Genomic DNA, 57,671 nt, shown 5'->3' with positions numbered 1-57,671 from the left:
TTTTCACCTGCCATAACCCGTGCGGCTATCTTTGCAATCGGACTGCCAATGGCTTTTGCCACAAATGGCACAGTGCGGCTGGCGCGCGGATTGACTTCGATAAGATAGACTTGCGCCTCCTTCACCGCGAACTGAATGTTCATCAGGCCACACACGTTCAGGCCAAAAGCCAGCGCCGCCGCCTGCCGCTCCATTTCCGCGACAAGTTCATCGGGCAGGCTGTGCGGCGGAATGGTGCAGGCGCTATCACCGCTGTGCACACCTGCTTCCTCGATATGCTGCAATACGCCCGCGACAACAACGTCATCACCGTCACAGATCGCATCCACATCCACCTCGATCGCGTCACGCAAATACTGGTCGATCAACACAGGACTGTCACCTGACACATGCACGGCTGTGGCGATATAATCATCAAGTTGCGCCGGACTGTCGACAATTTCCATCGCCCGCCCGCCCAGCACATAGGATGGCCTGATCAGCACAGGATAGCCGATACGTTCAGCCACTGCGATCGCTTCCTCACGGCTGCGCGCAATGCCATTCTCCGGCTGTTTCAGGCCCAGTTTATCAACCAGCTTGGCAAAACGCTCCCGATCTTCGGCGAGATCAATGGCATCAGGCGATGTGCCCAGGATCGGGATACCCGCATCCTCCAGCGCCTGCGCGAGCTTAAGCGGTGTCTGCCCGCCAAACTGTACGATCACACCCGCCAGTTCGCCCGTCGAACGTTCAACGTCCAGGATTTCAAGCACATCCTCCGCTGTCAATGGCTCAAAATACAGCCGATCTGACGTGTCATAGTCCGTCGATACTGTTTCCGGGTTACAGTTGACCATGATCGTCTCATAGCCCTGCTCTTCCAGTGCAAAACAGGCGTGGCAACAGCAATAGTCAAACTCTATCCCCTGCCCGATCCGGTTCGGACCGCCGCCCAGAATCACAACTTTTTTGCGTTCACTGGGCACAGCCTCGCATTCGGGCGCACCGAATATCGGCGCTTCATAGGTCGAATACATATAAGGTGTTTTGGCCTCAAACTCCGCCGCGCAGGTATCGATCCGCTTGAAAACGGGCCGCACACCGAGTTTATGACGAAGTTCACGTACTTCCTCTTCACTGGTCGCGCCGGCCATAGCCTGCATTGCATCATGCAGCAGTCCGTGGGACTTTGCCTGCACCTGCCCCATGCCGCCCGCGACATGCACCGACCGCACCGCTAATGTGGCAAGCCGCTTGTCCGAAAAGCCCATGGACTTGAGCTTGCGCAAGCCCTCTGCCTCAATTGGCAGGCCATTTTCGGTAATATCAGTCTCGGCGGCAATAATCTCGGCTATGCGTTCCAGGAACCAAGGATCATATTTGGTGATGCCGTGAATTTCCTCCACGCTCAGCCCCTCACGCATCGCCTGCGCGGTGTTAAGCAGTCGGTCCGGCGTTGGCCGTGCGAGCGCGGCGGTAATCACATCACGCGACACGCCTTCCAGCTCCGGCACGCGGTTAAATCCGTCCAGTCCGGTTTCAAGCCCACGCAGCGCCTTTTGCAGGCTTTCATGGATATTGCGGCCAATGGCCATCACTTCACCCACTGATTTCATTGCGGTGTTGAGCAATGGCTCCGCGCCCTTGAATTTCTCGAAAGCAAAGCGCGGTATTTTGGTGACGACATAGTCAATCGTCGGTTCAAACGATGCGGGCGTTGCGCCGGTAATATCATTATCAATCTCATCAAGCGTGTAGCCCACGGCCAGTTTCGCCGCGACTTTCGCAATAGGAAAGCCCGTGGCCTTTGATGCCAGCGCCGACGAACGCGACACGCGCGGGTTCATCTCGATCACAATCAAACGGCCATCCCTGGGATTGACCGCGAACTGCACATTTGATCCGCCGGTTTCGACGCCAATTTCGCGCAGCACCGCAATGCTGGCGTTGCGCATGATCTGATATTCCTTGTCGGTCAGTGTCAGCGCGGGCGCGACGGTGATGCTGTCACCGGTATGCACGCCCATCGGATCGATATTCTCGATCGAACAGATGATGATGCAGTTGTCTGCTTTATCGCGGACAACCTCCATCTCATATTCCTTCCAGCCCAGCACGGACTCCTCGATCAGCACTTCGGTGGTGGGCGAAGCATCAAGCCCGCCGGTGACGATGCTCACAAATTCATCGCGGTTATAGGCAATGCCGCCGCCCGTACCGCCCATGGTGAAGCTGGGCCGTATAATCGTGGGCAGGCCGACATGCTCGAGCCCCTCAAGTGCCTGTTCCAGGCTATGCGCAATGGCGCTTTTCGGGCTTTCCAGACCGATTTTGTCCATTGCTTCGCGGAATTTCTGTCGGTCCTCGGCCTTGTCAATCGCCTCGGCATCCGCACCGATCAACTCAACACCATATTTGTCCAGCACGCCGTCACGGTTGAGCGAGAGCGCACAGTTAAGCGCCGTCTGCCCGCCCATGGTCGGCAGGACCGCATCGGGGCGTTCCTTTTCGATAATCTTGGCCATTATCTCAGGCGTGATCGGCTCGACATAGGTCGCATCCGCCATTTCGGGGTCGGTCATGATCGTCGCGGGGTTGGAGTTGACCAGGATGATCCGGTACCCCTCTTCCTTCAGCGCCTTGCACGCCTGCGTTCCCGAATAATCAAACTCGCACGCCTGCCCGATAATAATGGGACCAGCGCCGATGATAAGGATGGATTTTATGTCAGTTCTTTTGGGCATTATATATCAAGAACTTTCTTAAAAATATCATTGTTAAATAATGACTTTGCTCGAATATATTTCTCTGGAACATCAAACATAGAGTTGCAGTAGAAACAGTACAGCGTAAATAAACTTCGAAAACTATCTGACCTTGCTTTTTCTAGATCAATCAGATTTCCTTGTTCTGACAAGCCATTGGTTAAGTTGATTATTAAAGCTGCAGCGGCATCATCACCGTTGATTTTAGTTCTTCGCATGTCATTTGCAGCCATATCCACATACGGGCCTGCCATTTCTACGATCAGCCGCATATCAACTGGATCGCCACCTTCTATACACTTGATAGAAACCTTGCGCATTGCTCTAAAGATCTTGAACGTCTCAAACATAGCAATCTCGGTTCACCCCAATCTCCCCACAAACTTCTCAAACAGATAAAAACTGTCCTGCGGGCCGGGGCTTGCTTCGGGGTGGTATTGCACGCCGAATGCGTTTTTGTCGGTAAAGGCGATACCGCAATTGCTGCCATCGAACAGGCTGCGGTGGGTTTCGGTGACGTGATCGGGAAGCGTTGCACCATCGACCGCAAAGCCGTGGTTCATGCTGGTGATTTCGACCAGCCCGCTTTGATCGCCGGTGAGCCGCTGTACGGGGTGGTTTGCGCCTCGATGCCCCTGATGCATTTTCATCGTTTTCGCACCAGCGGCCAGAGCCAGCATCTGATGGCCGAGGCAGATGCCGAACAGCGGAATATCGCGCTCCAGCAGGCCCTGTATCACCGGCACTGCATATGCGCCTGTCGCTGCCGGATCACCGGGGCCGTTGGACAGGAATACACCTGCAGGCTGTAGCGCCAGTATATCCTCCAGTGATGTTTGCGCAGGCACTACTGTGACTTTCGCGCCTGCCTTTACAAGATTGCGGAATATATTGCGTTTTGCGCCATAGTCGATGGCGACAACGTGTGGGCGATCAACCTCGCTCGCGCCTTCATAACCAAAGCCAAGCCGCCATGGACCGCCTGTCCATGTGCCGGTGTCATCGCGCGTTACATCCTTGGCAAGATCGAGCCCTTCCAGCCCGCTCCATGCCCGCGCTTTCGCCAGCAGGTCGTCCATATCAAACTGGCCATCTTCGCTATGCGCGATCACCACATTGGGCGCACCCGCTTCGCGAATACGGCGGGTGAGCGCACGGGTATCGACGCCCGACAGTCCGATCCGCCCATTGGTCGCCATCCATTCGGTAAAATTCGCATTGCTGCGGAAATTGCTGGGCGCGGTCACATCTTCACGCACGACGCAGCCCAGCGCATGCGCTGTATCCGCCTCGACATCTTCATCATTGCTGCCGACATTGCCGATATGCGGGAAAGTAAAGGTAATCACCTGCCCTGCATAGCTGGGGTCAGTCATCACTTCCTGATAGCCCGTCATCGCCGTGTTAAAGCAAAGCTCGCCCACTGCTTCACCGGTCGCGCCGAAACCGCGGCCCCACACCACGCTGCCATCAGCCAGAACCAATATCCCGGTGGCGCCTTCTGGTCGTTCGGGAATATTGGCTTTTGCCATGATCGGGTATCCTTGCGTGATGGATTTGTGTCGCCGCCTGGCACGCGCAAAATTGCGATCCAAACGACCGGTGTATTAAGTTATCCACGGACGCGGAACAATCTATGAAATTGTGAAAATTCCGGCTATGTCTTTCCTTTATTCTTAAATTCATGAGCAATGGAGTTCGCCCGTGATTCGCGACAATATCAAGGCTGCACAGGTTGCGGCGATGAAAGCCAAGGACAAGGACAGAACGGCGGCAACCCGCATGATCCTTGCCAAAATCAAGGACCGTGACATTGAACTGCGCACCAAAGAAGTGGGCGGCGATGATGACGCTCTGGTAACCGACGTGTTGCAGAAAATGGCCAAGCAGCGCCGCGAATCGATCAAGATGTATGAAGATGGCGGCCGCGCCGAGCTGGCGGAAATCGAAAAAGCAGAGCTCGCCGTGATAGAGGAATTCCTGCCCGCACAGATGGGTGAGGATGAAACCCGCGCGGCGATTGATGCGATCAAGGCGGAACTAGGTGCAGATTCGATGAAGGATATGGGCCGGGTGATGGCGGAGCTAAAATCCCGCCACGGCACCACGCTCGACATGAGCAAGGCGAGCGGCCTCGTCAAAGCGGCTCTGTCCTGAATGAATCTGGTCCTGAACGGAAGGCCGCATAGGAAGTATAGAATGAGAAATTTGGCTTTTATATCTATCGTGACGGTGCTCGCACTTACAGCCTGTAGCGAGAGCGGCACGGGCGGCCAGTATGGCTCTGACACACCGGAAACACAGCAAATTACGCCCACAGATGCGCAGAATGATGGCGTTGAAGCGCTGGATTTCGATATGCTTGCGCTGGGCGCGAAAATTGTCAGGCCGCTGGGTCCTGAAGTCGATTCTTCGTTCAACACGGACCTCGCCTCTATCAGCGACCTTATCGGCTATGTCGCATGCACAGAAGGCACAGAAACATGCGATCCAAAAGCAGCGGGTGACGATATGGTCTATACTTATGTCTATACCGTAACGCCAGGCGTTGACCCGCATAATGATGACAAGTTCCCAAAATCCGAAGCGGTTGACCCTGTTGCCAAGGCCACTGCGTTCAAAATGATGCTGCCCGCAGTCGGCTTCACTGGTGAAGCTGGTTACTCCAAGGGACAGGCTATAGAAGCTTTGGGTGAAGATGGCGCATTCGACATACGCTGTACTGCAGATGGCCTGACTTATGAAATTGCCAGCGGGACGGAATGGTCGACCGGCGAAACCATGACCTTCTTCTGGAAATCCACCAAGCCGCCCAAAGGCCCGATGGATGCGTTTATCCTGGAGGCGGATGGCAAAACGGCTATTGGCGCGGGCCCTTCCCCCACGACCCGCAATGATCATGCCAAAGGCACCTGTCCCTGACCGATGGCACTTTCCCCGCAATGGCTGGATGAATTAAGAGCACGCACGACGTTGTCCACGTTGATCGGGCGTACGGTAAAAATACAAAAAGCAGGGCGCGAGTATAAGGCGTGCTGCCCATTCCATAACGAAAAAACACCCAGCTTCACGATCAATGATGAAAAGGGTTTTTACCATTGTTTCGGGTGCAGCGCGCATGGTGATGTAATTAGCTGGATGGTCGATCAGCGCGGGTTGGGCTTTATGGACGCGGTGAAGGAACTGGCGGCAGAGGCCGGGATGCAGGTCCCCACCCCTGATCCGCGCGCCGCGCAAAAGGCGGAGCAGCAGGCGGGTCTGCATGACGTCATGGCGGCAGCGCAGGACTGGTTTGCCGAGCGGCTGCACGATATCGAAGGCAGCGGCGCACGGGCCTATCTGGAACAGCGCGGGCTTTCACAGCGGATTATCCGTGAATTTGGCTTTGGCTATGCCCCCGATGCGCGCGGACGGGTTAAACAAGCGCTTTCCGGGTTCAATCAGGATATGTTGGTCGAGGCGGGCATGATGATATCGGTCGATGGCAAGGCGCCCTATGACCGCTTCCGTGGCCGCCTGATGATCCCGATACGCGATCCGCGCGGGCGGGTCATTGCTTTTGGCGGGCGGATATTGGGACAAGGTGAACCCAAATATCTCAACTCCCCCGACACGCCGTTATTCGACAAGGGGCGCACACTTTACAATCTCGACAAGGCTTCACCTGCTTCTCGCCAAACCGGGCGTATATTGGTGGTCGAAGGTTATATGGACGCAATCGCACTGTCACAGGCTGGTTTTGAGGACGTGGTGGCGCCGCTTGGCACTGCACTCACCGAATTTCAGATCGAGAAACTGTGGAAGATGGCGGAGACACCGATCCTGTGTTTTGATGGTGATGCAGCGGGACAAAAAGCTGCCATGCGCGCAGCAAGACGGGCCCTACCTATGCTGCGGGCTGGCCATAGCCTGAAAATCGTATCGTTACCTGATGGCATGGACCCCGATGATCTTGTTAAAAAATCCGGACCTTCCGCTTTTCAGGAACTGCTCGATTCGGCGCGCGGCTTACTCGATCATATCTGGCAATATGAATATGCGCGGGAGCCGCTCGACACGCCCGAAGCCAAGGCGAGCCTGAAAAGCCGTTTAATGGAACATGTGTCGCAAATTGGTGACAGTGACGTGCGTGGCCTGTACCGGCAGGAATTCCAGAGCCGCTTTGATGAAGCTTTTTATGCGCGCGCGCAGTCTTACCAACCCCGCTATAACTCCGGCACTAGGTCACGCAAAATTACCCAAAAACGGCCTGTTACCGACGATGCGCGTGCATTTAGCAGACGCGGAAAAAGCGATGCATTATGCGCGGCCATCCTTGCGGGCCTGATCCATTATCCTGATGCTGCAGCGCCGCATATCGACACGCTTTCGGCCTATCAGCCCGGCACGCAGGAACTGGCAAAACTGCTTAATGCAATTTTAGATGCCCTGATGGACACGGAAACACTTGATACACCCACACTACTTACCATATTAGCCGAACGGGGGTTAAGCGAGACGGCGAGCCATATCATGCGGGCGGACCAACTTACTTTCTCCTTTAATCGCCCCGCAAGGGATTTATCGCCTGCACAGCCAGATGCGGCCAGGCGTGATCTGTCGGAAGCGATTGCAGTTATGACGGCGCGGCCCGCGCTTGAGGAAGCACTGGCCGAAGCGACGAGAAGGTTTGAAAACGAACTGGACGAGAAATATTTTGCCGAGCAGCAACGGCTCAGGACACGAAAGACGGAATTTGACCGCCGTCTGGCAGAACTGGCAGATCACGGCTCGGTAGATTGAGACAAGGTTGGGACCGAAATTTTGGCGAAAAAGCTGGCAAGCGACAATAAGGCAGTAAAAGGCGATGAGCCACTGATTGACCTTAAAGAAGCATCTTTCAAAAAACTGATTACCAAGGCAAAAAAGCGCGGCTATGTCACCTATGACGAGCTGAATGAAGCGCTGCCCCAGGACCAGATGTCATCGGAGCAGATTGAGGACGCGATGTCCGCAATCTCTGAAATGGGCATCAATGTCGTTGAAAATGACGAAGAAGCACAAGAAGAAGCGATAAAAGAAGGCCCCGCCGCTGTTGATGGCAAGGAAGGCAGCAAGGACAAGACGAATGTCGCCGCGCCGAAAAAGGCTACGGTGGATCGCACCGATGATCCCGTACGCATGTATCTGCGCGAAATGGGCGCAGTCGAGCTGCTCAGCCGCGAAGGCGAGATCGCGATCGCCAAACGTATTGAGGCGGGCCGCGACACCATGATCCTGGGCCTTTGCGAGAGCCCGATCACATTTCACGCCATTATCGAATGGTCGACCGCGCTGAATGAAGGCGAAATGCAGTTGCGCGAGATACTGGATCTGGATGCCATGCTGTCCAAAGAACCGGCGCCAGAAAACCTGGAAGACGATGCCGAGGATGACGGTGAAATCAGCGAAGAAACCGCTGGTCCATCATTCAAGGAAGATGATGACGATGTAGATGATGATGACAGCAACGGTGATGAGGATGATGAAGCCGCCGCACGCCGCAAGAAACGTGAGGAAGAGGAAGAAGAAGACAACACTCTCTCACTTGCACAGATGGAAGAGGCGCTGAAGCCCGAAGCGCTGGAAAAATTCGCGCATATCACATCGCTGTTCAAGAAATTCTCCAAAATTCAGAGCGATCGGCTTGATGTGCTGGGCGTGGGTAATGATTTTCCCGCTGCCAAGGAAAAGAAATATCAGGACTTACGCGAAGAGCTGACCGCCGAAGTTGAATCCGTGCAGTTCCACGCCACCAAGATCGAATATCTGGTAGATCAGCTTTATGCTTTCAACCGCCGTCTGACGGCCTTGGGCGGCCAGATGCTCCGCCTTGCCGAACGTCATAAAGTCCCGCGCAAGTCATTTCTTGACGCATATATCGACCATGAGCTTGATGAAAACTGGCTTGATGACGTCACCAAGATCGACAAAAAATGGAAAGCATTTGCCACTGGTGAAACCGCCGCTGTCGACCGTATCCGCACCGAGATCAGCGACATTGCATCTGCCACCGGCATGTCACTCCGTGAATTCCGCCGGATCGTGAACATGGTGCAAAAAGGCGAGCGTGAAGCGCGTATCGCCAAAAAGGAAATGGTCGAAGCCAATCTGCGCCTCGTGATTTCCATTGCCAAAAAATACACCAACCGCGGCCTGCAGTTCTTGGACCTCATTCAGGAAGGCAATATTGGCCTGATGAAGGCGGTTGATAAATTTGAATATCGCCGCGGTTATAAATTTTCGACCTATGCAACATGGTGGATCCGTCAGGCGATAACGCGTTCGATTGCCGATCAGGCCCGTACGATCCGTATTCCGGTGCACATGATCGAAACGATCAACAAACTGGTGCGCACTTCCCGCCAGTTCCTGCATGAACAGGGCCGCGAACCGACACCGGAGGAAATGGCAGAACGCCTTTCCATGCCACTCGAAAAAGTGCGCAAGGTAATGAAGATCGCCAAGGAACCGATCAGCCTTGAAACACCGATTGGTGATGAGGAAGATTCGCATCTGGGCGACTTTATCGAGGACAAAAATGCCATCATCCCCGTGGATGCGGCGATTCAGTCGAACCTCAAGGAAACGGTCACACGCGTCCTTGCCAGCCTGACACCGCGCGAAGAGCGCGTGCTGCGCATGCGTTTCGGCATCGGTATGAACACCGACCACACACTGGAAGAGGTTGGCCAGCAATTCTCCGTGACACGCGAGCGTATCCGACAGATCGAAGCAAAAGCGCTGCGCAAGCTCAAACACCCAAGCCGCAGTCGCAAGATGCGCAGCTTCCTTGATCAGTAACCTGACATCATGGATATCTGCATTCGCCCGGAAATCCCTGACGATTACGCGGCAATCCATGATGTAACCAAACGCGCTTTTGCACCGACGCCCTATTCCGATGGGGATGAGTCTGACCTGATCGACAGGCTCAGGAAAGCAGAGGCGCTGGCAATTTCACTGGTGGCTGAAAAGGATGCTCGCATAGCCGGGCATATAGCCTTTTCACCTGCCTATGCAGATGATAGATCACAAGGTTGGTATGCGCTTGGCCCCGTTGCGGTTGCCCCCGAATTGCAGCGGCAGAATATCGGCAGCGCATTGATAAACAAAGGGATAGATTTGCTGCGTGAACGCAATGCGGCAGGTTGCATATTGGTCGGCAATCCCGATTATTATACACGCTTCGGGTTCCTGCCCTTCCCCAGCCTTGCACCCCGGGAACAACCGGCGGAATATTTCATGATTCTGCCGCTCGAGACAAAGCAGCCTCAGGCCACCGTTCAGTTCCACGCACTTTTTCAGGGTGTCTAAGATTCCTGATTTTACGTGACTTTACGGAGTGCGTAAAGATTCTGTTTAGGAAATGAAGCTATAATTCCGCTCTGCACACGGTGATTGTGCTGCATTGGCAAGAGGTATCTGAGTGCGTGATCCAAACCAGAAAATAGCGATGTCCAAATCGGGTGGCACAGCGAAACTGGAAAGCTGTATCCGTTCCGACGGCAGTGCAGCGCATCCATATGCCGATAGTCTGCTTGCTGCTCCGCATATCGCAAATGCAGCGGACTCTGCTGATGTCTCACATTTTTTCTGCCTTCTGCATGGCCATTTGCCAAGCGTTTTCGATCATGCCTTGGGGCATAGTGCGGATCCGGATATGCGCACATGGCTTATAAAGGCTGCAGATGATTTTGCCCAGGAACGTGCATTTCTCACCAAATTAACCGTTGCTGCGGGCCCGATTGCAAGCACTGCAGGACAGGACCAATGCAACGCTCTTGTGCTTGAGGCGAGCAACGCGCTTGCCATGCTTGCCCAGTCAGAGCGTGAAGGATGCGCTTTTGGTGCAGCTATCGCACTTGCCAGTGATTGGCACATCATCCGCCGAATAATGGACAATATCGCCCTCAAAGTCTCTACCGAAAGTCCCCCCCTGCAGTTATCGGAGCAAGGTACGAACTTCGCACTGCTGTCAAAACTTGCAGGCGACAAGGCCATATACCGGGCCATCCATTTTGGCATGACACAGATGCTGGCCCAGCACCGCGCGATATGGGACCTGATGGGGTCACGGCGCGACTGCCGCAATTCGGCGGATAGCTGAACGCATTTTCCATCCCCTCTCAAGCATATTCCCATATTTAACCGGTACAGCGGCTTGCCTTATTTCGCCCGCTTCCCTATCTGTTTAACCAAGTGATTAAACGGGTAAGGATATACATATGAAGCGGTTCGAAGGCACACAGGACTATGTCGCAACAGACGATCTGAAAGTGGCTGTAAATGCGGCAGTTGCATTACGCAGACCCCTGCTGGTCAAAGGCGAACCTGGCACCGGCAAAACAGTCCTGGCCCATGAAATTGCGAAAGCTGTGGGCGCACCGCTGATCGAATGGAACATCAAATCCACCACCAAGGCGCAGCAGGGTCTGTATGAATATGACGCGGTCGCCCGCCTGCGCGACGGGCAGTTGGGTGACGAGCGGGTACATGACATCGGCAACTATATCAAGCAAGGCAAGCTATGGGAGGCGTTTGAAAGCCCCGAGCTACCCGTGCTACTTATCGACGAAATTGACAAAGCGGACATCGAATTTCCAAACGACCTGCTGCAAGAACTCGACCGCATGGAATTCCACGTTTACGAAACAAAAGAAACGGTTAAGGCGGCTGAACGTCCGATCGTGGTCATAACATCGAATAATGAAAAAGAACTGCCCGACGCGTTCCTGCGCCGCTGTTTTTTCCATTACATCAAATTCCCGGACCGTGACACGATGCATGAAATCGTCAATGTCCATTTCCCCGATATCCAGAAAACACTGGTCGCCAAGGCAATGGACATATTTTACGAAGTGCGCGAAGTGCCTGGTCTCAAAAAGAAACCCTCAACCAGTGAACTGCTCGACTGGCTAAAGTTGCTGCTGCACGAAGACATGCCGTTAGAGGTTTTACAGGACCGGGATCCGACCAAGGCGATTCCTCCACTCCACGGTGCATTGCTTAAGAATGAGCAGGATGTAATGCTGTTTGAAAAACTGGCCTTTATGGCGCGCCGCAAACCCGTTTAGTAACGTAGTTCGTAAACAGTTTCAGCCAGTATAGGCAATTTCGAAATTGCCCCAGTATTTTCCGTCAAAATAAAGCGGAACGAATATGTTTTTCACAACCTGAAATTCCGTTGCCTCTGATGCCATGAAGCGGTAGGCCGCTGCCATATATTCGCGATCTTTCTGTTCCACAGCCTTACCTGTAATCGCGTCCATCAGGATACGGCGATTGCGGCAAAATTCGGAGTCATGTTTCACATTACCGTTGGGCATTCGTGCACGCTCGGAAATATGCGTGGGCAGATAACCATCCTGATTGGAACAAACCACACTGATAATCCTGTCATCACTGCGATGAATATCATCCAGCACGGGTTGCAAGTGCTGATCTGCAAAGTCGTTAAATCTGTTATTGAAACGCGGCGGATTTGACCCGGCAATCTCCTGGTAATCTCGATCAAAAACCTGTTCTTCGCTTAGCAGACCGTCGCGCATTGTGTTTTCAATCAGTTGCTGCACCTGTGTCATGCCGGCTTTGGCCATGTCAACATACACATTATCAACAACCGAAAGGCCGCTATGCACGACGCTATCAAACATATCGTTCGTAATCATTTCCAGGTTATTAACCTTGTCGAGCGCGCCGGAAAGTTGGTCCACATTCGCGTCGACATCGCCCATGAATGCAAACAGGTTTTCACATACCTTACCTGTATTGAGCTGTACCGAACTGGTACTTTGTGCAATGTCATCCGCCTGCCGGTCCACCATTGATACAATTTCAGAGACCTCTGAAATTGTATTGTCGATTTTTTGGAACGCCTGTTTTGCAGTTTCGCTCTTGGCAATGCCCTCTTCCACCTGTTCGACAAACTGGCTGGCTTCACTGCCCAGAGACTGCATCGTCCGGGTGATTTCATCAGTTGCAACACGTGTGTCCTGCGCCAGGTTTTTTACTTCGGCGGCAACAACAGCAAAAGTCGCACCCGCCGCCCCTGCCCGCTCTGCCTCAATCGCGGCATTTAGCGCCAGCATGTTGGTTGATCTTGCGATGGTATCAATCGACTGGCTGGTTCGCATAACCTGATCCATTGCCGCTGCAAAACCGTTAATCTTGTTCCCCATGTCCACGATAAGGTCGATCAGGTCGTTAAACTCGTCAATGCTGTCAGTGATGGTTGCCGCACCTGCCTTTAACTGCTTATGTGCCTGTTCCGAAAGTAGCCGTGCCTCGTCAGTCGCATTGCCTACCTGCGCCTGTTCACTTTCAAGCATGCGTGCAATATCTTCCAGATACGTACGTTTTTCCTGAAGTTGACGCGATTTACGCATCACATCGCTGACTATACCGGCAACATTGCTGCATTCGGTAACCGTAGCTCCGCAATTTCGGGAGATACTGTCAAAAATTTCCGTATCAGGAACTGATATCGCATCGTGTTGCATATGCATTTTTCCAATCTGTATCAATTACATTCCTCATAAAACAGTATGGTTAATATCGCGTAAACTGCAGAAGCAGATTTCTCAGCTTTGCATTGCACGGCATCCTCTATTGCGGCATGATAAACCCGCAAACAGGCAACAAAGGTCACATATGTTTTTCTCATTTATGGATGAACTGCGCGCAGCGGGCATTCCCGCATCTCTCAAAGAGCACTTGATGCTGCTCGAAGCGCTCGACAAGGATGTGATCACCTATTCACCTGAGGAATTTTATTTCCTCACCCGCGCAACATTTGTGAAAGATGAAGGCCTGCTCGATCGGTTTGACCAAGTGTTTGCCAAGGTTTTCAAGGGCATTGCCACGACTTATGGCACGGAAGAGGCGCCCGTACCCGAAGATTGGCTAAAAGCCATAGCCGAAAAATATCTCTCCGAAGAGGAGATGAAAAAAATCAAGGCACTGGGCGACTGGGACGAGATCATGGAGACGCTGAAAAAACGTCTCGAGGAACAGCAGAAGCGCCATCAGGGCGGCAATAAATGGGTCGGTACAGGTGGCACTTCGCCTTATGGTAATAGCGGTTACAACCCCGAGGGCGTGCGTATCGGTGGCGAAAGCAAACATGGCAAAGCGCTCAAAGTCTGGGAAAAACGCGAGTTTCAGAATCTGGATCATACCCGTCAATTGGGTACGCGCAATATCAAGGTCGCGTTGCGCCGCCTGCGTCGTTTTGCACGTGAAGGCAATGCCGACGAACTGGATATAGACGGCACAATTGATGGCACGGCGCGGCAGGGTTGGCTGGATATCAAAATGCGGCCCGAGCGGCATAATGCCGTCAAGCTGCTGCTATTCCTGGATGTCGGCGGGTCAATGGACCCATTTGTCAAGCTGTGCGAGGAGCTGTTTTCCGCCGCCACATCCGAATTCAAGAATATGGAATTTTTCTATTTCCATAACTGCGTTTATGAAGGCGTATGGAAAGACAATAGCCGCCGCTTCAGCGAACGCACCCCGACATGGGACGTGCTGCACAAATATGGACATGATTACAAAGTGATATTTGTCGGTGATGCCTCCATGAGCCCTTATGAAATCAGCCATCCGGGCGGAAGTGTCGAGCATTTCAACGATGAACCTGGTGCAGCATGGATGCAGCGGCTTACCAATACATATCCTGCCGCGGCATGGCTTAATCCCGTACCTGAACAGCAATGGGGTTATTCACAGAGCGTACGCATCATCAAGGAACTGATGAATGACCGCATGTACTCGCTGACGCTCGAAGGGCTAGACGATGCCATGCGCGAATTGACCCGCAAAGCGAGCTGAGCCTGTTTAATACAGCAGATATTTCGCCCGCTCGGCTTTCCATGCTTTTTCATCGGGTATTGTGATCGCATCCAGATCATGCGGCGTTGAATCGGGGTTATCGACCCACTCGCGCAGCAGCGGCGAACCGTTAATCACATCTATCGCCAGCACATCATTGGTATATTCATATTTGAAATCCTTGCCGCGCCATAGATCGTAATCCGGGTAGAGATTGCGGATTGCCTTGAACCCCAGCGCTTGTATTCGCCATGGCCTGAATATCGCATGGTCATAGCCCGGACCTTCGGCATGGATGTGCACGCCATTGCATTGCCGTCCCACATGCTTGTGAAATGTCGGTTCAAACCAGCAATCACGCAAGATACAGCCACGTAACCATTCGGGTGCGAGGCACCGCATTTCAGTAATGATCGCCCGTGCACCAATGTCAGGTGCACCGAACAGCTCCAGCGGGCGCGTCGTGCCGCGGCCTTCGGACAAGGTTACACCTTCCAGCATGACTGTGCCTGCATAGGCCCGCGCCATAGGCAGGTTTGGCGCATTCGGGCTGGGGTTGATCCAGACGCGGTCTTCGGGCCAACCATGGCCGGGCGCAGCATCTGGCGCCCATCCCTGCATTTCGATGACCTTATAATCGACATCCAGCCCCAGCATATCAATAAACCAGTGCCCCAGTTCGCCCAGTGTCATCCCGTGCCGCATCGGCATGGGCCCTGCCCCGACAAAGCTTTCCCAACCTTCGCGCAGCGTCAGACCCTCGACAGGCCGCCCGGCGGGATTGGGACGGTCCAGCACCCAGACAGACTTTCCATGCTCAGCCGCGGCTTCCAGCATATAACGTAGCGTCGTGATAAAGGTATAAATGCGGCAACCCAAATCCTGCATGTCAATCAGGATAGTGTCGAACGTCTGCATCGACTGGCTGGTTGGGCGGCGGACTTCACCGTACAGGCTGAACACAGGGATATCATGGACAGGATCGGTAAAATCCTCGGTCTCCATCATATTGTCCTGCTTGTCGCCCCGCATGCCATGTTGCGGACCGAAGGCGGCAGTGAGCGTGATATCATCCAGCGCCGCAAGCGCGTCAATCGAATGGGTCAAATCCGCAGTCACCGATGCCGGGTGCGCCAGCAGCGCCACGCGCTTACCCATTAATTCAGTGCGCAGCTGCGGCTCGGTCAATAATCTGTCTATGCCATTTTTCATGGAGTATCTGCTGCCTTGAGTTGGTATGTAAAGCAATCCCTATTGTGGAAATCCGGCTTTTCACCTGCATGTGCCAACGCCCAATAGGATTTATGTCCGCTCGCTTCTTCCAGCACCGCCGACAGTCCGATATTTACCTGCTGCGCTTCGGTAATGCCGGAAAGCTCTTTCAGATCAATATCGGCCAGCAGCGTATAAATATCGCTTTCGTGATGGGTGCGTATTCGCGGCAAGCTCGCAATTTCAGGTAAAACGCGCTCCCCGCGATATGCATCAAATGCGTAAAGCGCCCAAGCGGAGGAAGGTGACAAATTCCACTCATAATAAACATCACTGCCATCTGCCTGCAAAAAAAGCTCAAGACAGGTCTGCTCCCACAGCTCATCCTCACGCTGCGGCGCGGTATGATCCGCCAAGATAAGACCATCAACATCGCCGCGTAACATATATTTTACGGTGAGTATTTTATCCGGCGAGATCGAGATCATAGCCGTAACCCTGTCTATCGCAGCGCAATAGTCACGGGGGTGGCAGGTCAGCTTCAGGGACATTTTATCGCTCCATTATGCCGAATCAATTGCGAGTCTCTCCATCTGTCTGTAACGAGTTTCATCATGACACACTATCAATCCGATCTTTTGCAGCTGCTGAACGAACGCGGCTATATCCACCAGATTACTGATGCGGAAGCGCTCGACGCCGCTGCTGTAAAAGGCATTGTGCCGGGCTATATCGGTTTTGATGCCACTGCGCCATCATTGCACATTGGTTCGCTGGTTCAGATCATGATGCTCCGCCGTCTTCAGCAGGCGGGACACAAACCGATTGTCGTTATGGGCGGTGGTACCACAAAAATCGGAGACCCATCTGGCCGGGATGAAAGCCGTCAGCTTTTGACAGCGGAAAAAATTGACGAACATATTGCCAGTATCAAGGCCTGCTTTGCCAATTTCCTGACTTTTGGCGATGGCCCGACTGATGCCATCATGGTGAATAATGCGGACTGGCTTGATAGTCTTGAATATATGCCGTTCCTACGTGATGTTGGCCCGCATTTTACCATCAACCGGATGCTGACATTTGACAGCGTCAAACTCCGGCTTGATCGTGAACAACCGCTCACCTTCCTCGAATTCAACTATATGATATTCCAGGCGTACGACTTTCTGGAGCTGCAGCGCCGCAATGACTGTACGCTGCAATTGGGCGGGTCGGATCAATGGGGTAATATTGTCAACGGTGTGGAGCTTAATCGCCGGATTGATGGCAAACAGGTTTACGGTCTGACCACCCCGCTGATCACCACAGCAGATGGCAAGAAAATGGGTAAGACGGCGGCAGGTGCCGTCTGGCTCAATGCCGATCAGCTGTCGCCCTATGATTACTGGCAATTCTGGCGCAATACGCAAGATGCCGATGTCGGCCGTTTCCTGCGGCTGTTCACTGACATTGATCTGGATGAAATCCGGCGCCTTGAATCACTTGAAGGTTCGGAAATAAACGAAGCCAAAAAATTACTTGCTGATGCTGCAACTACGCTGGCGCACGGGGATGATTCGGCCAGACAGGCGGCGGATACGGCGCAGAAAACATTTGAACAGGGCAGTAGCGGTGATGACTTACCCCGCATGCAGGTGGAAGGCGGCAGCATATCGATCCTGGATGCGATGATGTCTCTTGGTCTATGTGCCAGCAAAGGCGAAGCCAAACGCATGGTCAAAGGTGGTGGCGCACGAATCAATGGCGAACAGGTTGCAAATGAACAGCATCAAATCACAGCTGTATCGGGCGAAATACGCATCTCCGCAGGTAAAAAGAAGCACGGAATCTTAGTCTTTTGACAGCCCCTCGTCATCAATTCTGGTTAATTTACAATTTATTGATTTTTTGCTCCCATAGTGCTCAGGTAACAAATACGGGGGCAAAAATGAAACAGGGCGCAAACCTCTCTGTTGTGGATCAACGCCGCGCCGCACGGCACGCAATCAATCACTCGGCAATCGCCGAACACAGGTTGCTCGGCGATATCAAGACGCATATCGTCAACATCTCCGATAACGGCTTTATGACCGAAGGCGACATGCCCATTGGCAAGGGTGAGCGTATCACGGTACGCCTGCCCATATTGGGCCAGATTGAGGCTCATATGATCTGGACTGTCGGTGGTCGCTGTGGTTTTCAGTTTGAACGAGTCATCCGTCTCAACGAATTTCTTGATATGGTCGAAGTACTGAACCCCGTAACGCGTGTCAGGCTTGCACGCTAACCCGTACGTGCTGCCAATCGGCAGCAAGCAAACCATAAATGTAGCTGTCACGCACTCCGATATGTGTTTCCCACTCCGCCCGTAACAGACCTTCACGCACAAATCCCAATTTCTCAAGCAGAACTATCGAAGCAGCATTATCCGGATCTACATCCGCAAATATCCTGCGCAGACCAAGTTCCCGAAATCCATAATCGATAATACGTGTTACGGCTTCACTGGCATATCCCTTGCCCCACGCATCACGGCGAAGGATATAACCAATCTCCCGCACACCATCACGGTGCGGGATTAATACCACCCAACCAATGGCCGGCCCTTCGCCTATCGCAATTGCCCATGTCGGGTACTTGGCTGTCATATTGCCGGTAATATAACGCTCTGTTTCTACGAGATCTTTATGCGGCTCACTCGACCAGTAAGCCATTAGCTTCTCGTCAGAAAATGCATCATGTAAGCTTTCCGCATCTGATGCACGCAAAGGCCGTAGTTCCAATCTTTTCGTATGCAGTATGGGCAGCATCATTGTCCGCTAAGGGCAGCAACCAGCGCCTTTACCTTTTTTTGACGCCATTGCGGAGTGGGCGCGACCAGCCAGTACCTTCGTGTCGAAGCACGCGGTTCGTCAATCGCCACCAAGCGGCCTTTATCAATATCATTCTGTGCCAGAAGCAACGGGACGGAACATTGTCCGAAACCCGCTATAGCCGCCTGTAGCGCCAAGCCGGCATCCGCCACCTGCATGACTGCCTCTTCCACTTCATCCTCACTCTTGCGGTAGCTGCAGCCAGGCCAGCTGATCCAATCCTTTGGGCCATCGGGAGCCGCTACAGTGATAAATTCTGCTGACCCGATCGGTACGCCCTCAAGATCACCAGGTCCATCGGCAAGCCGGAATGCGATATCCAGGTTGGCCTCGGTAAAATCGATATCGTGATCGCCTGAAACCAATGAAAAACGTACATCAGGATTATCGCGTGCAAAATCGGCAAGGCGGTGATGCAGCCATTTTTCGGCAAAATCACGCGGTACAGCAATAGTAAAATTATGCGAAGACTGACTGGCCTGCATCGCTTCCACCGCATCTTCAAACTGCAAAAACCCACTGCGAAGTGAATCAAGGCCTGCGCTTGCTTCGTCAGTGAGTTCAAGCCCTTTGGGGGTGCGGCGAAACAGTACCACGCCCAGCATGTCCTCCAGTGCCCGGATCTGCTGCCCGACAGCCGCAGGTGTTACCGCAAGCTCATCTGCCGCTCGTGTAAAGCTTAAATGCCGCGCCGCTGCATCCAGCACGCGCAGGCCATTTAGGGGAAGGTGTGTCCGCTTCATGGATCAGTCCTCAACGCGCTGTAGCAGGCGCTACAAGCGGAAAATGCGGAATATCAACATCAATCATGCTGTCATCTGCGCACAGCATCCGAAAGTGCCCCTTCATACTGCCCGTCGGTGTGTTCAGGGGGCATCCAGACACATAATCATGCGTCTGTCCAGGTTCCAGCACAGGCTGCTCCCCCACAACCCCTTCGCCGTCGACGATATGCACGCCGCCGCGTCCATCGGTAATATGCCAGTGTCTTGTGAGCAGCTGCATGGTCTTATCACCATGGTTTTCGATACGGATGTGATAGCTCCAGAACCAGCGTGCTTTATCAGCTTCTGACTGGTCATGAAGGTAGGTCACGGATGCCCGGACCGTTATATCCTGAGTGGTTGCGTTATGATCGAAAAAACTGTGCATACCGGCAATATGGACTCACAGGCCGACAGATGAAAGGGCCTGATGCAAATCTTCCATCACATCTTTTGAATCTTCCAGTCCAACATTGAGCCGGAGCATATCTTCGGTAATTCCCACTTCCAGGCGTGCTTCTTCTTCCAAACCGTAGTGGGTAGTGCTGCTGGGATGCGTCATCAATGAACGGCTGTCACCAATATTATTCGATATATCAATTAATTGCAGTGCATTTAGAAGGCCATGTGCACGCTCACGCCCACCGTCCAGATAAAGCGACATGATGGGCCCCGCCGCATCCATTTGTGACATAGCGAGCGCATGCTGCGGGTGCGAGGCAAGCCCCGGATAATTGACCCGCGCTACCCGGCTTTCCAGAAATTCCGCAATTTTGAGTGCATTCGCACTCTGCCTATGGATTCGTAGATCAAGTGTCTCCAGCCCCTTGAGCACTACCCAGGCATTAAATGCGCTGAGTGTCGGGCCGGTATTGCGGGTAAAGGGTAGCAGCACCTCATTGATAAATTCTTCGTTACCGCAGACCGCACCTGCCAGCACGCGGCCTTGTCCGTCCATCATCTTGGTGGCGCTATAGGCCACGACATCTGCGCCAAATTCCATCGGGCGTTGCAGCACATTGGTTGCGAAGGCATTATCAACAACACTTACGATAGCACGTGATTTCGCAAGACCGCATACAGTTTTCAGGTCAATAATATCCATGGTCGGATTGGCAGGTGTTTCAAAGAAAAACACTTTTGTCTCAGGCCGTATGGCTGCTTCCCAATTGGCAAACTCACGCCCGTCAATAATCGTCGTTTTGATCCCGAATTTGGGCAGCAATGTATCGGTCAGCCAGCGACACGAGCCGAACAGTGCCCTGCTCGCCACGACATGATCGCCAATTTCAAGCTGACACAGCAAGGCCGCCGTCATCGCCGCCATACCCGTTGCCATCGACCGGCACGCCTCGGCCCCTTCCATCAGGGCGATACGCTGTTCCAGCATCTCCACCGTGGGATTCTGCAAGCGGCTATAGGTCATACCCTGCTGGTCACCGGAAAAACGCGCTGCTGCATCTTCGGCGCAGTCATAAGCGTAGCCCGAGGTCAGAAACAGCGCCTCTGACGTTTCGCCATATTCGCTGCGCGCACTGCCGCCGCGAATCGCCTGGGTCGCGGGGCGCCATTTGCGTGTGATATCGCGGTCCTGGCCGGTTTTTCTTTTCATAGTCTCACTCCGCGCAAATTGCCGCTCATGTCATAGTCTGGCGATAACGGCATCGCCAATTTCCCGCGTCGATGCTGAACCGCACATATCACTCCCGAAAATACCATCATTCAGTGTTTTGGCGACTGCCGCTTCAATCCGGTTAGCTTGCTGTGCCATATCAAAGCTGTAGCGCAGCATCATTGCCACCGACAAGAGCATCGCAACGGGATTGGCAATCTCCTGCCCAGCAATATCGGGCGCACTACCGTGAATGGGCTCATATAGACCTTTGCGCCCTTCGCCCAGCGAAGCCGAAGCGAGCAAGCCGATAGAACCCACGCACATACTCGCCTGGTCAGACAGGATATCGCCAAACAGGTTGCCGGTGACAATCGTGTCAAACTGTCCGGGATTGCGCACAAGCTGCATCGCGGCATTATCCACATACATATGTGCCAGCTCGACATCAGGATATTCAGGGGCGATTTCTGCCATCACTTCGCGCCAGAGCACGGATGTTTCCAGTACATTGGCCTTGTCAACCGAACATAGCTTCCCGCGCCGCGCACGGGCTGTACGAAAGGCCACATGGGCGATGCGCGCCACTTCATCCTCATCATAGAGCATGGTGTCAAATCCCTCGCGGCGGCCTCCACCTGTCTCCCGCCGTCCGCGGGGCTCGCCAAAATAGACATCGCCGGTCAGCTCACGCACAATCATCACATCAATTTCACGGGCAATTTCGGGTTTCAGCGTGGAAGCACTTTCCAGCCCCGGAAAGACTGCAGCAGGCCGCAGATTGGCAAACAGGCCAAGTTCCTTGCGCAACCCCAAAATCGCCTGTTCTGGCCGCAGATTCCGCTCCAGACTGTCACAGGTGGGATCGCCTACAGCGCCAAATAGTATCGCATCACATTCCTTGGCCAGTTGCAGCGTATCGGGCGGTAATGGATGCCCTTCTGCATGATAGGCCGTCCCGCCAATATTCGCATGGCTGAGCTTCAGGGCAGGCAGATGAAGCGCCGCGAGCAGTTTTTCCGCTTCCGCCATAATTTCCGGTCCAATGCCGTCGCCCGCCAATATCGCAATATGCATGGAGATATCCTGTCACCCTGTCTTTACTGGAACACCCTCCTGCCCGTTTGCTGCGATTCAGGCAACCGCCCTTTTCAGCCGGTCGAGCAGCATCTGCCGCGCCATATAGCTGTCGGCACGATATCCATCGAAGAAATGGCGTTCGATAAAATGTCCTGTGAGTTTCAGGCCATCGAAAATCTGATCCCAGCCTGGCGTGTCCCCGGATAACAGGAAATCCGGCAGCGGAAGCAACAAATGTTCCCGCCCCTGCGCACTGTAGCGACTTACTGCACCTCCGCTTTTCGGGCTGACATAGATAAGCTCTTCCTCCGCGCCGCTTGCCACGCATTGATGTAGGTCGAGACCAAACCCCATTTCCGCCAGTAAGAGCAGTTCATAACGCACCAGCGCAGCCGACCAGCCCCGCGCTGAGGGTGCAGAGGCAATCGCGTCAAGCAGCGCACTAAACGCGCTATATAGCCGCGCATAGGCCTGTTCCTCTGGCAAAACCGTAGCTGTCAGCAAGGTCGCCCATCCGAAAGCAGCTGCGGCAAGCGGTTCCTCATAATAGGGCGCGCGGCTTTCCCTGAGTTCCATCTCGACACTCGCCAGTTGATCAGCTGTCCGGCTGCGAAATTCGGCGGACACCAGATTGGCAGGCATTAGCACGGGACGTTTGGTACGCGACTTTGCACCGCGCGCATACCCCGCCATCAAGCCGTTGTCGGGTGTGAACAGCCGCACTACACAGCCATGTTCGCCATGGTCGCGCGTGGTGCAGATAATACCATCGGTGCGGATCACGGTCATATATGCTCACCCATGGAAATAATCGTAAATATTCTGCGCCATCGCCTTTGACACGCCGGGCGCGCGTTGCAAATCATCCAATGATGCAGCTTTTACTGCCTTGGCCGTACCAAAATGCATGAGCAGTGCCCGCTTGCGCGCCGGGCCAATACCTGGGACTTCGTCCAGCGGGCTGCTGCCCATCGCTTTTTTGCGCTTCGTGCGATGCGCGCCAATGGCAAAACGGTGCGCCTCATCACGCAGGCGTTGCAGGTAATAAAGAACCGGTGAATTTATCGGCAGCGTAAATTCACGCCCATCTGGCATGTAAAATGTCTCACGGCCCGCATTGCGATCTGGCCCCTTTGCCACACCGACCAGATTGACATCCTCAATCCCCAGCTCGCCCAACGCATCCTGCGCGGCGCTCAACTGTCCCTTGCCACCGTCAATCAGGACAAGATCAGGCCAGTCCCCCTTGTCACGGTCAGGATCCTCACTCTGCGCGCGCGCAAATCGTCGTTCGAGCACCTCTCGCATCATGCCGAAATCATCCCCCGGCACAGTATCGGGATTCTTGATGTTAAACTTGCGATAGGCATTTTTACGAAACCCCTCCGGCCCCGCAACAATCATTGCACCGACCGAATTTGTGCCCTGAATATGGCTATTGTCATAGGTTTCGATGCGGTCCGGAATGCCATCCAGATCAAACAGATTGGTGAGCTCGCGCAATATTTTCGTCTGGCTGGCGGTCTCAGCCTTGCGGCGCGCCAATGCTTCAGTGGCGTTGCGCTCAGCCTGTTTGATAAGGCCCCGACGCTCACCGCGCTGCGGAACAGCGATTTCCAGCTTATGCGAGAGACGCGCTGACAATGCTTCATGCACTAGTTTTTTCTCGGCCAGTTCACGGTCCACCAGTATCAGCCGTGGCGGCGGCATATCTTGATAGAATTGCATGATAAAGCTCGATAAAATTTCAGGACCTTCGATATCCTCAACATGCGCCGGAAAAAAGCTGCGATGCCCCCAATTCTGACCAGCACGGATAAAAAAGGCTTGGATACAGGCCGTCCCGCCGGTTTGTGCCAACGCGAAAATATCCGCATCGCTCACGCCCTTGGCACGTACCGCCTGGCTACCCTGGATAAAGGTTAGTGCTTTCAGCCGGTCGCGCAGGCTGGCCGCCAGTTCGAAATCCAGATTGTCCGCAGCAGACTGCATCTGCTCACCAAGCCGGACCTGCACATCGGTAGACTTGCCTGTCAGAAAATTGCGCGCATCTTCGACCAACCCTGCATAATTCTTCTTGCTGATCCGGTCGACACAGGGCGCAGAACAACGTTTGATTTGATACAGCAAACAAGGCCGTGAACGGTTGTTGAAGAAACTGTCGCTGCATGAACGCAGCAGAAAAAGCTTCTGCATCGAATTGAGCGTGCTCGTAACTGAACCGGCGCTGGCAAAAGGGCCAAAATACTGCCCCTTATACTTCTGCGCCCCGCGATGCTTGTACATGCGCGGAAAATCATGGTCGTCACGCAGCAAGATATAAGGAAAGCTCTTATCATCGCGCAGCAATACATTGTAAGGCGGCCTGAATTTCTTGATGAACTGCGCTTCGAGCAGCAACGCCTCAGCCTCGCTGCTGGTGGTGACAATCGTCATCGACCGTGTCTGGGCGACCATGCGTTGCAACCTGCGCGACAGGCGATTTACCTGCACATAATTGGACACCCGGTTTTTAAGCGCCTTGGCCTTGCCTACATAAAGCACATCCCCACGCGCGTCCTGCATCCGGTATACCCCCGGTTGCGCAACCAGCGTGGCCAGTGTGGCGCGAATAGCCTCCACCCCCGCTTCAAAGTCAGGCTTGTCCGCGCCCTTCACCGTATAGGTGGCTTTTTCCTCGCGGAAACGGTCGGGAGAATTGGGATCAGACATGCATCCCCAATATGAGGACAGCGACTATCCGGTCAATCTTTAATGGGTTACCGCCGGGGCAATAGCTCAGTTAAGCTTACTGCCCAGGTCAGAAATCGTGTTGTTCACAAGCGCCTTGTCAGCCGCCGCGTCGTGCACATCGCCAATCAGGTCAGCAGCAGCATTGCTCGCAGCACCGGCAACTTTACGGCGGATATCCGCAATGGCCGTACGTTCGGCGGAAGCGATCTTGTCTTCAGCCATTTTCTTGCGGCGTTCCACCAGGTTGGTGGCATCGGTCTTGGCCTGTTCAAGGATCAACTCCGCTTCCTGTTCGGCGCGGTGTTTCATGTCTTCCGCCTCGGTCAAGGCAGATGCCATTTTCGCTTCATATTCGGCACGCAGTTTTTCTGCCTCGCCGCGCAGCGACTTGGCTTCGTCCAGCTGTGTACGGATATCTTCGATCTGCTTGTCCAGATTGCTGGTAATCAGCGCGGGTACTTTTTTCCAGACCAGGATACCAATAAAGACCAGCATCGCCAACGAAACCCACGCAGTGGCAGTCAGACCAAGAGCAGATGGTTCTGCGTGTTCAGCGCCTTCAGCGAGAAAGAAAATCAGCTCAAACATTGGCAAGAGCTCCTTTTACTGCTTTCACGGCCTTGGCTTTAGTCACCTTGGCACTGGTCAGCTTCGACACGATATTCTGCGTCGCTTCCGCCGTGACGCTTTCAATTTCGCTCAGCGCTGCTTCGGTCTGCGCGGCGATATCGGCTTCCGCCTTGGTAATTTTGGTGGCGATGCGCTTGTCCGCATCACGTACCTTCTTTTCCGATGCCTTGGTGGCTTGCACCTTGGCTTCAGCAGTTACTTTCTGCGCTTCGTCACGGTCAGCAGCCTGGCGCGCTTTATACTGATCTTCGATTTCGTCCGCCTGTTTGTGCGCTATGCGCGCTGCATCCAGATCATCGGCGATACGCTTGTTGCGCGCATCGACAGTGGATTGGATTTTCGGCAGCATGGAGCGGCCGATCAGGAGGTAGACAAGGCCAAAGGTAATCGCCAGCCAGAAGAACTGGGAGCCGAAGGTCGAGACCAATTGGGAAATCTGAGGCATATCGCGTGTCCGCTAGTAACCGTTAAAATCACATGCCGTATAGAGCGTATTATGCCCGAAGGCAAAATACGCGTCCATACGGAAAATCATGGCCGGACAACAAAACGCCCAGCCAGAATCATTTAGGCAACGAAAATCAGGATCATTGCGACAACAAATGCCAGCAGACCCAGAAGTTCGGCTGCGGCAAAACCGATGAACAGGCGGCCCTGCTGGCCGTCGGCTGCTGCCGGATTGCGCAGTGCGCTTTCGAGGAAAGAACCGAATACGTTACCCACACCAATGGCGGCCATACCGGCACCAATTGCTGCAAGACCTGCACCGATCAGTTTTGCTGCTTCTGCGTCCATTTTACTACTCCTTGGATTAAACTTAAAAATTGAAGTTATTGATAAATTCGGGTGAAACTTAGTGCAAATTCTCTGCATCGTTAATGTAAAGCGATGTGAGAAGCGCGAAAACATATGCCTGAATAACCGCCACCAGCAGCTCAAGCGCGCTGATACCGACCATCAGCATGAAACTTGGAATACCGACCAGCGCGCCATAACCGGCGCCCGCGTTGGTCGAGTTGATCACAAAGCCGCCCAGCACTTTCAACAGGACGTGTCCTGCGGTCATAGCCACGAACAGACGCAGACCAAGGCTGAATGGACGGATCATGAAGGAAATAAATTCAATGACCGCAATAAACGGCACCATTGGCAGCGGTGTACCATGCGGTACGAATAGTGAGAAAAAGTGGAGACCATGCTTCCAGAAACCGACAATCAACACAATAGAGAAGCTGAGCACCGCCAATATGCCGGTAATTGCAATATGGCTCGTCACCGTAAATGGGTGCAGCCCGATAACACCGATAGGCAGCATGCCAAGGATATTGGCAAACAGGATAAACATGAACAATGAGAAAACATAAGGCACATATTTGCGGCCTGCTTCACCCACATTGCTGGTCAGCATATTAGTGACGAAGTTGCTCATGCTTTCAACCATCACCTGCCAGCGGCCGGGAATGATTTCACGCTTCATGCCACCCAACATGAAAATCCACAGCGTGATGAATGTTAGTATCATCCACAGCGCGCTGTTCGTGAAATTAATCGTCTGGCCCGCAATTTCAAATCCGCCATCAAAAATGGGCTGGATCTCAAACTGATGCATCGGGTCAATTTTGCCTTCTTCACCTGCCACGATAAATCCTCACGACTTTCTTCATTCGGGCGAACGGGCCGCCCATAAACTCAATCCTGACCAGTTTCGTTTGTCGCTTCGTGCGCCATAGCCTTTTCACGGGCTTTACGAGACTGCTCGTTCGATAACCTGATAATGTTCCTGAACACCACCACAATCCCCAAAAAGAGAAAGGTGAGCAGGAGCCAGGGAGACGTGCCAAATATCCGGTCAAACAACCATCCAAATAGCATGCCACCAGCAATCCCACCGATAAGTTCGGCCAATATGCGGTTACCAAGCCGATAATCTTCATCGGCTTCGCTTGGCGCATCCTGGCCTGAACGCATCTGCTCAGCGGCATCGGCCCTACGGATTCGTTCTTCCAGAGAATCTATCCGCGGATCTTCACCGCTTTGGGTCTGCCCGGGTTTTTCTTCAGCCATGTAAAGCTCCCTTTTCCGCCGTTTTGACGAAGTTCGGGCGCGTGACATGACAGCAGTCAAACCCGCCAAGGCGCGGCCCGTTTAGAAAGTGCACGGCAATTAGTCAATGGTCATGCTGCACCAGCACACAGCTTATTTTCACACTATATAAAAAGAGCACCGGAACCCGCAGTTCCAGTGCTCTTGAATCTTATGATTTCGCCGCTGATCAGGGACAGCGCGGATCACGAACCGGAGGCTCGCTAGTACGTGTGCGCCAGACGCCATCGGGGGATTGGTATTTTTCACCCGCAGCAGTGCGGGCAATGGCATCGCAGCCTGTGGTGAAGGCAAAATCCTGCGGTGTTACATTATTTTCGCTCGCCTTTCTGATATAAAAGGCCTTACGCTTGATATTGATATCCTCAACCATCGCCTTGATCGCAGCAGAAGGCGAAGTGACAAAGCCCAGATAACCATCCGGCTTTTCACCGATAAGCCCCTGTGAACGTGCAGCCTGATAAGCCGGGTCACGTTGTGCCGACGCCGTTGTTGCAAGTGTTGCAACACCCAAGCTGGCAATTATCGCTGTCATCATAATTTTACGCATCAAAAAATCTCCGGATTTTCATCTATCAACGCTTTTGCATCATCTGCCAGCCGATAGACAACTTCCTGTTTTATATTGATGTTCAGTTCAATCACGATCGGTTTGTCTGGTGCAGCTACATTTACGCAGCCTTGCAGTGCCAAACCGGCAGTCATGAACAGCATCAATGCTGTTTTTCGCCCTGTAATATATGCTGAAACCATGTTTATTGGAATGCCAGCATATATTGCAGAGGTCAATTTATCGTGATTCATCGCATATTCTCGCTTTCCAGAGGCTGAACAACCCCTTCATTTTCTGTATCTTCCTGTGGAAATGTTTCAGGTTGCGGCGGTCGATCCGTGTCGGGCATAAGCGGCGGCAAGCGGCGCAATAGACCCGCAGCGACCGGATCCGGAATATATTCCGCATCATAGAGCGAGCGCCCGGTATTGATAAGCTGCATAAAGGGCGCCTTGATCCTGATTTTGAAAACGATGGGCAATTTTGCAAGTTGGCGCGTGATAAAGTTTTTCTGTGCCTGTACACCCTGCCGAACGCCTTCCATATTCACATCGGTAATGATTTCACCGTCAAGCGGTCCGTTCATCCGGATGGTGAGCTCATCATATTCCATCGCCCTGAGCGCATTAAAAGCGAAATTGGCCATTGGGCTGAGATCCTCATAAGTGAGTTGTCCGATATAGGCGAGTGTCCCGCCTTCGCTGCGCACATCCAGCCGCCCACCATCAATACGTCCGCCATTTTGATCGAACACCATCGGCAAGCGGCCATCAAATATGCCCGTTGCCGCCAGATTGTCAAAATCGAAACGGAGCAAAAACTTGGCCGCGTCCAATCCTTCTATCCGGAAAACCAAGTTACGCACTTTTTCTTCGGAAAAGTCGAGTATGGTTGGCTCCAAAAACAGCTTACCACCTGCAAATGGCCACTCTCCGCCTTCAATTTTCATCCTTTGCCCCGAAATCAGCTGATAGCGGATCACCCCATCCAATGCCGCAATACCGGGATTGACCTCATCCATACGCGCAAGCTGTCCAGGAGCAGTCTCCAGCGCCAGTAGGTCGGTAAATTCTATTTCGCCCGAAAGTCCGGCCACAGGACCAAAAGCTGCTGCCAAGTCCATATCATCGGTACGAAACCGACCCGCACTACTAACACCAACGCTGCTCCAGTCGATTCGTCCCTGCCCGCGCACTTGCCCGTCCACATTGGCGACCACGCCCAGCGCAAGCCCGGTCAGCATTTCGGGTTGAAGGCGGTCATTAAAGCTTATGTCAGCCACAGTCAGATCCGCGCCACCACGCGAGTTGCCAAGATCGTGCCGGATATCCACATTAACAATGGCGGCATCAGTTTCAGGTTCGTGCAATAGAGCATTTGCAGTGATAATGCCGTCCTGCAGCCGAATTTGCGCATCATGCGTTACAAGAGGTTCAAACCGACTACGTTCGGCCTGATCCGAAACTCGCCAGTTATCGACCTGTATATCCAGCACCGAATTTGCAAATTCCAGCCGTCCTCTTCCTTCAGTCAGGTCGAGCGGTACATTGGCAATATTCGCATTGGCATTGTCAAAACTGCCACTGACCCTATCGCCAAGCGTGCCATTAAACTGTCCCGCAACAATGCGGGTTGCCGTGTCACCCTCGCCAATCAGGATGGTCAGGTTTTTCGCACGCACCTGCCCGGGCAAAGCAAATGCAAAGTTGCCCGCTTGTATATCAATCGGCGTATCACCCAAATAGCCGCCAAACTGACCATCAGGCAGGCTGGCGGACACGATGTAATCATTACCACGCTGAGCGATAATTGGCCTCCCTTCATCGGGGCAAATACGGATGAAGCGCCCATTGGTGCGAATACTGGCATATTTCAGCGCGGCAAACTCAAAATCCTGACATTCATTATACATGCGCAGGCCCGTCTGGCGTGTCCATCCGCCCTTAAGCGGTACACGCAGTCCCCATACATATCCGTCAGGCAGTGGGCCAGAAACCATCGCACGGCCCGAAAAACCATAAGCGCCTGATCCATTTTTCTGCACTACAAACATCGGCAGGGCCAGCGAAGACGAACCGCTTGCGTAGCTCAACATTTGGGCACGCACACGGAAACTATTGATACTCAACGCATCAAATTCGGCTGAAAGCTGCGGCAAGCCCTGCCCAGTGACTGCAAATTCACCTGTCGCATTTTTCAGGCCGTTACCGCTCGTTTTGACACGCACATCACGCGCTGTGAATATAGCTTCTCCACCAGAATTCAGCAGGTCAGCATCCTTAAGCAGTATATCCGCCACACCGTCGCGATAATTTATGACAAGCGGTGTGGTGAGTGACATATTATCCGTTTGAGGTCGCGCGGCACGGATGAATTTGGTCAGCAGGGGGCCGATAGGTGTATCCCCGTTACCTCGCGCTACTTCGGACAGTCCCTGCCAGACATTGCCAGGGATTGCCATTTGGCGCACCTGTACATCACCATCCACTTTGGCAGCGGTAAAATTATCCGATGCCGAAAAATCACCTGTAAAACTGAATTGCCGGCTTCGTACATCACCATAAGCCGAATTGATCGCTGTCAGGTCAGCCTGGCCAGTCAGATTTCCTGCATTCCAACTAAAATCCGTACTTGCCGTAACGTGGTCTGACACCATTCCGAAAAGGCGGGCTTTTTCGATATCGGCGACAGTTTCGCCGTGCAACGTCTCAAAATCATTGGACAGATTCAGTGCCAACTGGATATCAGACTGCCCTACCCGCACGTTTTTTGCAGGACATATCAACGAATCAAACCGGGCAGGCCCATTAAACTTCGGACGTCCCGACCGGATGGATATCTCGCCATATAGTGTCGGACGCTCAATACGGCAGCCATTATAATCAAGCTGGCGCGATATAGCGGCGATATTGCCGCGAAACCCGTTCTGCAAATAGCCGGAACCATCTGCCGACAACCCAATCACGCCATAATCGGTATCAATGTGTCCGCGCGCATCCTTTAATGTCAATTGCCACTCGGGAAGTTCGGGCGGACCATCCGAATCTGACTGCAGGTACGGGTCAAGCGTACCGAATGACAGATACCCATCCTTATAGCTGCCATATATACGCAACCCCTCGACAATGATGCCGTCTATCGCGACTGCACCCCATTCAGGGCGCAGCTCAATGATCATGCGCTCAATAGTGGCATCGGGCGCATCAGGATCCCCGATTTTGATATTGCGCACGATCTGTTTTTCGAGACCTACCTCTTCGATTTCATACGTCGCATCTATTCCCTGTTCCTCAAGCTCATCCGAAAGCAGCTCGCGGGCAATTTCCTGCCGCTGGGAAATGACGGCTATTAATGCACCGGCAAATAATATTGCCAGGAACAGCAGAATCCGGAGCTTAAACGATAGCGAACCGAAGACTCCGCGGGTCTGTCTATCTGTTTCGGCTTCGGACATTCGGCGAATATGCTCCCGCATTCCGGCAAGTGCAATCATGCATTGTTATATGTCAAAAAATAACGTGTAATTTACGCCTGTTGCGCTGATATGGTTCCGCTCTATGATAAGGACATGAACAGTTTGCCGCCCAAGCCAAAAGACAAGGTGCATACAGGTACGGGCCACCGGGCACGGCTGCGTGAACGGCTGCTACACGGCGCAAATGATGCATTGCTAGATCATGAGCTTATCGAATATCTGCTCATGCTTGCCATTCCGCGGCGTGACACCAAGCCATTGGCGAAACGGCTGATTGATGAATTTGGCGGTCTGGCAGGCGTGCTGTCTGCGCCATCTGACAGTCTTCTTGCAGTCAAGGGTATGGGCAAAACCAGTGCGGCTGCACTCAAAATAGCACAACTATCCGCGCTGCGCCTTATACAAGAACCTGTCAAAGAGCAGCCCATTCTAAGCGGCTGGGCTGCACTGCTGGACTATCTGCGCGCCGACATGGCACATCTCACGATCGAACGCGTGCGGGTGCTGTTCCTTAACAGCAAGAATATGCTGATCCGCGATGAACATATAGGTGATGGCTCGGTTGACCAGGCCGCCATCTACACACGCCAGGTTATCAAGCGCGCGCTTGACTTAGGCGCGGTGTCGTTGATCCTGGTTCATAACCATCCTAGTGGCAATCCATCCCCCAGTAAGCAGGACATTGCCATTACGCGTGAAATTGCAGAGGCCGGACGGCGGTTGGGCATATCAGTGCATGATCATGTGATTATCGGCAAGGAAGGACATGTCAGCCTACGCAGCAAAGGGCTGATATAGCTTTCAAGACGCTTTAATTTTAGCGCCTGCCCTGCTAGCCGCTAGCCAGACAAAACGAATCCAGCCCTTACCCTGACAGGAGTTCCCATGGTCCCTCGCTATGCCCGCCCGGAAATGACAGCTATCTGGGAACCGGAATCGAAATTCCGCATCTGGTTTGAAATTGAAGCACATGCCACCGACGCACTGGCTGAATTGGGTGTCGTCCCCAAAAGCGCGGCAGAGGCGATATGGGAAAAGGGCGCGTTTGAGGTTGACCGGATCGATGCAATCGAAGCCGAAGTCAAACATGATGTTATCGCTTTCCTGACCAATGTCGCCGAACATGTAGGCGAAGAAGCGCGTTTCATGCATCAGGGCATGACCAGCAGCGATGTGCTCGACACATGTCTTTCGGTACAGCTTGTCCGGGCAACGGATATATTGCTGGAAAAAATGGATGTGTTGCTCTCCGCGCTCAAAACGCGCGCTGAAGAACATAAATATACCGCCACGATCGGCCGCAGCCATGGCATCCATGCCGAACCTACCACTTTTGGACTTAAACTTGCACAGGCCTATGCTGAATTTGCGCGCGGACGTGAACGGCTCATCGAAGCACGCCGTGAAATCGCCACATGCGCCGTTAGCGGCGCTGTCGGCACCTTTGCCAATATCGACCCACGCGTCGAAGCGCATGTAGCGGAAAAAATGGGACTGGAAATTGAGCCCGTTTCCACACAGGTTATTCCGCGCGACCGCCATGCCGCCTATTTCGCCGCACTTGCGGTCATCGCGTCAAGCATTGAACGTCTTGCGACCGAAGTGCGCCACCTACAGCGCACCGAAGTCCTTGAAGCCGAGGAATATTTTTCACCGGGGCAAAAAGGCTCTTCCGCTATGCCGCACAAGCGCAACCCTGTGCTCACCGAAAACCTGACCGGTCTCGCCCGCATGGTGCGCAGCTATGCCCTGCCTGCTATGGAAAATGTCGCACTATGGCACGAGCGCGATATCTCACACAGCTCGGTTGAGCGCTATATCGGTCCCGATGCCACCATTACGCTTGATTTTGCCCTGCATCGCCTCACCGGTGTGGTTGAAAAGCTAGTCGTCTATCCTGAACGGATGCAGAAAAACCTCGATCGCATGGGCGGACTCGTACATTCACAGCGTGTACTACTGGCTCTCACACAGGCTGGTATCAGCCGTGAAGATGCCTATCGCATCGTTCAGCGCAACGCGATGAAAGTATGGGAATCGGATGGGGAATTGTCACTGCTGGAACTGCTTAAAAGCGATAGCGACGTTTCCGCAAATATGAGTGAAGCCGAGCTTGAGGATAAATTCAATCTTGATTATCATTTCAAGCATGTTGACACGATTTTCGACCGCGTTTTCAAAAGTTAAAATGTTTTGCGTGTCGCTGCGCTATCTGTATGGTGTCCCTATCGACAGCAAAGGAACTCACTGAACAACAGGGTGGCCGTAACATGATTTTCTTGAAGACATTGCTGACATTCCTCCTATTTGTGGCACTTTTTCTGTTTTGGTGGAGCAACGAACAGAGAATTGACCTGGATCTTGGCTTTATTATTCTGAACGCACGCGTAGCTACATATATTATTGCTGCTTTCCTGCTCGGTTTCATACCATTATGGTTATATTACAGGACACTGCGGTGGCGGCTAAAACGCCGCATCGCGAGTCTTGAAGCACAGACTGCCATTCCGCCTGCAAAACCTCTTGATTCCAAGCCTGAAGAAATTGCAAATACGGACAACAGCCCGCTCTCATCCGTCTGAACCTTATAGAAAGGCCCTGTGTGTCCAATCCGATCTATCTCGCCGTTGATACCCCCTCGCTTGATCGGGCAGTGGCACTTGTCAAATCTGCGCATGACCATATTGGCGGAGTCAAGCTGGGCCTCGAATTCTTTTGCGCCCATGGTCATCATGGCGTTCATGAAATCAGCCATCTGGGTCTACCTGTTTTCCTTGACCTGAAACTGCACGATATTCCGAACACTGTAGCGGCAGCAATGCAGGCCATTCATGTGCTGGAACCTGCTATCGTTACCGTACATGCCGCAGGCGGCCGGGCCATGATGGAAGATGCCAAAGCCGCCGCGGGCAGTCATACCAAAGTCGTTGGTGTCACCTTGCTAACCAGCCTGGATGAAGACGACATGGCAAGCGTCGGCTATGGTGGCAGCGCACATGACCAGGTGGCACGGCTCGCTGATCTGGCGCAGGAAGCAGGCCTTGACGGTATTGTATGTTCTGGCCATGAAGTAAAAGCGGCTAAGAAAAACTGGAAAAACGGGTTTTTTGTTGTTCCCGGCCTGCGCCCCGGCGGCGGCAGGGCCAGTGATCAAAAACGGACGGTCACGCCCAGGCAGGCCCGCGATAATGGCGCATCGATACTGGTCATAGGCCGTCCTATTTCCAAAGCCGATAGCCCTGTTAATGCCGCCCGGGCTATTGAAGCCACACTGTAAATATCATTATGACCCAGATAAAGATTTGCGGGCTGTCGAGCCCTGAGACCATAGAAGCCGCCATCGATGCAGGGGCAACCCATATCGGCATGGTGCATTTTCCTGACAGCGCGCGTCATGTGCCTTTTCAAAAAGCCGCCGAATTGTGTGAAATAGCGCGCGGCAGAGCAAAAGTCGTGCAGTTGCTCGTCAATGCCGATACCAAAACGACTGGGCAGGCCATCGATATAGTCAGGCCGGATATTATCCAGTTCCATGGCCGCGAAACGCCCGAATGGATTGATTTGGTTAAAAAGAAGACTGGCTTGGAAGTCTGGAAGGCCGTGGGTTTGCGCGATGCAGGCACACTTGAGCGCAACGAACGATTTCAAGGGATTGCCGATTGCATCCTGTTCGATGCACCTGCCAAAAAACTGCCTGGCGGTAATGGTGAAGCGGCAGACTGGTCGCTGCTACATGATTTCCAGCCCGGCTATGCATGGGGTCTGGCGGGCGGTCTATCACCGGATAACATCGCCGATGCGATCCGCCAGACAGGCACGCCGCTTGTGGATGTATCTTCTGGCGTCGAATCTGCACCCGGCGTGAAAGATGTGGACAAAATCCATGCCTTTTGCCAAGCCGTGCAGCAGCTATGACAGAAACACAAAATTCCCCAAACTCCTATCGCAGCCAACCCGATGATCGCGGGCATTTTGGTGATTTTGGCGGACGTTATGTCGCCGAAACACTCATGCCGCTCGTGCTCGATCTGGAAAAACATTACAAAGCGGCCAAGATTGATCCGGAATTCAAAGCTGAATTTGACGACCTGCTCGAACATTATGTCGGTCGCCCCAGCCCACTTTATTATGCCGAACGGCTAACCGAAGATGTGCGCAACAATGCACCTGAAGGCAAGGGTGCTGAAATCTGGTTCAAACGTGACGAGCTTAATCATACTGGCGCGCACAAGATCAACAATTGCATCGGCCAGATACTGCTCGCCAAACGCATGGGCAAGACACGGATCATTGCCGAAACCGGTGCAGGCCAGCATGGCGTGGCCACCGCAACGGTCTGCGCGCGCTTTGGCCTGCCCTGCGTCATTTATATGGGTGCACGCGATATGGAACGGCAACAGCCCAATGTATTTCGTATGAAGCTGCTCGGCGCGGAAGTTATTGGCGTGGAAAGCGGTGCACGCACACTTAAGGACGCGATGAACGAGGCGTTGCGCGACTGGGTCGCCAATGTGCATGATACATTTTATATTATCGGTACGGCGGCGGGACCCCATCCCTATCCTGAACTGGTCCGCGATTTTCAAAGTGTAATTGGCCGTGAGGCACGCGCACAGATGATGGGACGCACAGGCCGCCTGCCCGACCTGCTGGTGGCGGCTATTGGCGGTGGATCGAATGCCATTGGGTTATTTCATCCGTTTTTGGATGATGCTGACGTGGCTATGCTGGGCATTGAAGCCGCGGGCGAAGGCCTGAAAAAAAAGCATGCAGCTTCGCTTGCGGGCGGAGAGCCCGGTATACTGCACGGCAATAAAACCTATCTGTTACAGGATGAAGACGGACAGATTGACGAAGCACATTCGATCAGCGCTGGTCTTGATTATCCTGGCATCGGCCCCGAACATAGCTGGCTCAGCGATATTGGCCGCGTCGAATATGACAGCTGCACCGATGAGGATGCACTGGCCGCGTTCCAGCAATTGTGCCGTACTGAAGGTATTATTCCCGCACTTGAGCCCAGTCATGCCATATCCGCCGTCGTAAAACGTGCCGCACAAATGGATAGAGGTCAGATCATTCTGGCCAACCTGTGCGGCCGCGGCGACAAAGATATTTTCACCGTGGCAGATGCTTTGGGAGTGGAAATGTGACCCGTCTTTCCAACTCATTCCCGCCTGACCGCGCGAGCCTCGTCGCTTTTATCACCGCTGGCGATGGAGATACCGCGGCCAATCTCGACGCACTGGTCGAAGGCGGCGCGGATATTATCGAACTCGGCATGCCTTTTACCGATCCCATGGCGGATGGCCCGGTGATTCAGCTTGCCAATTTGCGCAGCCTGAGTGCGGGAACAACAACCGCCGATATATTTGCCATTGCCAAGGATTTTCGCGCGCGCCACCCAAATGTCCCGCTGATCCTGATGGGCTATGCCAATCCGATGGTTCGGCGCGGGGCACAGTGGTTTACAGGTGCTTGCACCGATGCAGGTGTGGACGGCATTATCTGCGTCGATATACCTGCCGAAGAAGATGATGTACTCGGACCGGCATTGCGTGAGGCCGATATAGCCAATGTCCGTCTCGCCACACCTACCACGGACGCAGAGCGGCTTCCCGCGGTCCTACAAGGCGCGACAGGCTTTCTCTATTACGTCTCAGTTGCGGGCGTCACGGGCAAGCAGCAGGCGGCACAGGCCAGCATTGAAGGCGCTGTCGCTGCGCTCAAGTCGCAAACCGACCTGCCCATCGCAGTGGGTTTTGGCATTCGCACGCCGGATCAGGCCGCAGCAGTTGCAAAAACGGCAGATGGCGTGGTTGTTGGCTCTGCTATTGTCGAAATTATCGCCGAGCATGGCGGCAATGCTGCACCGCATGTTCGTGATTATGTAAAAAGCCTGTCATCAGCTATACATGATGCCAGAAAATAATTTGCAAGGATAAACCCCATGAGCTGGTTCAGCAAAGTCCGCAATGCCATTCCCTTTATCGCCAAGCGTGAAACAGAAGATAATCTTTGGCACAAGTGCAAAAATTGCCAGGAAATGGTGTTTCTGAAAGAGTTTGAAGAAAACCAGTCTATTTGTCCTATGTGTGACCATCATGGCCGTATCGGTGCGACGGTGCGGTTTGTTCAGATGCTTGATGAAGGCAGCTGGGAAGTGCTGGAGGCGCCGGAAGTACAAAGCGACCCGCTCAAATTCAAGGACAGCAAAAAATATGCCGACCGTATGAAAACGGCGATGGCGGATAATGATTATCCCGACGCGCTGACCAACGCCAGCGGCACTATTCAAGACCACCCGGTCGTTATGGGCGTGCAGGAATTCGGCTTTATGGGCGGTTCCATGGGCCTTGCCGTGGGCGCAGCCTTTGTCAATGGCGTGAACCATGCCATTGACAAAAAATGCCCCTATATCATCTTCACCGCTGCGGGCGGTGCACGGATGCAAGAGGGCATTTTGTCGCTGATGCAGATGCCCAAGGCGACGGTCGCCATTAATCAGATGCGCGCGGCGGGCCTGCCCTATATTGTTGTCCTGACTGACCCGACCACCGGCGGGGTCACGGCCAGTTACGCTATGCTGGGTGATATCCAGATTGCCGAACCCGGTGCATTGATCGGTTTTGCAGGACAGCGCGTGATCCAGGACACTATCCGCGAGAAACTGCCCGAAGGGTTCCAGCGCGCAGAATATCTGCTCGATCACGGGATGATAGACATGGTGGTTCACCGCAAGGATTTGCGTGATAAGCTGGCAAGTGTAATTGATTACACAATGAGCGGCATCAAGGCCGCCTGATACACATAACCGGAATTTCAGATGGCCGACGGTGCAATATCCGATAATGCCGCCGTACAGGCGCAGCTTGACCGGTTGAGCAACCTGTCGCCCGGACGTGATGTGCTGGGTCTGGAACGGATTACTGCATTGCTTGACGCGCTTGGCAATCCACAGGATAAGCTGCCTCCTGTTTTTCATGTTGCCGGAACCAATGGCAAGGGCTCCACCTGCGCGTTCCTGCGCGCTGCGATCGAAGCAGCGGGGTATACCGCACATGTTTTTACCAGTCCGCATCTGGTCCGTTTCAACGAACGTATCCGTGTCGCGGGACAATTGATTGATGACGATAGGCTGGCACAGGCACTGTCGCGCGTTCTTGATAATGCAAGCAATATCAACCCCAGCTTTTTTGAAGTCACGGCAACCGCGGCACTGCTTGTTTTTACCGAAAACCCTGCTGATGCCGTAATACTCGAAGTAGGGCTTGGCGGGCGTCTTGACGCCACCAATGTCGTGGAAAAACCCGCAGTCTGCGGCATCGCCAGCCTGGGGATCGACCATGAAGCTTTTCTCCTCAGCGAAGAAGACGGCGTACCTTCTGCACCAATGGACCGGATCGCCTTTGAAAAAACCGGTATCGCCAAAAAAGATGTGCCGCTTGTAACGCAGAGATATACACCGTCCATGACCGAAACAATTGCCACACAGGCCAGTAAAGTCGCCGCACCTATACACGCACGCGGCGAAACCTGGGATGCCATCGCTTACGAAAATGCCCTGCATTACCGTGATATACGCGGCAAAATGTCACTTCCCCTGCCCCGTATGGCAGGCGCGCATCAGGCTGATAACGCCGCGCTGGCCATTGCCATGCTGCGGCATCAACACAAGATACACATTCCCGAAAGCGCATTCGCCGCGATGATGGAATGGACCGACTGGCCTGCACGGTTGCAGCGCCTTGTAGATGGACCTGTGACGCAAAAGCTAGGCAGCAAAAATCCAATATGGTTGGATGGCGGACACAATGCCGACGCTGGAGCAGTTTTAGGTGTGCATTTTGATGAACTGGATGCGCCTGTGCACCTAGTCCTCGGTATGTTGTCCAACAAGGATCCCGCAGCGATGATCGCCCCGCTTTTACCACGCCTGAAATCCATCCACCATGTGCCCGTGCCAAATCACGACTATCATTCCCCTGAAGCCTTTATGGCGAGCACCGCCAAGGCAGGGCTTGAAGTTCAAGCGGATGAGGATGTTGCAGTAGCACTGGCAGCGATTACCCCGGCGCATGGCGACCATATCCTGATCGCAGGTTCGCTCTATCTCGCAGGTGCCGTGCTGAAGGCCAACAGGCAGCTGCCTGTTTAAACCATGCCTGCCGCTGGCACACCCGCTCCGGACTTACCCTGCCGCTTCACGCGGATCCATTCGGCAATGCACAGCGCCACAGCCAGCAGGCCGAGCGAGGCAGTAAACAGAAAGATATTGTAATAGCCTTCGCGTTCGATCATCTCGCCCAGCGCCCCACGGCCCAATGTGCCCACAAGGAATGTCAGCGATGACAGCAAGGCATATTGCACCGCGCTATATGTCTTGCTCGTAATCGATGAGAGATAAGCCACAAAGGCCGCACCAGCGAGACCACCTGCCAGGTTTTCACCCGTAATTGCGAGCATCAGCCGCGACATGCGCTCGTCCTGCCCGAACAGACCGACCAGCCATGTAAAACCGGAATAATAGCCGACAATGTCCATCGCCCGGCCACCGGAAGCGAGATCGGCATAGAGCAGGTTACTGGCAGCCGCAGTTACAGCGCCCAATGTCAAGGTCGCCATGCGACCGATAAAAGTGAATAATATACCGCCAAGCGCAATGCCGAGCATAGTCATGCCGACACCAAAGAATTTGGACGCCACCGCAACCTCGCTTTTCGTATATTCAAGCTCATTGAGATAGAACGGATAGGCAAAGGAGCCCCAGATCGTATCGGTAATCCGATAAGACAAAATCAACGCAAGTACCAATATCGCGGCCCAGCCAAGACGCCCGATAATATCAGTGAGCGGCAACAACAATGCGCGATAGCCATGATCAACAACACGGTCCGCCGCACTTTGCACTTCAACCGCTTCATGGATGACGTATTTGCCAGTCCGCCGCCAATATTCCAGTACAGCAGAGATAATGGCCGGTAAAATAACCGTCGCAACAACAATGATCGGCCCCTGATACTTGATGAACTCCACTGAATCCGGTCTGAGGTCAGGGTCAGAGCCAAGCGATGCAATCATGAAACGGATTACGGTCACCAACGCCCAGCCCCATAGCAGGCCAACCATCATTAGCGCCGTCGAGCGGATTTTCGGGTCCAGCGATCCGGGTTGACGCAATTCGTCATTTTCCGCTTTGACAATTGCAGCTTCCGTATCCGGTGCAAAAAATGAAACGCAACCAACAGCCAGCATTGCCAGTCCCATCAGGAAATAGACAAAAGGCCAGTCATAGGCATCGGCCAGAAACAGCGCGAGCGCGCCGCCGACAAGAGCCGCAATCCGGTATCCGAGCTGATAAACTGTCGAAAGCATGTCGACCGTCGCAACCTCATCAGCCACATCAACACGCCATGCATCAATCACCACATCCTGCGTTGCCGATGCAAAAGCGCCGAAGCCAGCCAGCAGCGAGAACCAGCCCAGCGACGTTTCCGGATTAAGCGTGGACAGCACGATAAAAATCGCGCCAAGCAGGAACTGTGCAGGAATAAGCCAACTTTTACGCCGCCCGAGCTTGTTTAGCAGCGGCAGTTTCAACCGGTCCACAATCGGCGACCACAGGAATTTGAATGCATAAGCGAGGCCGATGAGCGAGAATACCCCCATGGTCTCCAGGTCGACCTTTGCGTCAGACAGCCATGCGTAGAGTGTTCCTAGTAGCAGCGCATAAGGCAATCCGGCAGAAAACCCGAATACGAACATGATACCCGTTTTGCGCTGCCCTAATGAGGCAATCAACTTGCGGAAACCCGGTTTTTGAGGCGCCTTTGCGGCGGTCGTGCTTGTCACTCAACATCCTCCACTATCATGTGGTGTAACTGGGATGAGACACTAACCACGAAAACATGCAAATAACAGCTGTGCCGCAGTGCAGGCTGTGGATATATATCCCAGGTTAATCTTCTACCGGATGATAGAGCGTCAGAGCGCGCGGCATGGATTTCAGCTTTTCGCCGCGAATGAGTAGGTCCACAGCCTGCACGGCGCGCACCAGCTCTTTCGCCGAATAAGGTTTGGTCAGGCATCCTGCCGCCAGTTCGCGCGCTTCTTTCGGGCAAGCGCCAGTGGCAAAAAGAACGGCAATGCCTCTGTCATGCGCCGCTTTCGCGACATCCACACCGCTATCACCACCACGCAGCCTGATATCAGCAAGCACGAGCTGCACCTGCTCCTTTTCCATCCAGCTCATCGCTTCGGCGGCATTGTCCAGTGTCGCCACAACTTTGTATCCCGCTTCTTCCAGATGCAGCTCATTATCGAACGCCACCAGAGGTTCATCCTCAACAATAAGGATGTTCCGGATCGTTTTTTTGAATCTTCGAAAAAACATGCTGATTTCCAATGGTTTGAAACTGTCTCGATATTTGTGCAGATATTGCCAGTTTGGCCATGCAATTTCAATCAGGTCCCGCTATAGAATTACTTCTATGAACACAAAAAAAACAAATAGCACCCCTTCTGAAAATACCCGGCAAAATGCCGGATGGTCGCCAACAGACGAACCCATGCGCTGGGTGGACGAAGATGAGGACACAGCACCCACCTCCCCCAAAAAAGATGGCAGTGGTCAGAAAGGCCAGCGAATTGCCAAACTGCTGGCACGTGCCGGGGTAGCATCGCGGCGTGAAGTCGAACGAATGATCACCGCCGGGCGCATTGCGATTGACGGCAAGGTGCTGGACACCCCCGCCACCATATTGGAAAGCCTGCACGGTGTGACCGTAGATGGTAAAACTGTCGGCACGCCCCTGCCCACCAAATTGTTCGGTTTTCACAAACCCCCTGGCATGCTCACCACCGAACATGATCCAAAGGGACGCAAAACCATATATGATCATCTGGAAGCGCACACAAAGGAACCGTTGCCGCGCCTAATGCCGGTGGGCCGGCTCGACTATAATACCGAAGGCCTGCTGCTGATGACCAATGATGGTGAATTCAAGCGCCAGCTCGAACTGCCCAGCACAGGCGTAGAGCGCAGTTACCGCGCCCGCGCCTTTGGTGAAGTGTCGCAGCAACAGTTGGAAGACCTTTTTGACGGGATAGAAATTGAAGGTATCCGCTATGGCCCGATACAGGCCAATCTGGAACGTCGCACCGGGCATAATCAGTGGATTGAAATGACGCTGACCGAGGGCAAAAACCGCGAAATCCGTCGCGTTCTGGAACATCTGGGGCTGAAAGTAAACCGCCTGATCCGTACCCGTTACGGACCATTCAAGCTCGACGAATTGCCCAAAGGCGATATTGTTGAAATCCGTGCCTATGACGTAGTGCAATTCCGCAAAACACTTGGCAAAAAGAAATAGGATAACTCCATGCGTATCATAGCCGGTGAATGGCGGGGTCGTAAAATTAAAGCTCCTGCAGGCGACACCACGCGGCCAACCGCCGACCGCACACGCGAGACACTGTTTTCTATGCTCAATAGCCGGCTCGGCGGTTTTGAAGATCTGTCTGTGATGGATCTTTTTGCCGGCAGTGGTGCACTGGGACTGGAAGCGCTCTCACGCGGTGCCGCTCGCTGCATATTTGTAGAACAGGACCGCAACGCGGTAGATGCACTGCAGGGCAATATTGCCGCACTTGGAGCAAAAAGCGCAGATATACGCGCGCAGTCAGTGCTCTCACTGGGAACAGCGGTAAAACCTTATGACCTGGTGATGATGGACCCGCCCTATAATACCGGCGCAGGTGGCGTGGCACTCGACAAGCTGGCACGACAGGGCTGGATCGGTTCTGGTAGCTGGATCAGCGTGGAAACTGCGCGAGGTGAAGACTTGCTCGCCAAGGGGTTTGAAGTCGACACTGTCCGTAATGTCGGTAAGGCAAAACTACATATTTTGCGTCTCCACGCTTGAATCAGTGCCAAGCCTCTTCCATTCTGTTCCCCAATCGTTCACATAAGCCTGATGTCCGAAACCCCTGCCCCGACAGCTGAAAACGAACCTCGCTATCTGCGCGATCTCAACCCGCCGCAGCGTGAGGCTGTGCTCACCACTGAAGGACCCGTGCTGGTGCTAGCAGGTGCTGGCACTGGCAAGACAGCCGCGCTCACCGCGCGGCTCGCTCACCTGATTTACACCCGCAAAGCATGGCCTTCAGAAGTCCTGGCAGTGACGTTCACCAACAAGGCTGCACGTGAAATGCGTGAGCGTGTCGGCGCGCATATTGGTCCGGCAGTCGAAGGTATGCCATGGCTCGGCACGTTTCATTCCATCGGTGCAAAGATGCTACGCCGACATGCCGAACTGGTCGGTCTTAAATCCAACTTCACCATTATCGACACCGACGACCAGCTCCGCCTGATCAAACAGATCATTCAGGCAGCAGAGATTGACGATAAACGTTATCCGGCGAAACAGCTCGCGGGTCTGATCGACCGCTGGAAGAACCGGGGCCTGAACCCTGATGATCTGGATGCAGGCGATAGTGAAGCCTACGCGCAGGGCCGCGGACAAGACTTGTACCGCATGTATCAGGAACGGTTGAAAACCCTCAACGCTTGCGATTTTGGCGACCTGTTGCTGCATATATTAAACCTGCTCAAAAATGACCGGCAAGTACTGGAGGAGTATCAAAAACGCTTCAAATATATCCTGGTTGACGAATATCAGGATACCAACAGCAGTCAGTATCTCTGGCTCCGTCTGCTTGCGCAGGAGCGCAAGAATATCTGCTGTGTCGGTGATGATGACCAGTCGATTTACAGCTGGCGCGGCGCGGAAGTCGCCAACATCCTGCGCTTTGAGAAAGATTTTCCTGGCGCGAAAGTCATCAAGCTGGAGCAAAATTACCGTTCCACTCCGCAGATACTGGCCGCCGCATCGGGTCTGATTGATGCCAATAGCGACCGGCTTGGCAAGACACTGTGGACGGACCTGGACGAAGGTGATGCTGTGCAAGTGCTGGGCGTTTGGGACGGCCCTGAAGAAGCACGGCGCGTTGGTGAGGAGATTGAATCGCTCCAGCATAAGGGTGTATCGCTTAATGATGCTGCAATCCTTGTGCGCGCGCAGTTCCAGACACGCGAGTTTGAGGATCGGTTCATTTCCATAGGCATGCCTTACCGCATTATCGGCGGATTCCGTTTCTATGAACGCGCGGAAATCCGCGATGCACTGGCCTATCTGCGGATCATCAATCAGCCGGCAGACGACCTCGCATTTGAACGGATCGTCAACACACCGAAGCGCGGACTTGGTGATAAGTCGATTGAGAAAATCCACCGCCTTGCCCGCACCACGCAAACTCCGCTTAGTACGGCGGCTAACGAAATCGTGCAGACCGATGAGCTTGCGGCCCGTGCGCGAGGCTCCCTTGCCGAACTGATGCAGAATATCAGGCGCTGGCGCGACATGATCGGCGAAACCAACCCTGCGGAACTCGCACGTATCTTGCTCGATGAAAGTGGTTATACCACCGCGCTACAGGCCGAACGCAGCGTCGAAGCATCAGGTCGGCTCGAAAACCTCTCCGAACTGGCGCGCGCGATAGAGGAATATGAGACACTCGGCGATTTTCTGGAGCATGTCAGCCTTGTGATGGACAATGATGCCGCCACCGAGGAAGCAAAAGTCACAATCATGACCATCCATGCTGCCAAAGGACTGGAATTTCCGCATATCTTCCTGGTCGGCTGGGAGGAAGGCGTTTTTCCATCACAGCGCGCGCTGGATGAAGGCGGCATGGCAAGCCTGGAGGAGGAACGTCGCCTCGCCTATGTCGCAATTACCCGCGCACGGCAGAGGTGTACGATCCTCCACGCCGCCAACCGGCGCATCTATGGACAATGGACCAGCTCTATCCCATCACGCTTTATCGAGGAGCTTCCCAAAGAGCATATTGAGGAAGATTCAACCATGAGCGGCGGCGCATCTATGTGGCGCGCGAACTTTTCCGAGCGCGATGATCCGTTCGCATATGTTGCCGCCAGCGCGCCCGAACGCGCCCAGCACCGCGGCCCGGGCTGGAAACGCGCCACTAGCCTTACCGGTGGCTATGACCCCGCACCACAACGTATCAGCGAGAACCGCCGCAGTGCCGTCAGCCTGGGCAATAAAGGCCGCACGGACATCACCGTGGGCGACCGTGTCTTCCACCAGAAATTTGGCTATGGTATCGTCGCCGAACAGGAAGGCAATAAATTGGAAATAGATTTCGAAACGAGTGGACGAAAGCGTGTGCTCGACAGTTTTGTCGAATCCACTTAAAGTAACAACCTAAATTTATTTAATATAAGATTCTAATGCATACATTTTCAAATTAATGCCAATCTGCTATCTCTTGATTTACTAATTCAATTTAAGGGGTATCAGAATGACAAAACTATTCGCATGGGTTACCCCAGCTTTTATTCAGGGGTCACCTGCTGATCATACTTGGGTAACAACATATGACAGCAGAGAAAAAGCATATTCATCCCTTAAGAAGGTTGAAAACGACGGTGAGGACTATTGGATGTGCTGGGGCAGCTTTCATAAAGTAGGGGAGCCAACTGAACCCATAGCCATGGGACAGGCGAACCTGGCTGTCGCTCGCTGTCTTGTAAAGTCCAATGCGGACTCCCGTGATATCCCCGCCGCAAGGGGCACGATATTCAAATATGGCGTCGACGGGGTCTGTCATCAATTGGCAAACCAAGTGTTGTTTTCTACAGGCACCGCCAAAACCAAGCCCCTAACTGTCAAAAAAGCCCGCTGGTACCGTGTAAGTTCATTCCTATATGGTATGTATGGACGGCGACAGAAAGTTGCCTGGCAACAAAAAATTGAACATTGCGCCCAACAAATAATATCAGGTGCACCACATGAATTTTCTGATGCCGCTAGAAGTAAGATCATTGCGACTGGAAAAAATATGGAATTTGATGATTTTGAAGAACATGCTCAGGACGTACTGTCAGATGAGCCCATATTGCTCGCGAAACTGCTGGAATTGCGCAGCGAAGTACAGGCATATATCGCGCGGGATATACCCGGCTTTGAATCACCCAGCGCAGAAATGCTGAACGCTCAAAACCAGCATATGATGGATCAGGCAGCACTTTTGCTTGGTGATGAAAAATTTGAACAGGTTTTTGGCATTAAGGTTGGAGAGCGGATTGCACTGGTCGACCCAGACATTTTAAATAAACGCGCACAATCCGTACAAAACTAAGTAAGTAAACCTCACTCAAGCCTTTTTCTGCACTTCAGTTGTCAGAAAAAGTTTTGATGACTCCCCTTTGCCAGCCTCTGATCAATGTCAATCAAAGTCGCGATCAATCTGGTCAAAGAACTCCTCTGTCTATCCGGGTGTAACAGAAGGTTTAGCGTATCAGTGGACAAAGTGGGTACAGACTTTGCGGTGAAACCGTGTGTCAACAACAGTAAGGCTTTCTTCAACTCCGGCAACGAGGAAATAAGCTATACAGCGCTGCTTCAGAAGAACACTCGTTACTGGAAAGAAGTAACATCAGTTGAAAGTTGCGCCTGCAGTCAGTTTGTCAATCAAAATGCATAATTCGGTAAGTTGATATGCCCGCGCATATTGCTATAGCGGCTGCATGACCATGCACCCGAACACCGTACAGCAGTTGACACAGGAAAGCACGGAAGCGCTTCGTAGAGGTGATGGCGCATCTGCGCGTGCAAAACTTCAGGAAATTATCAAAAACGGACCGGGCATGCCGAAACCATGGTTCCTGATGGCACAGGCATGCCACCTTGCCGATGACGCAGAAGGCGAAGACAATGCACTGGAACAACTTTTAACAGACGAGCCCAGACATCTGGTAGGCTTGCTGATGAAAGGCGTGCTCAAAGCCAAACAGGGTGACAGCCGTGCTGCTGCTTCTTTTTACCGTACAGCGCTCAATGTCGCTGCACAGCTACCGCAAATTCCGCAAACCATTGTGCCAATGTTGCAAAAGGCCGAAGCTCATATCGAATCTTCTAGCGCCGATTACGAAGACTTCCTGCTGGCGCAACTTGAAGCAAAAGGAGTTTCACGATCTGTATCGCCGCGATTTGACCAGTCGCTTGATCTATTGCTGGGCAAAAATGAGCTGTATCTGCAGCAACCATCGGTATTCTATTTTCCCGGCTTGCCACAGCGTGCATTTTATGAGCGCGAGGAATTTTCATGGATCGCCGATATGGAAGCACAAATCCCTGCCCTGCAGCACGAGCTGCAGGGCGTTTTGCAACAGAAAGATGAATTTGCACCTTATGTGAAAATAAATCCCGAGCGGCCGTTACCCAATAATGCCCTGCTGAACGATCCCAGTTGGGGTGCATATTATTTCTGGGAAAACGGAGTACAGGTGGAAGAACATGCGGAGCAGTGCCCGGTTACAATGGAAGCACTGACGCAGCCGCCACTGCCGATCATTAAGGAACGCTCACCCATTGCGCTCTACTCACTGCTGAAACCCGGTACACATATTAAACCCCATCATGGCGTATTGAATACGCGGCTAATCTGCCATATTCCGCTGATCACTCATGATAAATGTGCGCTGCGCGTGGGCAGCGAGACACGGCGCTGGGAAGATGGCAAAGCGCTCATATTTGATGACAGTTTCGAGCATGAAGCCTGGAATCGCGGTGATAGCACACGCATTATATTGCTGTTCGAAGTCTGGCGCCCTGAAATCACGGAGGAAGAGCGCGTTGCCCTTACCGCTATATTTGAGGCGATCAGCTATTATGATGCCGGGTAGGGTAGGGTAGTGTGTCAGAAAACAGCTTTTGCCTCATCTTCTTCCATCATGGCCTGACGCACCATCGGGATCGGAGGCCCGCCATAACCTAGGAACGTGTCGTGAAATTCTTTCCAGCCTTCACGGCCACCTTTGTCCTTGGTCCAATCATCGCGCAGTTTGCGGATCATCAGCTTACCAAGTGTATAGTTGAGATAAGCAGGGTCGTAAGTACCCCGCGCCGATTGCTGTATGGCGGTTCCTTCTGCCTGAAAACACTCATCTATAAACAGCTGCTTTGATTCCTCCTGGCTCATCCCGCGTGCATGTAGGCCGATAGCAGAAAGATAGCGGCAGTCGCGCAGCAACGCATTGCTGATCTGACCGATCCGCACTTCATCAGGTTCCAACCCCGGCATATCATCGGGAAGGCCCGCCTCGATCATCAGTTCTTCGCTATAATGGGCCCAGCCCTCGGCAAAGGCATAACCGATGAACAGCCGTCCAAACAGCGAATCTGCACGGTTGGCATGCAGGAAGTTGAGAAAGTGTCCGGGCCAGATTTCATGTACACTTGTGCCTAGCAAATCGGCTTTTCCGGATACGAACTCGTTGCGGGTCTGCTCATCCCAACTCGGATCCGGCGGACTGATATAATAGGCCGAGGGCAGTCCTTCCTCAAACGGTCCGGGTATATCGATATAAGCCGAGTTTTGACGGTTGTAAGGTGGTGATTCCTCTACCTGCGCGGTTTCGGTCCCCGGAATGGACATGAGGTCTTTCTTTTCAAGGAATGCCTTGAGCGGCGGCAACTGACGGCGCGCTTCGGCAACCGGACCATCGCTTGCTTTGTTCGCGCTCATTTTGTCCATGCACGCCTGCATGGTAGCGCCTGGTGCATAGCTGGCACAGGCTGCTTTCAGCGCATCCTGATTGCGTTTCAGGTCCACGCGGCCAATCGCCTCAAGCTCATCAAGCGGTACGTCAACCATCTCGGTCTGCGCCAGCATGCGTGAGAACCGGTCTGCACTCAATGCGAAATCCTGCGTTGCACTCGTTTCTTTGGCCTTCAGGAAATCAGCTACATCCTGCACAGCAAGCGAAGCTTTACCCGCGGCATTGCGGAATTCGTCCTGCAAGCTGCTATCATCAACACCGGCAAAAGCCGCTTTCGCATCGCTCAGAAAGAAATCGGCAAATCCTGTAAATCCGGCGACACCATATTTGATATAGCTTGCCGGTAGATCCCCTTTCAGGTTTGCTTTGATCTGCTCTGCTGCCTCAGGAATATTTTTCGCATATTTGATAAAAGCCTGCATGCGTGTCTTATCATCTGCATAAGGCCGCGCGATGTACACATTGGGATCGAGCGAACCCACGTAAAATGCGGGGTTCTTATGTGGCCATTCAGCGTCTTCAAGCCAGAAAAGCTGGCCTTCAGCAACTGAGACAAGATAATTACGCTCAAATGCCTGTTCTTTTGTCAATTGCTTCGGGTCGATGGAGCGCGCGTCGGCTATGGCCTGCTTCAGGAAATCTATCTGAGCCTTGAGGCCCTCTTCACTCCAGTCAGGCAACTGCCCATCAAACTCATGCTTGCCCTGATATACTGCAAAGTCAGGATTGAGCGGCATATACCCGTCAACAAACTTGGTTACAAAACCATCCCAGTCCGCTTTTTCAATTTCTGATATGTCAGTTCCAGCTGGTGCTTCAACATTTTCAGCTTGTTTACAGGCGGAAGGCAATATGGCGACACCCAGCATTAATGCGGTCAGTATAGCTTTTCTCATGACGTCGACTCCATTTATAATATTTCTTCGCGATAGACTTGCACGTCCCAAGCGCTCTGGCAAAGCGTTTCAGCAAAACTTTAATGGGCAAAACAATTGCCGCCTTTCCTACTGCGTTCAACTCGTCTAGCGAAACAGATGTGAACGAGACCCAAACAGACAATAGCCCGCACGGACCGCACCCGTTTACGATAGCGAATTTCCGCTATCTGTGGTTTTCACGGTTGTCCGCCATGTTCGCGCTATACGCAATGATGCTTATTCTTGGCTGGCAGGCCTATAATATCGCACGTGAAGATATGGGCATCGGCGCTTCGGCAGGAATATTGGGGCTGCTTGGTTTGCTGCAGTTTGTCCCGCTTTTTATCCTGACCCCGCTGGTGGGCTGGGCTGCCGATCGGATGGACCGACGCTGGATCGTGCGGATTGTGATGGGTGCGCAGGCCGCCATTGCCAGCTTGTTGGCATTTCTTACTTATAGCGACCTGATATCACTCTGGGCGATTTACATAATCTCGGGTGCGCTGGGTATCTGCCGTGCTTTCCTGGGCCCTGCAATCGCTTCGCTTGCGCCCAATGTCGTGCCTAAAGAATCGATTCCACGCGCCATCGCGCTTGCGACAATCGCATGGCAGGTGGGCGTGATAGCCGGCCCTGGTATGGCGGGACCGTTGTACAAGATCGCCCCTTTCTTGCCCTATGCCGTATGCGCTGCACTCTACCTACTTGCCATGCTAGCTGTGTTCCTGATTACACCTGTATCACGCAGTGAAATTGACCGCAGCAAGGGACCGCTTCGGCAGGTTCTTGACGGGCTTTCCTATGTCGGCACAAATAAACTGGTTCTGGGGGCCATCACGCTTGACCTCCTGGTCATGTTCCTTGCGGGGGCAACGGCTATGATACCCGTATTCGCACGCGACATACTGAACGCAGGCGAGATCGGTCTGTCGCTGCTTGCCGCCTCTCCTGCCATTGGCGCCGTCATCGTCGCTTCCGTTTTCTCGTTCGCACCGCTGTCGCGCAATGTCGGAAACGTGATGCTCGTGTCGATGGCCATATTCGGGCTGGCCACTATCGGCTTCGGCTTCAGCCGGTCCTTGCCGCTGTCAATGCTGTGCCTGGGCATATGCGGCGCAGCAGACATGTTTGGTGTTTATGTGCGTAGTTCATTGATTCAACTGCATACGCCCGATGACAAGCGCGGCCGCGTCAATGCGGTCAGCCAGATGACGATCAGCGCCTCCAACGAACTGGGCGATGCCTTTTCCGGTGGGCTCGCATTGTTGTTTGGTCCAGTCGCGGCCATTGTAGCAGGCGGCACAGGCGCTATATTGGTTACAGGATTATGGTCACGCCTGTTTCCTCAACTGGGTGCGGCCAAGACATTTGATCCGCCACAGGAAGTCCTGGATGCGGAAGAAAAAATGCGCAGAAACGTAACCAAGGACGATGAGGCCACGAAACAGGGTTTATGAAGGAGAGAAATTCCATGAAAGCAGCAAATATACTCGAAACCATCGGTAACACGCCGCATATCCGTATAAACCGCTTGTTCGGCGACCACGAAGTCTGGATCAAATCGGAACGCTCCAACCCGGGTGGTTCCATCAAGGACAGAATTGCCCTTGCCATGATTGAAGACGCTGAAAAATCTGGAGCGCTTAAACCAGGCGGCACCATTATCGAACCTACATCGGGTAACACTGGTGTTGGCCTTGCCATGGTGGCCGCCGTCAAAGGGTATAAACTGGTACTCGTCATGCCTGAATCCATGTCGATCGAACGCCGACGACTGATGCTCACCTATGGTGCTACATTCGACCTGACGCCGAAGGAAAAGGGCATGAAAGGCGCAATTGAACGTGCACAGGAACTAATCGATCAAACGCCCGGCGCATGGATGCCGCAGCAATTTGAAAATCCGGCCAATGTCGATGTACATGTACGCACAACGGCGGAAGAAATTTTGGCTGATTTCAAGGATTCTCCCATTGATGCCATTATTACTGGCGTTGGCACGGGCGGGCATATCACTGGTGTTGCGGAAGTGCTGAAAAAGCACTGGCCTGACCTGAAAGTCTATGCCGTGGAACCGGCTGGCTCACCTGTTATCAGTGGCGGTCAGCCAGGCCCGCACCCGATACAGGGCATTGGTGCAGGCTTCATTCCCGGCAACCTGCATACACAGGCTATTGACGGAGCAATCCAGGTCGATCCTGCCGATGCCAAGGAAATGGCACGCCGTTCAGCTTCGGATGAAGGCTTGCTGGTAGGCATCAGTTCAGGCGCAACGCTTGCCGCCATCGCGCAGAAGCTTCCGGAGCTTGGCAATGATGCACGGGTACTGGGCTTTAATTATGATACAGGCGAACGTTATCTGTCAGTACCCGACTTCCTACCTGAGCAGAATGGCTGATACGATGTAAATCAATACCGTAACCCGTTGCGGTATAAAATGAAATTTATTCCGCTATAATGTCAACTGATGCCAGGCGGCGCGTTGATTTTACAAAACAGCCTACGCAGCTTACAATACGCAAGATGTAAAATAATCTTGCGTATTGTAAATGTGCGTGCGGGTTTTGATATGGAAAACGCTGAACAAGGGGAACATATAAACGGGCGGGCAAAACGTCCATTGACTATCCGTGTCGGCAAAAAGTTGCGCAATTCCATAAACAGCATATGCACATCACAATCACGCATACCCGTGGCGTCAATACTTTCAGAAAAACTGCTTCCCTGGACCAGTATGTTGGGGGATCAATGGCATGAAATCGCGCATGAAGCGGAGCAAATCCTGAAGTTCAGGGAGGCCATTCCCCCCTTGAAGGATATTTCCCCCGACCATGCCCGCATTGCCGGCGATGGTAACTGGCGATCCTTTTTCCTTATTGGATATGGCTATGAAGTTGCGGAAAACTGCGCACGCGCACCTTTAACTGCGGCTCTGGTCAAGCAGATACCTGATCTTAATTCAGCTTTTTTCTCCATATTGGCACCCGGAGCAAAAATACCCTTGCATCGCGGCGTAACCCGCGGGCTTGTTACTTGCCATCTGGGGCTAAAAGTCCCTGAAGACGCGGAAAACTGCTGGATGAATGTGGAGGATGAGAAAGTTTACTGGGAAAATGGCAAATGGATCGTTTTCGACGATTCCTACCGCCATGAAGTGGAAAATAACACGGAAGAAACCCGTATCATCCTGCTGATACAGGTAAAACGCCCAATGCGCGCATTGGGAACCGTGCTAAACAATGCAACCCTCTGGGGCATCCGCCGGTCATCCTTTGTACAGGATGCCCGGCAGAACCTTAGTGATTGGGAAACAGTGTTCCAAAAGATGGAAAAAAACGAAACAGTATGAACTGTACAGTATCCCAGCAGGTCATGTATGTACTTATTCTTCGCTCGCTTCTGTTTCAGGATTTGGCATATCGGTTGAATCAGGCTTCCCATCACCATCCGTATCAAAAGCATCTGGTTTGCCATCACCGTCACGATCCCAAGCATCTGGTTTACCGTCGCCATTCATATCCCATATGTCGGTTTTGCCATCGCCGTTCACATCCCAGGCATCATTTGTACCGTCACTATCAGTATCCACATTGGGTGGAGGGATATCACTTGGCGGTGCTTTAGCAGTTTTTTCGGGAGGTGCTTCAGTATCCTGGGCATGAAGCACGCCAATAGCAAAGGGTGAAAGCAAAAATGCCATACCAGCTATGCGGATCTTGATTGGGGTTTTCATCACTTTATTTCCTTATGATTGTTCCCCTGTCGATTGCAGATTCGCTTTTACAGCTTCCAAAAACCAGCATTTGTCGTTCACATGAGCGGAAAGAAGGATAAGCAGAAAAGCCCATAGAACCGGTCGTTCCTGAGCGTCGAATCAACTTGTTTGCCACATTTGTGATGCTGATTTACCGCACAAAAAAGGCCGCAAAGATGCGGCCTTTCTCAGTTTTCTGTTCGGGAATCGCTTAGGCGACTTCAAACATTTCCGGCTCCAGCGCCATGGTCGCTTCACTACCTGCCTCAATCTTGCGGCGCAATGCACCTGCTTCAGGCATAATGCGTTCCGCAAAATAGCGCGCTGTCACCAGCTTGGTTTCATAGAATGCGGCATTGCCTGTGCCAGCGTCCAGCGCATCTGCAGCAACCTTGGCCATACGCAGCCACATCAGACCAAGCGCTACAATGCCCATGATATGCATGTAAGCATGGGCACCAGCACCAACATTATTGGGGTTTTGCATACCGTTTTGCATAAACCACATAGTCGCGGCCTTGAGCTGTCCACTTGCCTTTTCCAGATGCTCGGCAAATGCCGCCAGTTTCTCGTTACCTTTGGCATCGGCGCATTCTTCATCGATAATCTTGAAGAAAAGCTGCACCGCGCGGCCACCATTTTGTGCCAGCTTGCGGCCAACAAGGTCCATGGCCTGAACACCGTTCGTACCTTCATAGATCATGGCGATACGGGCGTCGCGCACATATTGCTCCATGCCCCATTCGGAAATATAGCCATGGCCGCCATAAACCTGCTGCATGTTCGTGGCGATGTCATAGCCTTTGTCTGTGCCATAACCTTTGATAACAGGTGTAAGCAGACTGATCAGGTCATCAGCTGTCTGACGTTCTTCTTCAGTCTGTGCCTTGTGCGTCAGGTCCACCTGCAATCCGCCCCATAGGCATAGCGCACGCAACCCTTCAGTCAATGACTTGGCTTCCATCAACATGCGGCGTACATCGGGGTGCACGAACAGCGTATCCGCTTTTTCGTCTGTATCTTCAGGGCCGGTCAACGCCCTGCCCTGACGGCGATCTTTCGCATATTGCACACCGTTCTGGTAGGCGACTTCACCAACGCCCAACCCCTGAATACCAACGCCAAGACGCGCGGCATTCATCATGATGAACATGGCGGCAAGGCCTTTATTTTCTTCGCCCACCATATAACCCACTGCACCATCATAATTCATAACGCAGGTCGAGTTGCCATGGATACCCATCTTGTGCTCGATCGACCCACAGGTCACAGGATTACGCTCGCCAAGTTCTTCATCATCACCAACCATAAACTTGGGTACGATAAAGAGCGATATGCCTTTAACGCTATCAGGTGCATCAGGCGTTTTTGCGAGTACCAGGTGGATAATATTCTCCGCCATGTCATGCTCACCGGAAGATATGAAAATTTTGGTACCGCTAATCTTGTAGCTACCATCGCCTACAGGCTCTGCCTTGGTACGGATCAGGCCCAGGTCAGTACCGCAATGCGGCTCAGTTAGGTTCATGGTACCGCCCCACTTGCCAGAAACCATGTTCGGCACATATTTGGCCTTCTGCTCTTCGCTGCCTTTGGCAAGAATTGCCGAAATCGCACCGTTGGTAAGGCCAGGATACATGGCAAAGGCCATATTGCCTGACATCATGTATTCTTCAAAAGCAAAGCCGATAGCATGCGGCAGCCCCTGCCCGCCAAATTCCTCCGGTGCGGCCAATGTGCCCCAGCCTGCCTCACGGTACTGGTCAAATGCCTCCTTGAAGCCTTTGGGTGTTGTCACACTGCCGTCATCATGACGTGTACAGCCTTCCTCATCACCGGACTGATTCAGTGGGAACAGCACTTCTGCCACAAACTTGCCACCCTCGCTCAATACGGCGTCGGTCATGTCAGCTGATGCATTCTCAAAACCGGGCAGGTTTGTCAGTTTTTCAAGACCAAGAACTTCGTTCAGGACAAACTGTGTATCGCGTACTGGCGGGTTATATTGTGGCATGTCAGTTCCTTTTGGGTTTGTACATTTCAATCATGGCGGCAGACCGCTGCCAGAGTGTTTAAATTCGTTGCTCAGTCAGCTGATGTTTCCGCTTCAACCTGCTCAACTGTCTCGATAAAATCGGAGAGTTCCTTGATAGCACTATCCAGATCTGCCTTCTGTTTACGCATAATGCCAACTCTTTCGCGGCACTTTTTAATCGTAAAGCGGCGCTGTTCACTGCGATCATCGCCCATATCATATAAATCAATCATTTCGCGAATTTCATTCAGCGAAAAGCCAACATTCTTGGCCCGCATAATCCATGCCAGCCGCGCCCTGTCTCGCTTGGAATATACCCGGGTCAGGCCATTGCGCTCAGGCGAGATCAGCCCCTCATCCTCGTAAAAACGCAGCGCACGTGCCGTGACACCAAATTCACTCGAAAGATCGGATATGGAAAACTTTTCCCGGTTATGGATATCGGGCGTTTCCAATGTGGCATGGTTTGAATGACTGCTCATACGTTATCTATAGCTAACGCTAACGTAAACGTCAAGGTGATTCCGTTACGGCTAAAGCCTATATGTGCTCCAGTCCGTCTTTCTTCACACGCCTATAAAAACAGGAACTGGCGCCTGTATGGCATGTCGGTCCTGCGGGCTTTGCGACAATCCACAAAGCGTCCTGATCGCAGTCAACACGCATATCCACGACGTGCAGTAAATTGCCCGACGTTTCCCCTTTCATCCAAAGCTTCTGGCGCGAACGTGAAAAGAAATGGACGATGTCACTCGTGACCGTCTTTCGTAATGCCTCAGCATTCATGTGCCCGATCATAAGCACATCCTTGCTGTGACTGTCAGTCACAGCAACAGTCACTAGCCCGCTGGCATCATATTTCGGATCGAGCATAAGCCCCGTCTCGCGTTCCTTGTCCATGCGGTTACGCATAACAAGCCTGCACACAAACTCAAATCAAACCCGGTAAAATATTTTACTCTTGATGATTTTTTCCCTTTTTTATGACAGGGGGAAGACAAATGCTTTCGAGCGGCCTATAGGTCGGCACTCGTCTGGCAAGGGATTCTTTCGGCTATGATTACGACCCACCCTTTTGATGATGACAAGCTTCATGAAGAATGCGGTGTGTTCGGTGTTTCGGGCACAGCAGATGCGGCCGCAATGGTTGCACTGGGCCTGCATGCGCTGCAACACCGCGGACAGGAAGCCGCCGGGATTACCAGCTTTGACGGCAAAGAATTCCATACCCACCGCGCACTTGGCCATGTAGCAGGTAATTTCGACAGCGGTGATGTTGTGGGCGCACTGAAAGGTGAGACAGCATGCGGCCATGTCCGCTATTCAACGACGGGCGAAACAGCGCTGCGCAATGTGCAGCCACTTTATGCCGAATTGGCATCGGGCGGCTTTGCCGTAGCGCATAACGGCAATATATCCAATGCCGTAAAACTTCGCCGCGAACTGGTCCGTCATGGTTCAATCTTTCAATCCACTTCGGACACTGAAACTATTATTCACTTGGTCGCGACCTCGCGATATCGCACGCTGCTCGACCGGTTTATTGATGCACTGAAGCAAGTCGAAGGCGCCTATTCCCTTATTTGCATGACAAATGAAGGCATGATTGCCTGCCGTGATCCATTGGGTATCCGGCCCCTGGTCATGGGCCGTCTGGGGGATACGGTGATATTCGCTTCAGAAACTGTGGCGCTGGATATTGTTGGC

56 protein-coding genes (2 of these 56 cut by a window edge) are annotated in these 57,671 nt (G+C 53.0%); 28 read left to right on the top strand and 28 right to left on the bottom strand.

Features of this window, described 5'->3' with window-relative positions; all coding sequences use genetic code 11:
• The 3 genes in view from carB to carA are tightly spaced (at most 42 nt apart) and all read right to left on the bottom strand, a layout consistent with a single transcriptional unit that may run on beyond the window.
• Positions 1–2,726, bottom strand: partial view of a carbamoyl-phosphate synthase large subunit gene (carB, locus tag G6Q15_RS00580; RefSeq protein WP_164114477.1) — the 5' portion only. The gene continues 610 nt to the left of window position 1, outside the view; the window shows 2,726 of its 3,336 coding nt (coding positions 1–2,726); it begins with the start codon at positions 2,724–2,726; its stop codon lies beyond the left edge, outside the window.
• Positions 2,726–3,067, bottom strand: a complete 342-nt coding sequence (locus G6Q15_RS00575; RefSeq protein WP_164114475.1) for a hypothetical protein — start codon at positions 3,065–3,067, stop codon at positions 2,726–2,728. The genes carB and G6Q15_RS00575 overlap by 1 nt, the downstream gene beginning before the upstream one ends.
• A 42-nt stretch (positions 3,068–3,109) precedes the next feature.
• Entirely contained in the window at positions 3,110–4,279 is a 1,170-nt protein-coding gene (gene carA / locus G6Q15_RS00570) for a glutamine-hydrolyzing carbamoyl-phosphate synthase small subunit (RefSeq protein WP_164114473.1), read from the bottom strand.
• Positions 4,280–4,451: 172 nt separating this feature from the next.
• Between carA and G6Q15_RS00565 the strand changes: the two genes are divergently transcribed.
• The 7 genes from G6Q15_RS00565 to G6Q15_RS00535 all read left to right on the top strand — a co-directional run bounded on the left by G6Q15_RS00565 (position 4,452) and on the right by G6Q15_RS00535 (position 11,842).
• Complete coding sequence (locus G6Q15_RS00565) at positions 4,452–4,904, top strand: GatB/YqeY domain-containing protein (RefSeq protein WP_164114471.1); 453 nt, start codon at positions 4,452–4,454, stop codon at positions 4,902–4,904.
• Between the two features lie 42 nt (positions 4,905–4,946).
• Positions 4,947–5,669, top strand: a complete 723-nt coding sequence (locus G6Q15_RS00560) for a hypothetical protein (RefSeq protein ID WP_164114469.1) — start codon at positions 4,947–4,949, stop codon at positions 5,667–5,669.
• A gap of 3 nt (positions 5,670–5,672) precedes the next feature.
• Positions 5,673–7,529 carry a DNA primase gene (dnaG, locus tag G6Q15_RS00555; protein WP_164114467.1) on the top strand — a complete coding sequence of 619 codons (1,857 nt, stop codon included), beginning with the start codon at positions 5,673–5,675 and terminating at the stop codon, positions 7,527–7,529.
• Positions 7,530–7,562: 33 nt separating this feature from the next.
• Entirely contained in the window at positions 7,563–9,569 is a 2,007-nt protein-coding gene (gene rpoD, locus G6Q15_RS00550; protein WP_164115058.1) for an RNA polymerase sigma factor RpoD, read from the top strand.
• Positions 9,570–9,578: 9 nt separating this feature from the next.
• Positions 9,579–10,082, top strand: coding sequence for an N-acetyltransferase (locus G6Q15_RS00545; RefSeq protein ID WP_205518055.1), 504 nt, complete (start codon positions 9,579–9,581; stop codon positions 10,080–10,082).
• Positions 10,083–10,194: 112 nt separating this feature from the next.
• Positions 10,195–10,875, top strand: coding sequence for a hypothetical protein (locus G6Q15_RS00540; protein WP_164114466.1), 681 nt, complete (start codon positions 10,195–10,197; stop codon positions 10,873–10,875).
• Positions 10,876–10,993: 118 nt separating this feature from the next.
• Positions 10,994–11,842 (top strand): MoxR family ATPase, encoded by an 849-nt coding sequence (locus G6Q15_RS00535; protein ID WP_164114464.1) that lies wholly within the window; start codon positions 10,994–10,996, stop codon positions 11,840–11,842.
• Between the two features lie 21 nt (positions 11,843–11,863).
• Here the strand turns inward: G6Q15_RS00535 and G6Q15_RS00530 are convergent, their stop codons facing one another.
• Positions 11,864–13,267 (bottom strand): methyl-accepting chemotaxis protein, encoded by a 1,404-nt coding sequence (locus G6Q15_RS00530; protein WP_164114462.1) that lies wholly within the window; start codon positions 13,265–13,267, stop codon positions 11,864–11,866.
• A gap of 151 nt (positions 13,268–13,418) precedes the next feature.
• Between G6Q15_RS00530 and G6Q15_RS00525 the strand changes: the two genes are divergently transcribed.
• Positions 13,419–14,600 (top strand): VWA domain-containing protein, encoded by a 1,182-nt coding sequence (locus G6Q15_RS00525; RefSeq protein ID WP_164114460.1) that lies wholly within the window; start codon positions 13,419–13,421, stop codon positions 14,598–14,600.
• 6 nt (positions 14,601–14,606) lie between these two features.
• Here G6Q15_RS00525 and G6Q15_RS00520 read toward each other — a convergent pair whose 3' ends face one another.
• Complete coding sequence (locus G6Q15_RS00520; RefSeq protein WP_164114458.1) at positions 14,607–15,812, bottom strand: DUF1343 domain-containing protein; 1,206 nt, start codon at positions 15,810–15,812, stop codon at positions 14,607–14,609.
• On the bottom strand, positions 15,809–16,363 hold the full coding sequence (locus tag G6Q15_RS00515) for a DOMON-like domain-containing protein (RefSeq protein ID WP_164114456.1): 555 nt from the start codon (positions 16,361–16,363) through the stop codon (positions 15,809–15,811). The genes G6Q15_RS00520 and G6Q15_RS00515 overlap by 4 nt, the downstream gene beginning before the upstream one ends.
• A gap of 63 nt (positions 16,364–16,426) precedes the next feature.
• Between G6Q15_RS00515 and tyrS the strand changes: the two genes are divergently transcribed.
• The gene (gene tyrS, locus G6Q15_RS00510) at positions 16,427–17,653 is read left to right on the top strand and encodes a tyrosine--tRNA ligase (RefSeq protein ID WP_164114454.1); all 1,227 of its coding nucleotides are present in this window, start codon (positions 16,427–16,429) and stop codon (positions 17,651–17,653) included.
• A gap of 86 nt (positions 17,654–17,739) precedes the next feature.
• Positions 17,740–18,078: a PilZ domain-containing protein gene (locus tag G6Q15_RS00505; RefSeq protein ID WP_164114452.1), complete on the top strand. Its 339-nt coding sequence runs from the start codon at positions 17,740–17,742 to the stop codon at positions 18,076–18,078.
• Here G6Q15_RS00505 and G6Q15_RS00500 read toward each other — a convergent pair.
• From G6Q15_RS00500 to G6Q15_RS00430, 15 genes are all read right to left on the bottom strand, one after another.
• Positions 18,062–18,604, bottom strand: coding sequence for a GNAT family N-acetyltransferase (locus G6Q15_RS00500; protein WP_240330681.1), 543 nt, complete (start codon positions 18,602–18,604; stop codon positions 18,062–18,064). The genes G6Q15_RS00505 and G6Q15_RS00500 overlap by 17 nt on opposite strands.
• On the bottom strand, positions 18,601–19,407 hold the full coding sequence (locus G6Q15_RS00495; RefSeq protein ID WP_164114450.1) for a LysR substrate-binding domain-containing protein: 807 nt from the start codon (positions 19,405–19,407) through the stop codon (positions 18,601–18,603). The genes G6Q15_RS00500 and G6Q15_RS00495 overlap by 4 nt, the downstream gene beginning before the upstream one ends.
• Positions 19,408–19,417: 10 nt before the next feature.
• On the bottom strand, positions 19,418–19,816 hold the full coding sequence (gene apaG, locus G6Q15_RS00490) for a Co2+/Mg2+ efflux protein ApaG (protein ID WP_164114448.1): 399 nt from the start codon (positions 19,814–19,816) through the stop codon (positions 19,418–19,420).
• A 15-nt stretch (positions 19,817–19,831) separates the two neighbouring features.
• Positions 19,832–21,040: an aminotransferase class I/II-fold pyridoxal phosphate-dependent enzyme gene (locus G6Q15_RS00485; protein ID WP_164114447.1), complete on the bottom strand. Its 1,209-nt coding sequence runs from the start codon at positions 21,038–21,040 to the stop codon at positions 19,832–19,834.
• A 30-nt stretch (positions 21,041–21,070) separates the two neighbouring features.
• Positions 21,071–22,117: a 3-isopropylmalate dehydrogenase gene (gene leuB / locus G6Q15_RS00480; RefSeq protein WP_164114445.1), complete on the bottom strand. Its 1,047-nt coding sequence runs from the start codon at positions 22,115–22,117 to the stop codon at positions 21,071–21,073.
• A 57-nt stretch (positions 22,118–22,174) separates the two neighbouring features.
• On the bottom strand, positions 22,175–22,909 hold the full coding sequence (recO, locus tag G6Q15_RS00475; protein ID WP_164114443.1) for a DNA repair protein RecO: 735 nt from the start codon (positions 22,907–22,909) through the stop codon (positions 22,175–22,177).
• Positions 22,910–22,915: 6 nt separating this feature from the next.
• Complete coding sequence (gene uvrC / locus G6Q15_RS00470) at positions 22,916–24,832, bottom strand: excinuclease ABC subunit UvrC (protein WP_164114440.1); 1,917 nt, start codon at positions 24,830–24,832, stop codon at positions 22,916–22,918.
• Positions 24,833–24,898: 66 nt separating this feature from the next.
• Complete coding sequence (locus G6Q15_RS00465; RefSeq protein ID WP_164114438.1) at positions 24,899–25,441, bottom strand: F0F1 ATP synthase subunit B; 543 nt, start codon at positions 25,439–25,441, stop codon at positions 24,899–24,901.
• Positions 25,434–25,928 carry an ATPase gene (locus tag G6Q15_RS00460; protein WP_164114436.1) on the bottom strand — a complete coding sequence of 165 codons (495 nt, stop codon included), beginning with the start codon at positions 25,926–25,928 and terminating at the stop codon, positions 25,434–25,436. The genes G6Q15_RS00465 and G6Q15_RS00460 overlap by 8 nt, the downstream gene beginning before the upstream one ends.
• A gap of 122 nt (positions 25,929–26,050) precedes the next feature.
• A complete protein-coding gene (locus G6Q15_RS00455; protein WP_017670380.1) occupies positions 26,051–26,278 on the bottom strand; it encodes a F0F1 ATP synthase subunit C in 228 nt (75 codons plus the stop codon).
• A gap of 58 nt (positions 26,279–26,336) precedes the next feature.
• Positions 26,337–27,122, bottom strand: coding sequence for a F0F1 ATP synthase subunit A (locus G6Q15_RS00450; protein ID WP_205518054.1), 786 nt, complete (start codon positions 27,120–27,122; stop codon positions 26,337–26,339).
• Positions 27,123–27,172: 50 nt separating this feature from the next.
• Positions 27,173–27,547: an AtpZ/AtpI family protein gene (locus G6Q15_RS00445; protein ID WP_164114434.1), complete on the bottom strand. Its 375-nt coding sequence runs from the start codon at positions 27,545–27,547 to the stop codon at positions 27,173–27,175.
• A 208-nt stretch (positions 27,548–27,755) separates the two neighbouring features.
• Positions 27,756–28,136, bottom strand: a complete 381-nt coding sequence (locus G6Q15_RS00440) for a YdbL family protein (RefSeq protein ID WP_164114432.1) — start codon at positions 28,134–28,136, stop codon at positions 27,756–27,758.
• On the bottom strand, positions 28,136–28,390 hold the full coding sequence (locus tag G6Q15_RS12195; protein ID WP_240330680.1) for a YnbE family lipoprotein: 255 nt from the start codon (positions 28,388–28,390) through the stop codon (positions 28,136–28,138). Before G6Q15_RS12195 ends, G6Q15_RS00440 begins: the two co-directional genes overlap by 1 nt.
• Entirely contained in the window at positions 28,387–31,593 is a 3,207-nt protein-coding gene (locus G6Q15_RS00430; protein WP_164114430.1) for a YdbH domain-containing protein, read from the bottom strand. Before G6Q15_RS00430 ends, G6Q15_RS12195 begins: the two co-directional genes overlap by 4 nt.
• 114 nt (positions 31,594–31,707) lie before the next feature.
• Here G6Q15_RS00430 and radC point away from each other — a divergent pair, with 114 nt between their 5' ends.
• The 9 genes from radC to G6Q15_RS00385 all read left to right on the top strand — a co-directional run bounded on the left by radC (position 31,708) and on the right by G6Q15_RS00385 (position 39,772).
• Positions 31,708–32,412: a DNA repair protein RadC gene (gene radC, locus G6Q15_RS00425; protein ID WP_164114428.1), complete on the top strand. Its 705-nt coding sequence runs from the start codon at positions 31,708–31,710 to the stop codon at positions 32,410–32,412.
• 87 nt (positions 32,413–32,499) lie between these two features.
• Positions 32,500–33,801 (top strand): adenylosuccinate lyase, encoded by a 1,302-nt coding sequence (gene purB, locus G6Q15_RS00420; RefSeq protein WP_164114426.1) that lies wholly within the window; start codon positions 32,500–32,502, stop codon positions 33,799–33,801.
• 29 nt (positions 33,802–33,830) lie between these two features.
• Positions 33,831–34,196, top strand: a complete 366-nt coding sequence (locus G6Q15_RS00415; protein ID WP_205518053.1) for a LapA family protein — start codon at positions 33,831–33,833, stop codon at positions 34,194–34,196.
• A 20-nt stretch (positions 34,197–34,216) separates the two neighbouring features.
• Positions 34,217–34,891, top strand: coding sequence for an orotidine-5'-phosphate decarboxylase (gene pyrF, locus G6Q15_RS00410; RefSeq protein WP_164114422.1), 675 nt, complete (start codon positions 34,217–34,219; stop codon positions 34,889–34,891).
• 8 nt (positions 34,892–34,899) lie between these two features.
• Positions 34,900–35,529, top strand: coding sequence for a phosphoribosylanthranilate isomerase (locus G6Q15_RS00405; protein WP_164114421.1), 630 nt, complete (start codon positions 34,900–34,902; stop codon positions 35,527–35,529).
• The gene (gene trpB / locus G6Q15_RS00400; protein ID WP_164114419.1) at positions 35,526–36,767 is read left to right on the top strand and encodes a tryptophan synthase subunit beta; all 1,242 of its coding nucleotides are present in this window, start codon (positions 35,526–35,528) and stop codon (positions 36,765–36,767) included. The genes G6Q15_RS00405 and trpB overlap by 4 nt, the downstream gene beginning before the upstream one ends.
• Positions 36,764–37,546 carry a tryptophan synthase subunit alpha gene (gene trpA, locus G6Q15_RS00395; protein ID WP_164114417.1) on the top strand — a complete coding sequence of 261 codons (783 nt, stop codon included), beginning with the start codon at positions 36,764–36,766 and terminating at the stop codon, positions 37,544–37,546. The genes trpB and trpA overlap by 4 nt, the downstream gene beginning before the upstream one ends.
• A gap of 18 nt (positions 37,547–37,564) precedes the next feature.
• On the top strand, positions 37,565–38,419 hold the full coding sequence (accD, locus tag G6Q15_RS00390; protein ID WP_164114415.1) for an acetyl-CoA carboxylase, carboxyltransferase subunit beta: 855 nt from the start codon (positions 37,565–37,567) through the stop codon (positions 38,417–38,419).
• Between the two features lie 21 nt (positions 38,420–38,440).
• On the top strand, positions 38,441–39,772 hold the full coding sequence (locus G6Q15_RS00385; RefSeq protein WP_164114413.1) for a folylpolyglutamate synthase/dihydrofolate synthase family protein: 1,332 nt from the start codon (positions 38,441–38,443) through the stop codon (positions 39,770–39,772).
• Here the strand turns inward: G6Q15_RS00385 and G6Q15_RS00380 are convergent.
• Positions 39,769–41,466, bottom strand: coding sequence for an MFS transporter (locus G6Q15_RS00380; protein WP_240330679.1), 1,698 nt, complete (start codon positions 41,464–41,466; stop codon positions 39,769–39,771). The two genes, G6Q15_RS00385 and G6Q15_RS00380, sit on opposite strands and share 4 nt — an antisense overlap.
• Before the next feature lie 106 nt (positions 41,467–41,572).
• Positions 41,573–42,007, bottom strand: coding sequence for a response regulator (locus tag G6Q15_RS00375; protein ID WP_164114411.1), 435 nt, complete (start codon positions 42,005–42,007; stop codon positions 41,573–41,575).
• Positions 42,008–42,182: 175 nt separating this feature from the next.
• Between G6Q15_RS00375 and G6Q15_RS00370 the strand changes: the two genes are divergently transcribed.
• From G6Q15_RS00370 to G6Q15_RS00350, 5 genes are all read left to right on the top strand, one after another.
• Positions 42,183–42,986: a pseudouridine synthase gene (locus tag G6Q15_RS00370; protein WP_240330694.1), complete on the top strand. Its 804-nt coding sequence runs from the start codon at positions 42,183–42,185 to the stop codon at positions 42,984–42,986.
• A 9-nt stretch (positions 42,987–42,995) separates the two neighbouring features.
• On the top strand, positions 42,996–43,538 hold the full coding sequence (rsmD, locus tag G6Q15_RS00365) for a 16S rRNA (guanine(966)-N(2))-methyltransferase RsmD (RefSeq protein WP_164114407.1): 543 nt from the start codon (positions 42,996–42,998) through the stop codon (positions 43,536–43,538).
• 51 nt (positions 43,539–43,589) lie between these two features.
• Positions 43,590–45,890, top strand: a complete 2,301-nt coding sequence (locus G6Q15_RS00360; RefSeq protein WP_164114405.1) for a UvrD-helicase domain-containing protein — start codon at positions 43,590–43,592, stop codon at positions 45,888–45,890.
• Positions 45,891–45,996: 106 nt separating this feature from the next.
• On the top strand, positions 45,997–46,836 hold the full coding sequence (locus G6Q15_RS00355; RefSeq protein WP_164114404.1) for a hypothetical protein: 840 nt from the start codon (positions 45,997–45,999) through the stop codon (positions 46,834–46,836).
• A 388-nt stretch (positions 46,837–47,224) separates the two neighbouring features.
• Positions 47,225–48,382, top strand: coding sequence for an aspartyl/asparaginyl beta-hydroxylase domain-containing protein (locus G6Q15_RS00350; protein WP_240330678.1), 1,158 nt, complete (start codon positions 47,225–47,227; stop codon positions 48,380–48,382).
• A 14-nt stretch (positions 48,383–48,396) separates the two neighbouring features.
• Here the strand turns inward: G6Q15_RS00350 and G6Q15_RS00345 are convergent, their stop codons facing one another.
• On the bottom strand, positions 48,397–50,154 hold the full coding sequence (locus G6Q15_RS00345; RefSeq protein WP_164114401.1) for a DUF885 domain-containing protein: 1,758 nt from the start codon (positions 50,152–50,154) through the stop codon (positions 48,397–48,399).
• 140 nt (positions 50,155–50,294) lie between these two features.
• On the opposite strand from G6Q15_RS00345, the gene G6Q15_RS00340 reads away from it, so the two are divergent.
• The 3 genes from G6Q15_RS00340 (at position 50,295) to G6Q15_RS00330 (ending at position 53,524) form a co-directional block, all read left to right on the top strand.
• On the top strand, positions 50,295–51,632 hold the full coding sequence (locus tag G6Q15_RS00340) for an MFS transporter (protein ID WP_240330677.1): 1,338 nt from the start codon (positions 50,295–50,297) through the stop codon (positions 51,630–51,632).
• Positions 51,633–51,646: 14 nt separating this feature from the next.
• Complete coding sequence (gene cysK / locus G6Q15_RS00335; protein ID WP_164114397.1) at positions 51,647–52,573, top strand: cysteine synthase A; 927 nt, start codon at positions 51,647–51,649, stop codon at positions 52,571–52,573.
• A 69-nt stretch (positions 52,574–52,642) separates the two neighbouring features.
• On the top strand, positions 52,643–53,524 hold the full coding sequence (locus G6Q15_RS00330; protein ID WP_345940280.1) for an aspartyl/asparaginyl beta-hydroxylase domain-containing protein: 882 nt from the start codon (positions 52,643–52,645) through the stop codon (positions 53,522–53,524).
• Positions 53,525–53,557: 33 nt separating this feature from the next.
• Here G6Q15_RS00330 and G6Q15_RS00325 read toward each other — a convergent pair whose 3' ends face one another.
• The 4 genes from G6Q15_RS00325 to hisI form a co-directional block, all read right to left on the bottom strand.
• On the bottom strand, positions 53,558–53,908 hold the full coding sequence (locus G6Q15_RS00325) for a hypothetical protein (protein ID WP_164114395.1): 351 nt from the start codon (positions 53,906–53,908) through the stop codon (positions 53,558–53,560).
• Between the two features lie 232 nt (positions 53,909–54,140).
• On the bottom strand, positions 54,141–55,943 hold the full coding sequence (locus G6Q15_RS00320) for an acyl-CoA dehydrogenase C-terminal domain-containing protein (protein ID WP_164114393.1): 1,803 nt from the start codon (positions 55,941–55,943) through the stop codon (positions 54,141–54,143).
• 71 nt (positions 55,944–56,014) lie between these two features.
• Positions 56,015–56,446: a MerR family DNA-binding transcriptional regulator gene (locus tag G6Q15_RS00315; RefSeq protein ID WP_164114391.1), complete on the bottom strand. Its 432-nt coding sequence runs from the start codon at positions 56,444–56,446 to the stop codon at positions 56,015–56,017.
• Positions 56,447–56,504: 58 nt separating this feature from the next.
• On the bottom strand, positions 56,505–56,864 hold the full coding sequence (gene hisI / locus G6Q15_RS00310) for a phosphoribosyl-AMP cyclohydrolase (RefSeq protein ID WP_164115042.1): 360 nt from the start codon (positions 56,862–56,864) through the stop codon (positions 56,505–56,507).
• A 156-nt stretch (positions 56,865–57,020) separates the two neighbouring features.
• Here hisI and purF point away from each other — a divergent pair, with 156 nt between their 5' ends.
• Positions 57,021–57,671: the 5' end (the start) of an amidophosphoribosyltransferase gene (purF, locus tag G6Q15_RS00305; protein WP_164114389.1), read on the top strand. Its footprint extends 807 nt past the window's final position; the window shows 651 of its 1,458 coding nt (coding positions 1–651); it begins with the start codon at positions 57,021–57,023; the stop codon falls past the right edge of the window.

Origin of the sequence: Sphingorhabdus sp. Alg239-R122 (assembly GCF_900537065.1) — a bacterium.
Taxonomy (GTDB): Bacteria; Pseudomonadota; Alphaproteobacteria; order Sphingomonadales; family Sphingomonadaceae; genus Alg239-R122.
Note: the sequence above shows the minus strand (reverse complement) of the source record. Positions and strands in the feature narration are given on the sequence as shown.

What these genes read in the sequence shown, in the direction of transcription:
- G6Q15_RS00575 (WP_164114475.1), bottom strand. Translation starts at nt 3,067, where the DNA reads ATGCGCAAGGTTTCTATCAAGTGTATAGAAGGTGGCGATCCAGTTGAT.
- carA (WP_164114473.1), bottom strand. Translation starts at nt 4,279, where the DNA reads ATGGCAAAAGCCAATATTCCCGAACGACCAGAAGGCGCCACCGGGATA.
- G6Q15_RS00560 (WP_164114469.1), top strand. Translation starts at nt 4,947, where the DNA reads ATGAGAAATTTGGCTTTTATATCTATCGTGACGGTGCTCGCACTTACA.
- dnaG (WP_164114467.1), top strand. Translation starts at nt 5,673, where the DNA reads ATGGCACTTTCCCCGCAATGGCTGGATGAATTAAGAGCACGCACGACG.
- G6Q15_RS00545 (WP_205518055.1), top strand. Translation starts at nt 9,579, where the DNA reads ATGGATATCTGCATTCGCCCGGAAATCCCTGACGATTACGCGGCAATC.
- G6Q15_RS00535 (WP_164114464.1), top strand. Translation starts at nt 10,994, where the DNA reads ATGAAGCGGTTCGAAGGCACACAGGACTATGTCGCAACAGACGATCTG.
- G6Q15_RS00530 (WP_164114462.1), bottom strand. Translation starts at nt 13,267, where the DNA reads ATGCAACACGATGCGATATCAGTTCCTGATACGGAAATTTTTGACAGT.
- G6Q15_RS00525 (WP_164114460.1), top strand. Translation starts at nt 13,419, where the DNA reads ATGTTTTTCTCATTTATGGATGAACTGCGCGCAGCGGGCATTCCCGCA.
- G6Q15_RS00520 (WP_164114458.1), bottom strand. Translation starts at nt 15,812, where the DNA reads ATGAAAAATGGCATAGACAGATTATTGACCGAGCCGCAGCTGCGCACT.
- G6Q15_RS00515 (WP_164114456.1), bottom strand. Translation starts at nt 16,363, where the DNA reads ATGTCCCTGAAGCTGACCTGCCACCCCCGTGACTATTGCGCTGCGATA.
- tyrS (WP_164114454.1), top strand. Translation starts at nt 16,427, where the DNA reads ATGACACACTATCAATCCGATCTTTTGCAGCTGCTGAACGAACGCGGC.
- G6Q15_RS00505 (WP_164114452.1), top strand. Translation starts at nt 17,740, where the DNA reads ATGAAACAGGGCGCAAACCTCTCTGTTGTGGATCAACGCCGCGCCGCA.
- G6Q15_RS00500 (WP_240330681.1), bottom strand. Translation starts at nt 18,604, where the DNA reads ATGATGCTGCCCATACTGCATACGAAAAGATTGGAACTACGGCCTTTG.
- G6Q15_RS00495 (WP_164114450.1), bottom strand. Translation starts at nt 19,407, where the DNA reads ATGAAGCGGACACACCTTCCCCTAAATGGCCTGCGCGTGCTGGATGCA.
- apaG (WP_164114448.1), bottom strand. Translation starts at nt 19,816, where the DNA reads ATGCACAGTTTTTTCGATCATAACGCAACCACTCAGGATATAACGGTC.
- G6Q15_RS00485 (WP_164114447.1), bottom strand. Translation starts at nt 21,040, where the DNA reads ATGAAAAGAAAAACCGGCCAGGACCGCGATATCACACGCAAATGGCGC.
- leuB (WP_164114445.1), bottom strand. Translation starts at nt 22,117, where the DNA reads ATGCATATTGCGATATTGGCGGGCGACGGCATTGGACCGGAAATTATG.
- recO (WP_164114443.1), bottom strand. Translation starts at nt 22,909, where the DNA reads ATGACCGTGATCCGCACCGATGGTATTATCTGCACCACGCGCGACCAT.
- uvrC (WP_164114440.1), bottom strand. Translation starts at nt 24,832, where the DNA reads ATGTCTGATCCCAATTCTCCCGACCGTTTCCGCGAGGAAAAAGCCACC.
- G6Q15_RS00465 (WP_164114438.1), bottom strand. Translation starts at nt 25,441, where the DNA reads ATGTTTGAGCTGATTTTCTTTCTCGCTGAAGGCGCTGAACACGCAGAA.
- G6Q15_RS00460 (WP_164114436.1), bottom strand. Translation starts at nt 25,928, where the DNA reads ATGCCTCAGATTTCCCAATTGGTCTCGACCTTCGGCTCCCAGTTCTTC.
- G6Q15_RS00455 (WP_017670380.1), bottom strand. Translation starts at nt 26,278, where the DNA reads ATGGACGCAGAAGCAGCAAAACTGATCGGTGCAGGTCTTGCAGCAATT.
- G6Q15_RS00445 (WP_164114434.1), bottom strand. Translation starts at nt 27,547, where the DNA reads ATGGCTGAAGAAAAACCCGGGCAGACCCAAAGCGGTGAAGATCCGCGG.
- G6Q15_RS00440 (WP_164114432.1), bottom strand. Translation starts at nt 28,136, where the DNA reads ATGCGTAAAATTATGATGACAGCGATAATTGCCAGCTTGGGTGTTGCA.
- G6Q15_RS12195 (WP_240330680.1), bottom strand. Translation starts at nt 28,390, where the DNA reads ATGAATCACGATAAATTGACCTCTGCAATATATGCTGGCATTCCAATA.
- G6Q15_RS00430 (WP_164114430.1), bottom strand. Translation starts at nt 31,593, where the DNA reads ATGTCCGAAGCCGAAACAGATAGACAGACCCGCGGAGTCTTCGGTTCG.
- radC (WP_164114428.1), top strand. Translation starts at nt 31,708, where the DNA reads ATGAACAGTTTGCCGCCCAAGCCAAAAGACAAGGTGCATACAGGTACG.
- purB (WP_164114426.1), top strand. Translation starts at nt 32,500, where the DNA reads ATGGTCCCTCGCTATGCCCGCCCGGAAATGACAGCTATCTGGGAACCG.
- G6Q15_RS00415 (WP_205518053.1), top strand. Translation starts at nt 33,831, where the DNA reads ATGGTGTCCCTATCGACAGCAAAGGAACTCACTGAACAACAGGGTGGC.
- G6Q15_RS00405 (WP_164114421.1), top strand. Translation starts at nt 34,900, where the DNA reads ATGACCCAGATAAAGATTTGCGGGCTGTCGAGCCCTGAGACCATAGAA.
- trpB (WP_164114419.1), top strand. Translation starts at nt 35,526, where the DNA reads ATGACAGAAACACAAAATTCCCCAAACTCCTATCGCAGCCAACCCGAT.
- accD (WP_164114415.1), top strand. Translation starts at nt 37,565, where the DNA reads ATGAGCTGGTTCAGCAAAGTCCGCAATGCCATTCCCTTTATCGCCAAG.
- G6Q15_RS00385 (WP_164114413.1), top strand. Translation starts at nt 38,441, where the DNA reads ATGGCCGACGGTGCAATATCCGATAATGCCGCCGTACAGGCGCAGCTT.
- G6Q15_RS00375 (WP_164114411.1), bottom strand. Translation starts at nt 42,007, where the DNA reads ATGTTTTTTCGAAGATTCAAAAAAACGATCCGGAACATCCTTATTGTT.
- G6Q15_RS00370 (WP_240330694.1), top strand. Translation starts at nt 42,183, where the DNA reads ATGCGCTGGGTGGACGAAGATGAGGACACAGCACCCACCTCCCCCAAA.
- rsmD (WP_164114407.1), top strand. Translation starts at nt 42,996, where the DNA reads ATGCGTATCATAGCCGGTGAATGGCGGGGTCGTAAAATTAAAGCTCCT.
- G6Q15_RS00360 (WP_164114405.1), top strand. Translation starts at nt 43,590, where the DNA reads ATGTCCGAAACCCCTGCCCCGACAGCTGAAAACGAACCTCGCTATCTG.
- G6Q15_RS00355 (WP_164114404.1), top strand. Translation starts at nt 45,997, where the DNA reads ATGACAAAACTATTCGCATGGGTTACCCCAGCTTTTATTCAGGGGTCA.
- G6Q15_RS00350 (WP_240330678.1), top strand. Translation starts at nt 47,225, where the DNA reads ATGACCATGCACCCGAACACCGTACAGCAGTTGACACAGGAAAGCACG.
- G6Q15_RS00345 (WP_164114401.1), bottom strand. Translation starts at nt 50,154, where the DNA reads ATGAGAAAAGCTATACTGACCGCATTAATGCTGGGTGTCGCCATATTG.
- cysK (WP_164114397.1), top strand. Translation starts at nt 51,647, where the DNA reads ATGAAAGCAGCAAATATACTCGAAACCATCGGTAACACGCCGCATATC.
- G6Q15_RS00330 (WP_345940280.1), top strand. Translation starts at nt 52,643, where the DNA reads ATGCCAGGCGGCGCGTTGATTTTACAAAACAGCCTACGCAGCTTACAA.
- G6Q15_RS00325 (WP_164114395.1), bottom strand. Translation starts at nt 53,908, where the DNA reads ATGAAAACCCCAATCAAGATCCGCATAGCTGGTATGGCATTTTTGCTT.
- G6Q15_RS00320 (WP_164114393.1), bottom strand. Translation starts at nt 55,943, where the DNA reads ATGCCACAATATAACCCGCCAGTACGCGATACACAGTTTGTCCTGAAC.
- G6Q15_RS00315 (WP_164114391.1), bottom strand. Translation starts at nt 56,446, where the DNA reads ATGAGCAGTCATTCAAACCATGCCACATTGGAAACGCCCGATATCCAT.
- hisI (WP_164115042.1), bottom strand. Translation starts at nt 56,864, where the DNA reads ATGGACAAGGAACGCGAGACGGGGCTTATGCTCGATCCGAAATATGAT.